46 protein-coding genes (1 of these 46 running past the window's edge) are annotated in these 47,935 nt (G+C 48.6%); 36 read left to right on the forward strand and 10 right to left on the reverse strand.

Annotated elements, in window-relative coordinates:
* The 3 genes in view from CWE23_RS06655 to CWE23_RS06665 are tightly spaced (each overlapping or abutting the next) and all read left to right on the forward strand, a layout consistent with a single transcriptional unit that may run on beyond the window.
* Nucleotides 1–948, forward strand: the 3' portion of a protein-coding gene (locus CWE23_RS06655) for a dicarboxylate/amino acid:cation symporter (protein ID WP_126819804.1). The gene continues 198 nt to the left of window position 1, outside the view; only the last 948 of its 1,146 coding nucleotides appear in the window; its start codon lies beyond the left edge, outside the window; it ends in the stop codon at nucleotides 946–948.
* Entirely contained in the window at nucleotides 929–2,614 is a 1,686-nt protein-coding gene (locus tag CWE23_RS06660) for an FUSC family protein (protein WP_126819805.1), read from the forward strand. The genes CWE23_RS06655 and CWE23_RS06660 overlap by 20 nt, the downstream gene beginning before the upstream one ends.
* Nucleotides 2,607–2,918 (forward strand): putative signal transducing protein, encoded by a 312-nt coding sequence (locus tag CWE23_RS06665; RefSeq protein ID WP_105307637.1) that lies wholly within the window; start codon nucleotides 2,607–2,609, stop codon nucleotides 2,916–2,918. Before CWE23_RS06660 ends, CWE23_RS06665 begins: the two co-directional genes overlap by 8 nt.
* Here CWE23_RS06665 and CWE23_RS06670 read toward each other — a convergent pair.
* On the reverse strand, nucleotides 2,842–3,159 hold the full coding sequence (locus tag CWE23_RS06670; RefSeq protein WP_105307636.1) for a GIY-YIG nuclease family protein: 318 nt from the start codon (nucleotides 3,157–3,159) through the stop codon (nucleotides 2,842–2,844). The two genes, CWE23_RS06665 and CWE23_RS06670, sit on opposite strands and share 77 nt — an antisense overlap.
* Nucleotides 3,160–3,233: 74 nt before the next feature.
* Between CWE23_RS06670 and gloA the strand changes: the two genes are divergently transcribed.
* Nucleotides 3,234–3,785, forward strand: coding sequence for a lactoylglutathione lyase (gene gloA, locus CWE23_RS06675; RefSeq protein WP_126819806.1), 552 nt, complete (start codon nucleotides 3,234–3,236; stop codon nucleotides 3,783–3,785).
* Here gloA and CWE23_RS06680 read toward each other — a convergent pair.
* Entirely contained in the window at nucleotides 3,765–4,262 is a 498-nt protein-coding gene (locus CWE23_RS06680) for a protein tyrosine phosphatase family protein (RefSeq protein ID WP_105307634.1), read from the reverse strand. The genes gloA and CWE23_RS06680 overlap by 21 nt on opposite strands.
* A 63-nt stretch (nucleotides 4,263–4,325) precedes the next feature.
* Between CWE23_RS06680 and CWE23_RS06685 the strand changes: the two genes are divergently transcribed.
* The 18 genes from CWE23_RS06685 to CWE23_RS06770 all read left to right on the forward strand — a co-directional run bounded on the left by CWE23_RS06685 (nucleotide 4,326) and on the right by CWE23_RS06770 (nucleotide 21,494).
* The gene (locus CWE23_RS06685; RefSeq protein WP_126819807.1) at nucleotides 4,326–4,781 is read left to right on the forward strand and encodes a flavodoxin domain-containing protein; all 456 of its coding nucleotides are present in this window, start codon (nucleotides 4,326–4,328) and stop codon (nucleotides 4,779–4,781) included.
* A gap of 445 nt (nucleotides 4,782–5,226) precedes the next feature.
* On the forward strand, nucleotides 5,227–7,122 hold the full coding sequence (gene mnmG, locus CWE23_RS06690) for a tRNA uridine-5-carboxymethylaminomethyl(34) synthesis enzyme MnmG (RefSeq protein ID WP_126819808.1): 1,896 nt from the start codon (nucleotides 5,227–5,229) through the stop codon (nucleotides 7,120–7,122).
* Between the two features lie 9 nt (nucleotides 7,123–7,131).
* Complete coding sequence (gene rsmG, locus CWE23_RS06695; protein ID WP_126819809.1) at nucleotides 7,132–7,776, forward strand: 16S rRNA (guanine(527)-N(7))-methyltransferase RsmG; 645 nt, start codon at nucleotides 7,132–7,134, stop codon at nucleotides 7,774–7,776.
* 50 nt (nucleotides 7,777–7,826) lie between these two features.
* Nucleotides 7,827–8,615: a ParA family protein gene (locus CWE23_RS06700; RefSeq protein ID WP_105307630.1), complete on the forward strand. Its 789-nt coding sequence runs from the start codon at nucleotides 7,827–7,829 to the stop codon at nucleotides 8,613–8,615.
* A 23-nt stretch (nucleotides 8,616–8,638) separates the two neighbouring features.
* Nucleotides 8,639–9,529 (forward strand): ParB/RepB/Spo0J family partition protein, encoded by an 891-nt coding sequence (locus tag CWE23_RS06705; protein WP_105307629.1) that lies wholly within the window; start codon nucleotides 8,639–8,641, stop codon nucleotides 9,527–9,529.
* 214 nt (nucleotides 9,530–9,743) lie between these two features.
* Nucleotides 9,744–10,091, forward strand: a complete 348-nt coding sequence (locus tag CWE23_RS06710) for an ATP synthase subunit I (RefSeq protein ID WP_241970556.1) — start codon at nucleotides 9,744–9,746, stop codon at nucleotides 10,089–10,091.
* A 12-nt stretch (nucleotides 10,092–10,103) separates the two neighbouring features.
* On the forward strand, nucleotides 10,104–10,901 hold the full coding sequence (atpB, locus tag CWE23_RS06715) for a F0F1 ATP synthase subunit A (RefSeq protein ID WP_105307627.1): 798 nt from the start codon (nucleotides 10,104–10,106) through the stop codon (nucleotides 10,899–10,901).
* Nucleotides 10,902–10,967: 66 nt separating this feature from the next.
* The gene (atpE, locus tag CWE23_RS06720) at nucleotides 10,968–11,222 is read left to right on the forward strand and encodes a F0F1 ATP synthase subunit C (RefSeq protein ID WP_053954488.1); all 255 of its coding nucleotides are present in this window, start codon (nucleotides 10,968–10,970) and stop codon (nucleotides 11,220–11,222) included.
* 37 nt (nucleotides 11,223–11,259) lie between these two features.
* Nucleotides 11,260–11,730, forward strand: coding sequence for a F0F1 ATP synthase subunit B (gene atpF / locus CWE23_RS06725; RefSeq protein ID WP_105307626.1), 471 nt, complete (start codon nucleotides 11,260–11,262; stop codon nucleotides 11,728–11,730).
* A gap of 17 nt (nucleotides 11,731–11,747) precedes the next feature.
* A complete protein-coding gene (gene atpH / locus CWE23_RS06730; RefSeq protein WP_105307625.1) occupies nucleotides 11,748–12,281 on the forward strand; it encodes a F0F1 ATP synthase subunit delta in 534 nt (177 codons plus the stop codon).
* A 14-nt stretch (nucleotides 12,282–12,295) separates the two neighbouring features.
* On the forward strand, nucleotides 12,296–13,837 hold the full coding sequence (atpA, locus tag CWE23_RS06735; RefSeq protein ID WP_105307624.1) for a F0F1 ATP synthase subunit alpha: 1,542 nt from the start codon (nucleotides 12,296–12,298) through the stop codon (nucleotides 13,835–13,837).
* 54 nt (nucleotides 13,838–13,891) lie between these two features.
* Nucleotides 13,892–14,758 (forward strand): F0F1 ATP synthase subunit gamma, encoded by an 867-nt coding sequence (gene atpG / locus CWE23_RS06740; RefSeq protein WP_105307623.1) that lies wholly within the window; start codon nucleotides 13,892–13,894, stop codon nucleotides 14,756–14,758.
* Between the two features lie 42 nt (nucleotides 14,759–14,800).
* Nucleotides 14,801–16,186, forward strand: a complete 1,386-nt coding sequence (atpD, locus tag CWE23_RS06745; RefSeq protein WP_105307622.1) for a F0F1 ATP synthase subunit beta — start codon at nucleotides 14,801–14,803, stop codon at nucleotides 16,184–16,186.
* 17 nt (nucleotides 16,187–16,203) lie between these two features.
* A complete protein-coding gene (locus tag CWE23_RS06750) occupies nucleotides 16,204–16,620 on the forward strand; it encodes a F0F1 ATP synthase subunit epsilon (RefSeq protein ID WP_105307621.1) in 417 nt (138 codons plus the stop codon).
* A 103-nt stretch (nucleotides 16,621–16,723) separates the two neighbouring features.
* Complete coding sequence (gene glmU / locus CWE23_RS06755; protein WP_126819811.1) at nucleotides 16,724–18,091, forward strand: bifunctional UDP-N-acetylglucosamine diphosphorylase/glucosamine-1-phosphate N-acetyltransferase GlmU; 1,368 nt, start codon at nucleotides 16,724–16,726, stop codon at nucleotides 18,089–18,091.
* Nucleotides 18,092–18,094: 3 nt separating this feature from the next.
* A complete protein-coding gene (gene glmS / locus CWE23_RS06760) occupies nucleotides 18,095–19,927 on the forward strand; it encodes a glutamine--fructose-6-phosphate transaminase (isomerizing) (protein ID WP_105307619.1) in 1,833 nt (610 codons plus the stop codon).
* A gap of 58 nt (nucleotides 19,928–19,985) precedes the next feature.
* Entirely contained in the window at nucleotides 19,986–20,876 is an 891-nt protein-coding gene (locus tag CWE23_RS06765) for a cation diffusion facilitator family transporter (protein WP_126819812.1), read from the forward strand.
* Nucleotides 20,877–20,906: 30 nt separating this feature from the next.
* Nucleotides 20,907–21,494: a glutathione S-transferase family protein gene (locus CWE23_RS06770; RefSeq protein ID WP_105307617.1), complete on the forward strand. Its 588-nt coding sequence runs from the start codon at nucleotides 20,907–20,909 to the stop codon at nucleotides 21,492–21,494.
* On the opposite strand, the gene CWE23_RS06775 is transcribed toward CWE23_RS06770, so the two are convergent.
* Both CWE23_RS06775 and CWE23_RS06780 read right to left on the reverse strand, forming a co-directional pair.
* A complete protein-coding gene (locus CWE23_RS06775; protein ID WP_126819813.1) occupies nucleotides 21,484–23,136 on the reverse strand; it encodes an acetolactate synthase large subunit in 1,653 nt (550 codons plus the stop codon). The genes CWE23_RS06770 and CWE23_RS06775 overlap by 11 nt on opposite strands.
* A gap of 116 nt (nucleotides 23,137–23,252) precedes the next feature.
* Nucleotides 23,253–23,630: a DUF4168 domain-containing protein gene (locus CWE23_RS06780; RefSeq protein WP_105307615.1), complete on the reverse strand. Its 378-nt coding sequence runs from the start codon at nucleotides 23,628–23,630 to the stop codon at nucleotides 23,253–23,255.
* A 170-nt stretch (nucleotides 23,631–23,800) separates the two neighbouring features.
* Here CWE23_RS06780 and CWE23_RS06785 point away from each other — a divergent pair, with 170 nt between their 5' ends.
* The 3 genes from CWE23_RS06785 to CWE23_RS06795 are packed head-to-tail and all read left to right on the forward strand — an operon-like array spanning nucleotide 23,801 to nucleotide 27,339.
* On the forward strand, nucleotides 23,801–25,255 hold the full coding sequence (locus tag CWE23_RS06785) for a sensor histidine kinase (RefSeq protein ID WP_126819814.1): 1,455 nt from the start codon (nucleotides 23,801–23,803) through the stop codon (nucleotides 25,253–25,255).
* A gap of 5 nt (nucleotides 25,256–25,260) precedes the next feature.
* A complete protein-coding gene (locus CWE23_RS06790) occupies nucleotides 25,261–26,607 on the forward strand; it encodes a sigma-54-dependent transcriptional regulator (RefSeq protein WP_105307613.1) in 1,347 nt (448 codons plus the stop codon).
* 45 nt (nucleotides 26,608–26,652) lie between these two features.
* Nucleotides 26,653–27,339, forward strand: coding sequence for a type 1 glutamine amidotransferase domain-containing protein (locus CWE23_RS06795; RefSeq protein ID WP_105307612.1), 687 nt, complete (start codon nucleotides 26,653–26,655; stop codon nucleotides 27,337–27,339).
* A gap of 24 nt (nucleotides 27,340–27,363) precedes the next feature.
* Here CWE23_RS06795 and CWE23_RS06800 read toward each other — a convergent pair whose 3' ends face one another.
* A complete protein-coding gene (locus CWE23_RS06800) occupies nucleotides 27,364–29,400 on the reverse strand; it encodes a TonB-dependent receptor family protein (RefSeq protein ID WP_241970557.1) in 2,037 nt (678 codons plus the stop codon).
* 3 nt (nucleotides 29,401–29,403) lie between these two features.
* Nucleotides 29,404–30,540, reverse strand: a complete 1,137-nt coding sequence (locus tag CWE23_RS06805; protein ID WP_126819815.1) for a PQQ-dependent sugar dehydrogenase — start codon at nucleotides 30,538–30,540, stop codon at nucleotides 29,404–29,406.
* Between the two features lie 141 nt (nucleotides 30,541–30,681).
* On the opposite strand from CWE23_RS06805, the gene CWE23_RS13840 reads away from it, so the two are divergent.
* The gene (locus CWE23_RS13840) at nucleotides 30,682–31,107 is read left to right on the forward strand and encodes a hypothetical protein (RefSeq protein ID WP_198678808.1); all 426 of its coding nucleotides are present in this window, start codon (nucleotides 30,682–30,684) and stop codon (nucleotides 31,105–31,107) included.
* A complete protein-coding gene (locus CWE23_RS06815) occupies nucleotides 31,107–32,618 on the forward strand; it encodes an FMN-binding glutamate synthase family protein (RefSeq protein WP_105307609.1) in 1,512 nt (503 codons plus the stop codon). Before CWE23_RS13840 ends, CWE23_RS06815 begins: the two co-directional genes overlap by 1 nt.
* A gap of 6 nt (nucleotides 32,619–32,624) precedes the next feature.
* Here the strand turns inward: CWE23_RS06815 and CWE23_RS06820 are convergent, their stop codons facing one another.
* On the reverse strand, nucleotides 32,625–33,539 hold the full coding sequence (locus tag CWE23_RS06820) for a hydrogen peroxide-inducible genes activator (RefSeq protein WP_105307608.1): 915 nt from the start codon (nucleotides 33,537–33,539) through the stop codon (nucleotides 32,625–32,627).
* A gap of 140 nt (nucleotides 33,540–33,679) precedes the next feature.
* On the opposite strand from CWE23_RS06820, the gene CWE23_RS06825 reads away from it, so the two are divergent.
* The 6 genes from CWE23_RS06825 (at nucleotide 33,680) to CWE23_RS06850 (ending at nucleotide 39,332) form a co-directional block, all read left to right on the forward strand.
* Nucleotides 33,680–34,225: a peroxiredoxin gene (locus tag CWE23_RS06825; protein WP_105307607.1), complete on the forward strand. Its 546-nt coding sequence runs from the start codon at nucleotides 33,680–33,682 to the stop codon at nucleotides 34,223–34,225.
* Between the two features lie 71 nt (nucleotides 34,226–34,296).
* Nucleotides 34,297–34,824, forward strand: a complete 528-nt coding sequence (locus CWE23_RS06830; RefSeq protein ID WP_105307606.1) for a carboxymuconolactone decarboxylase family protein — start codon at nucleotides 34,297–34,299, stop codon at nucleotides 34,822–34,824.
* 147 nt (nucleotides 34,825–34,971) lie between these two features.
* Nucleotides 34,972–36,204, forward strand: a complete 1,233-nt coding sequence (locus CWE23_RS06835) for a Zn-dependent hydrolase (RefSeq protein ID WP_105307605.1) — start codon at nucleotides 34,972–34,974, stop codon at nucleotides 36,202–36,204.
* Nucleotides 36,205–36,270: 66 nt separating this feature from the next.
* Nucleotides 36,271–37,701: a cytochrome c oxidase accessory protein CcoG gene (ccoG, locus tag CWE23_RS06840; RefSeq protein WP_105307604.1), complete on the forward strand. Its 1,431-nt coding sequence runs from the start codon at nucleotides 36,271–36,273 to the stop codon at nucleotides 37,699–37,701.
* A gap of 4 nt (nucleotides 37,702–37,705) precedes the next feature.
* A complete protein-coding gene (locus CWE23_RS06845; RefSeq protein WP_105307603.1) occupies nucleotides 37,706–38,689 on the forward strand; it encodes a serine/threonine protein kinase in 984 nt (327 codons plus the stop codon).
* Between the two features lie 25 nt (nucleotides 38,690–38,714).
* Nucleotides 38,715–39,332, forward strand: a complete 618-nt coding sequence (locus CWE23_RS06850) for a thiol:disulfide interchange protein DsbA/DsbL (protein WP_105307602.1) — start codon at nucleotides 38,715–38,717, stop codon at nucleotides 39,330–39,332.
* A 178-nt stretch (nucleotides 39,333–39,510) separates the two neighbouring features.
* Here the strand turns inward: CWE23_RS06850 and CWE23_RS06855 are convergent, their stop codons facing one another.
* Together CWE23_RS06855 and CWE23_RS06860 are read right to left on the reverse strand one after the other, a co-directional pair.
* The gene (locus CWE23_RS06855) at nucleotides 39,511–40,713 is read right to left on the reverse strand and encodes a mechanosensitive ion channel family protein (RefSeq protein ID WP_105307601.1); all 1,203 of its coding nucleotides are present in this window, start codon (nucleotides 40,711–40,713) and stop codon (nucleotides 39,511–39,513) included.
* A 5-nt stretch (nucleotides 40,714–40,718) separates the two neighbouring features.
* Complete coding sequence (locus CWE23_RS06860) at nucleotides 40,719–41,639, reverse strand: acyltransferase (RefSeq protein WP_105307600.1); 921 nt, start codon at nucleotides 41,637–41,639, stop codon at nucleotides 40,719–40,721.
* Nucleotides 41,640–41,786: 147 nt separating this feature from the next.
* On the opposite strand from CWE23_RS06860, the gene CWE23_RS06865 reads away from it, so the two are divergent.
* From CWE23_RS06865 to CWE23_RS06875, 3 genes are read left to right on the forward strand one after another with little or no spacing between them, the layout of a single operon-like run.
* Nucleotides 41,787–42,383 (forward strand): ImuA family protein, encoded by a 597-nt coding sequence (locus CWE23_RS06865; protein WP_126819816.1) that lies wholly within the window; start codon nucleotides 41,787–41,789, stop codon nucleotides 42,381–42,383.
* On the forward strand, nucleotides 42,380–43,795 hold the full coding sequence (locus tag CWE23_RS06870) for a Y-family DNA polymerase (RefSeq protein WP_126819817.1): 1,416 nt from the start codon (nucleotides 42,380–42,382) through the stop codon (nucleotides 43,793–43,795). Before CWE23_RS06865 ends, CWE23_RS06870 begins: the two co-directional genes overlap by 4 nt.
* Entirely contained in the window at nucleotides 43,795–46,872 is a 3,078-nt protein-coding gene (locus CWE23_RS06875) for an error-prone DNA polymerase (RefSeq protein WP_126819818.1), read from the forward strand. The genes CWE23_RS06870 and CWE23_RS06875 overlap by 1 nt, the downstream gene beginning before the upstream one ends.
* Nucleotides 46,873–46,878: 6 nt before the next feature.
* On the opposite strand, the gene CWE23_RS06880 is transcribed toward CWE23_RS06875, so the two are convergent.
* Complete coding sequence (locus tag CWE23_RS06880; RefSeq protein WP_105307596.1) at nucleotides 46,879–47,427, reverse strand: gamma carbonic anhydrase family protein; 549 nt, start codon at nucleotides 47,425–47,427, stop codon at nucleotides 46,879–46,881.
* Between the last annotated feature and the right edge of the window lie 508 nt (nucleotides 47,428–47,935).

Genomic DNA, 47,935 nt, shown 5'->3' on the forward strand with positions numbered 1-47,935 from the left:
TTGGGTAAAACGTTGGGGGTTGCCTACTTATCGACGCTCTCTGCCGGTATTCTGGCCTTCTTTGTGGCCAGTGCGATAGTGCCTATGTTGAGCGCGGACGCACAGTCGGTTACTAACGAAGCCAATGCCAGTTTAGCGCCATTTATCACGCTTGATATCCCACCGCTGATGAGCGTGATGTCAGCACTGGTACTGGCGTTTATTTTCGGATTAGGCATCGCTGCAACTCAGGCCCAGCAACTTAAAACCTTGTCTGATCAGGGCCGCGATATCATTGAGCAATTGCTGGCTAAAGTCATTATCCCGTTATTGCCGTTTTATATTGCCGGCGTATTTACTGAAATGGCCGTCGCCGGCACCGTGTTCGAAACACTGAAAACCTTCGGCATCATCCTAATTATGGCTGTGATTCTGCATTGGGTTTACATCACCACTATGTTCGTTATCGCCGGCATCAAAAGCCGTCAGTCGCCACTGAAGCTCATAAAGAACATGTTACCGGCTTATTTTACCGCGCTAGGCACCATGTCGAGTGCAGCAACCATTCCGGTGACCCTGCAGAGTGTCCGTAAAAACCAGGTCGACAATAACGTCGCGAACTTTTCTGTGCCTTTGTGCGCGACCGTTCATCTGGCTGGCTCAACCATTACGATCGTCAGTTGTACCGTGGCTGTCATGGTACTGCATAACGCCTTAGCGATTCCGTCATTCCTCACGGTATTACCCTTTATCATGATGCTGGGCGTTGTCATGTTGGCAGCACCGGGTGTTCCTGGCGGAGCGGTAATGTCAGCCGTTGGTCTGCTGGGCTCCATGCTTGGATTCGGCGAGACCGCAATTGCGCTAATGATTGCTCTCTACATGGCACAGGACAGCTTTGGCACCGCCTGTAATATTACCGGTGACGGTGCCATCGCGGTACTCATTGATGACAGCAGTAAAGGCTAAATTTGCACAATTAGGCTTCGACTACACAAGATTCCGGTTTGGCTTCCGAACCGGGATCGCCGCTTGTTTATCACTTGTCTTTGCCTGGGCGTTAGGGCTGGAACATCCTCAATGGTCCGCTATGACCGTCTGGGCAGTATCCCAACCCACCCGTGGCTTACTTCTGGAAAAAGCCGCCTATCGGATCCTTGGCACGCTGCTGGGCACCGTTGTCGGTATGTTGCTGGTGGTCACCACCGGTAATGACATCATTTTCATGGCGCTGGGCTTAACAGCTTGGGTTGGTTTGTGCGTGTATATCGGCAACCTGTTACACGGTCTGGTTTCCTATGGTGCCATTTTAGCCGGCTACTCAGCATCCATGGTGGTATTACTGACGCGCACTCCCGATGCCCTTTTACCGCTCGGGATTGACCGTTTACTCACGGTCTTTGTCGGCGTCATGACCGCCTTACTGATCGGTTGGTTATTTACCTATTCACGTGCCGAACAGTCGTTGGTTAACCAGTTTCGACGCCAAACCGCAGAAAACCTCCGCATTCTTGCACAAGCGTACAAAACCGGTTCATTACAACAACTGAATAGTTATGATCGGATATCACAATTAGCCCACCTGGAGGCACAGCTGATCGAACACGGTACCGGTTCACCCTCAGCACATCAGTCAGCAAAAACCATACGGCGCATCCTCAATGCACAACTGGGTTTATTTGCTCAACTTGAAAACAAAGGAGTGATTCAGTCAAAAGAAATGAGTGAACACTTACTTACCTGTTCCAAGTCGCTGATTGACAATCGTTCGGAGCAAATTCGTAACGCCCTGGGCAATTTTCTGCAACACGTCGAACACGCCGCCCTGCTGCCTTATTTTAAGGAGTTCGTAGAAGCCTCTTATGCCCGCTTGGAATTCCGTGATACTGGCAAGACGGCGCGCTCAGTGCGAAAACTCTCTATATTGTTACATCGTGACTGGCGGGGAGCTCGCCAAGCTGCCTTGCGCACACTGATGGTTATGACCCTGATCAGTGTCGCCTGGGCGTATACTGGTTGGTTTCAGATGGCCTATTTGCTGTTAGGTGCATCCGTCATGCTAACGTTGTTTTCTACCAGTGAAAACCCGGCCAAAACCATGTACTACGTTTTTATCGGGCAAAGCTTCGGCGCGTTAACCGCGTTATTCGTGCAAGCCTTTATTTGGCCTCACGCAGATTCTATTCTTGCAATGGTATTGTGGTTGATGCCAATCATCCTATTTGCCGGCTTCCCGATGGCACACAACCGAACCGCTAACGGCGCCATGGATTTCAATCTGGTTTTTCTGTTGCTCATGCAACCGGCATTACACTATCAGTTTGAGCCACTCCAGGCGATCAGCATCGCCTTGGCCGTTATCGCTGCACCGATCCTCGCTTTGATCAGTTATCGATTGCTGTTTCCAACCAATTTGCGCAGTCGCCAGCAACAACTCATTCAGGCTCTGGAAGGCGACTTACACCAACTGCAGACGCGCACTCTCAGCAACAGTCAACGACAGCGCTATAAAGCCCGGTTGTATCACCGGCTCTTTAAACTCTATCAAATGGCTGACAAACTGGGCACCAAAGATAAACTGGCCTGTACGCGCTATTTGCTAAGGGTTCAACATCAGGTGGCAGAACATGAGTGATGAATGGCTTACCGTCTATTATGCGGCTAACCCACTGGAAGCACAGCTGCTAAAAGGGTTGCTGGAGACGCAACAGATCACGGTTAGGATGACTGATAACGGTATGGTTGGCGGGATAGGCGAATTGCCTGCCGACGCCATCGAAACACCGCTCAAGGTTCAGGCTGAACAGTATGAACAGGCACGTAAAATATTGACCAACTATGAGCAAGATCGACAACTCGAGATTACCTGTCCTCACTGTCAGGAGACAAACTTCTCAAATTTTGAGGTATGTTGGCAGTGCGGCAAAGATCTCGCTTAACCGTCGCTGGCAAGCGTTTAACCGCGTACTCCCTGGCAGCCGCCGCTGATCGATTACCATGTTGTTCGAGATAAGCCAGTTTCACCGGGCGGCGCACCTGCGTGTAACGCGCACCGCCTTTAATGTCGCCGTTGTGCTGTCGCAATCTGCGCGAGATGTCAGTGGTGATGCCGCAATACAAGCTATCATCTGCACAACGCAGTAAATAAACGAACCAACGTCCTTCTTCAGTTACAGTCACTGCTTGAAAGTCTCTGTCTTTAACCCAATAGCTGTATCATACCCTAATCATACGAAAGCCGTTAAGGAGCGACAATGAGCCGACATTTTGATCAAGCAGAAGGATTGTCTGAACAGCACGATCCAGAAACCCATCAGTACGTGTTTAACCAAACCATGATGCGAATTAAAGATCCTAAACGATCTCTGCAATTTTACAGCGATGTCATGGGCATGACGCTGGTTAAGCGACTGGATTTTCCTGAGATGAAGTTTTCGTTGTACTTTATGGCTGCGCTATCGCCGGAACAAAGAGAACAATGGTCAAAAGACCATGATGAGCGCATCAAGCAAACGTTTTCCCGGCCAGCGATGCTCGAATTAACTCACAACTGGGGTGACGAAGATAACGAAGCACTGTCATTTCACAGTGGTAACAGCGAACCTAAAGGCTTTGGCCATATCGGTTTTGCGGTACCTGACATTGATACCGCCTGCGAGCGTTTCGAGAAACTTGGGGTAGCCTTTCAAAAACGGCCGGCTGACGGCAACATGAAAGGTATCGCTTTTATTAAAGATCCCGATGGCTACTGGATCGAGATCTTTACTCCTGAGCGCTTACCTGAGTTACTCAGCGAGCATCTCTGATACTTTTTGCTCTAACGACGTCATACCGTGCTGGCGGCCAATGTCGAGCGCTTGCTGCGCTGACAGGCCGTCAAGCCAGGCCGCCCGCAACGCGAACAACGCCCCAACTCGGTTAGCCGACGCACAATGCACCATAATTCGTTTGTCGGCATGCATTAACAGCAGCCTATCCAACGCTCTGGCGTTGGCAAAAGTAACCCCTTTTGAACCGTCTACCGGCACATGATAAAAAGCAATGCCGGCCTTGGTGGTCCATTCCGTTTCGTTACTGCCTGCCATTTCCTCAACCGACAACAAACTGATCACAACGTCGCCACCCTGCTCGGCAAATTCTGTTATGTCGCGTTGATCCGGAGTACCCATGACCCATAACCGCTCACTGACTTGTTTCGGCGCTTCAATACCCTGTGACCAGGCACTCAATGAAAATAACATCACCAGCAATCCCGTGCAGGCGACAAACAATGATTTATGCATAATAAAACTCCTGTAAGATGACGTTTTATACTACTAACTTAAGCATAAAACAGATTATAAGCCATGACTTCATTACAGATATTAGTCGGTACCACTTCCGGCAACACAGAATACCTGGCAGACCATGCTGCCGAACTGATCAAACAACAGCTTCAGATAGAGGTTGAATTACACTACGAACCGGACTTATCAGAGCTTGATCAAAGCCAACCGTGGCTGGTCTTTATTGCCAGCCACGGCGCCGGTGATTATGCCGATTCGATGCTGGACTTCTACGATCAGATCCAGCAAATCACTGAACTTAAGTCGTTTCCCTATGCGATCGTGGCGATTGGCGAATCCTGTTACGACACATACTGCGCCGCTGGCCGGGACCTCGATAAACGGCTTGCACAATTAGGCGCTCATCGTCTGTGCCAAGGATTAGAGATCGATATGCTGGAAGATGACCCCGAACAGGCCGTCGAACAATGGTTGCCCAATTGGATCGAAGCACTGCGATCCTATACACAAAAATGATCAGTGGGATTAGGGCGCCGACGCCATGATCCTCGATCCTATCCACGGGGTTATGCACAGTAGCGCAGGCCTGTGATTAGATCAGGTATAAGATCACTTAAGGGCTGTCGTCGGCATGGGTATATGTTTGGGGATAACTTGGGTTGTGTATAAACAGGTGACTTATCCACGATCTATGATCCCAGCTTAAGGGATCTTACACACACTTTTTGATCGTTCGCAAAGCGAGATAAATAAAGCTCTGCAGCGATCTATTCACAGATATCCCCAAGCTAAAAGAAGTAATAATAAAAGATCTATAAAGATCAAATACTGATCTTATTTAGATCCTTTCTCAGCAAAGTGTAAAAATACAGATGCGCAAAAAATAACCTTTTCGATCTGAGTCAATTCACGTTAAAATACTCGGCTCGATCAAATCCTTTAACGCCATAGGTTCTGCTTAATGTCACACACCTCAAGTCAACAATTTGATGTTATCGTTGTCGGTGGAGGTCATGCCGGTACAGAAGCTGCCCTCGCCGCAGCTCGTATGGGCAGTCGTACGCTGTTACTCACGCATAATATTGATACCTTAGGGCAAATGTCCTGTAACCCAGCGATTGGGGGTATTGGTAAAGGCCATCTCGTCAAAGAGATCGATGCCTTAGGCGGGATCATGGCAAAAGCAGCGGATCGTGCAGGTATCCAATTTCGCACCCTCAACTCGTCGAAAGGCCCGGCAGTCCGGGCTACCCGAGCGCAGGCCGATCGCCAGCTTTACAAACAAGCCATTCGTTACGCGTTAGAAACACAGCCAAATCTCACGTTATTTCAGCAAGGCTGTGACGATCTGATCGTTGAAAACGATCGTGTCTGTGGCGTTGTTACCCAAATGGGCCTTAAATTTTTAGCCAATAATGTGGTACTAACCGTTGGTACCTTCCTTGGCGGCCAAATCCATATTGGTTTAGATAATTACCAAGGCGGTCGTGCAGGTGATCCGCCGGCTAACGCGTTAGCAAAACGATTGCGAGCATTGCCGTTACGCGTAGAGCGCTTAAAAACAGGTACACCACCCCGTATTGCCAGTAGCTCCGTTGATTTTTCGGTGATGCAGGAACAGCCTGGAGACAATCCGACGCCCGTATTTTCGTACATGGGTTCCCAAGCGGATCATCCCCGGCAAATATCTTGCTATATAACCCATACCAACGAATCAACCCACGATATTATTCGATCCGGACTTGATCGTTCGCCCATGTATTCAGGCGTTATCGAAGGCGTTGGTCCACGTTACTGTCCATCGATAGAAGATAAGATCGTCCGTTTTGCCGATAAAGCGTCGCATCAAATTTTTGTTGAACCTGAGGGGCTGGATACGTTCGAGCTCTACCCAAATGGTATTTCAACCAGCTTGCCGTACGACGTTCAGGAACGTTTGGTGCGCTCGATACGCGGTTTTGAACATGCCGTAATTACGCGTCCGGGCTACGCCATCGAGTACGACTATTTTGATCCTCGGGATCTGAAGCAGTCGCTCGAAACCAAAGTTATCGAAGGACTGTTTTTTGCCGGTCAAATCAACGGCACCACAGGTTATGAAGAAGCCGGTGCGCAAGGGCTTATCGCTGGTCTTAATGCCTCATTGCGAGCGCAGGGTAAAGACAGTTGGTCACCGCGTCGTGACCAAGCATACACAGGCGTATTGATCGACGATCTGTCAACCTTAGGTACGCAAGAACCTTATCGTATGTTTACCTCGCGGGCAGAATACCGATTACTATTGCGCGAAGATAATGCCGATATTCGATTAACTGAAAAAGGCCGTGAGCTTGGCTTGGTCGACGATGAGCGCTGGGCCGCTTTCAATACCAAAATGGAAGCGATCGAGCAGGAAAAACAGCGCCTCAAAGAAACCTGGGTGCATAAAGACCATGAACAAGTGGACAGCATTAATGCGTTAGTAAAAAGTCCTATTACCAAAGAAGTTAACGGTGAAGAACTGCTACGGCGTCCTGAAATTCATTACCGTGATTTGGTTAACACCCCCTTCTTTGCGCCAGGGCTCAGTGATCCTGCTGCAGCTGAACAGGTTGAGATACAAACCAAATACGCCGGTTATATTTCTCGCCAACAGGATGAGATCGCTAAACAACAGCGTCATGAGAACACGTTATTGCCAAGCAATTTCGACTACGCGTCGATAAAAGGCTTGTCCAATGAGGTTATTGCAAAATTAAATCAACACCAACCGGAAACCGTCGGCAAAGCGTCGCGCATTTCAGGCATAACCCCGGCAGCTATTTCAATGTTGCTCGTGCACCTGAAAAAACAAGGACTGTTGCGCAAAAGCGCGTAAGGAATCATCGTGAAAGCATCGTTAAAGGCGTTGTTGCAACAAACGCAAAGCAACGAATTGTTGTCGCTTGATGACAAGCGATTGGATTTGTTGGTGCAGTTAGTCGAACAACTGGATAAATGGAACAAAGCGTACAACTTGACCAGTGTTCGTGATCCTAAGCAAATGTTAAGTCGGCATATTGTTGACAGCCTGGTCGTCAGTCCCTTCTTACAAGGTGAACGGTTCATTGATGTCGGCACCGGACCGGGACTACCTGGGCTACCACTTGCTATCGCTAACCCGGACAAAGCGTTTGTTCTGCTCGACAGTTTAGGCAAACGAATTCGTTTTATTCGCCAAGTTTGTCACCAACTTAACATTACTAACGTAACGGCAGTGCAAAGTCGTGTAGAAGATTTTACCGAACACAGCCATTCGTTTGATGGTGTATTAAGTAGAGCCTTTGCCTCGCTTAATGATATGCTGAATTGGTGCGGCCATTTACCGAAAGTAGAAGGTAAATTTTACGCATTAAAGGGGCAATACCCTCAGCAAGAGCTGGACGAATTATCTCAGCAGTATAAGATTGATCAGATACAGCGGTTACAAGTACCTGGTATCGACGGCGAGCGACACATTGTCATCATCTCGCCGGCACACAGTTCGTCTTAGCACATTTCTTCTGGGCAAGAAATCCGATAACGATAAGAGGTTGAATACCCGTGGCGACTACCATTGCGATAGCGAATCAAAAAGGCGGCGTAGGCAAAACCACGACGGCTGTTAATTTAGCGGCTTCGATGGCGGCGACGCGGCGTAAAGTATTGTTGATTGACCTGGATCCGCAAGGCAATGCCACTATGGGCAGCGGCGTCGACAAGTACGACGTCGAAAACACCGTGTACGAACTGTTGGTGGATGAAAAACCTGTTAAAGACGTTGTTGAGACGGAAACCAATGGCAAATACCATTTGATCGCCGCCAACTCTGACGTAACAGCGGCGGAAATAAAGCTGATGGAATTTTTCGCCCGCGAAGTCCGATTACGTAATGCCCTCAAAGCGGTGCAGGACGATTATGATTTTATTTTCATTGACTGCCCTCCTTCACTTAACCTGTTAACGGTTAACGCAATGGCGGCAGCCGATTCGGTACTGGTACCGATGCAATGCGAGTATTATGCTCTGGAAGGTCTGACAGCGTTGATGGAGACCATCAGACAATTGGCTGACGTGGTTAACCCTGGCTTAGCCATCGAAGGCATATTGCGAACCATGTACGACCCTCGTAATCGTCTGGCCAATGACGTTTCTGAGCAATTGAAACAGCATTTTGGTGATAAAGTGTATCGCACGGTGATTCCACGTAATGTTCGATTAGCGGAGGCGCCGTCGTTTGGCGCTCCAGCCATGTACTACGACAAGTCTTCAACCGGTGCAAAAGCTTATTTATCATTGGCTGGTGAATTAATTCGCCGGTCTGAGCAGCGAGCAAACGCGGAAGTTAGTTAATGTTTAAGGGAAAAATATAACCTATGTCAGCTAAAAAACGAGGACTCGGACGCGGGCTCGACGCCTTGCTGACCAGTAATACAGCAAATCAGCAAAAGCACAGTCAACAAAGTACTGAGGCCGCTGAAATTGCTGTCGATAAAGGTGAACTGCAAAAATTGCCCATCGAGCAATTAAAACCTGGCCGTTACCAGCCGCGCAAAGACATGTCGCCGGAAGCTTTGGAAGATCTCGCTGCTTCGGTAAAAGCCCAGGGCATTATTCAACCTATCGTTGTACGCCCGGTTGCTGATGACCAATACGAAATCATTGCCGGTGAGCGACGCTGGCGGGCCGCTCAGTTAGCAAAACTTGATGTGGTTCCATGTCTGATTAAAGAAGTGGCTGATGAGGCTGCTGTCGCTATCGCACTGATTGAAAATATTCAGCGTGAAGATTTAAATGCGATGGAAGAAGCGACCGCATTGCAACGCCTGCTCGACGAGTTTCAGATGACTCACCAGGATGTCGCCCAAGCTGTCGGTAAGTCACGCACAACGGTCACCAACTTATTGCGGCTGAATAATCTTGAACCCGGTGTGAAGACGTTGCTAGAACGAGGTGATATCGACCTGGGTCATGCTAAGTTGTTGCTCGCACTACAAGGCGAGCAACAAACGGATGTGGCGCAACAAATCGTCGCGAAAGATTTAACGGTACGCGAATCCGAAAAGCTGGTTCGTAAAACCCTAGAACCCCCTAAAGAACAGGAAAAACCTCAGCCGGATCCTGATATTGAACGTCTTCAGACACAACTTGCTGAGACCCTTGGTGCCAAAGTAGCGATTAATCATGGTCGCAAAGGTAAAGGCAAAGTGGTCATTAATTACACCAGTCTGGATGAGCTGGACGGTATCCTTTCACACATAAAATAACGACGCCGACTAAGTTACTGTAGCCGTTGTAGAACTTTTGTTAAATGGCATTAAAAACAACGGCTGTAGGCAAATTTGTTTGCAATTAACGGGCAGATCTTTATACTAGCGCGAGTTTCATAGTGGCTGTTTATTGCGCCATAAAATTTATGACCAATGACCTAAGGTAATACGTGTGGTTCAGTCAATGACCCGAGTGGGTAGACAACTGGCTTTGAAAACCATTATCTGTCAATTGGTCGTTGTCGCTCTGCTGACCGTTGTCATCGCATTGAGCGTTAGTGGAACCGCTGCAGTAGCCGTTGTGTTCGGTGGATTAGCAGCTGTTGTTCCTAATGCCCTGTTTGGTGCTATCGCGTTTTTACACGCCGGAGCCAGGGCTAACCAGAAAGTTGTGAAAAGTTTTTTTGTAGGAGAAGGTATTAAGCTCGTGCTGACCGCAGTACTCATCAGTGCACTTTTTCTACTGACAGATTTTAATTCAGTGTGGCTTATGAGCGGCTTTGTTGTTGCTGTTATTTCACAATGGATTGCGCCAATTTCATTTTTAAAATCAACGTAACTGGGAAACAACATGGTAAGTGGAGAGCAAACTCCGACTCAGTATATTCAACACCACCTTCAAAACTGGACGGTCGGTGAAGGATTCTGGGCGGTAAATGTCGATACTATCTTCTGGTCCGTGTTACTGGGTGTGCTGTTTCTGTGGAGTTTCCGCAGAGTAGCAAAAAAATCCTCTGCGGGGGTACCTGGTAAATGGCAATGCTTTGTCGAAATGATTGTCGAGTTTGTCGACAACAGCGTCAAAGAGTCCTTTCACGGTAAAGATAAACTTATAGCACCTTTAGCCTTAACCATCTTTGTCTGGATCTTCCTGATGAACCTGATGGATTTGGTGCCGGTAGACTGGTTGCCAACGGCAGCTATGTATACGGGCTACTGGTTAGGGTTTGTTGATGATCCGCACGATGTGTACTTCAAAGTCGTTCCTACGACGGACTTGAACACCACATTTGCATTGAGTTTGAGTGTTTTCGCTCTGATCATCATCTACTCAATCAAATACAAAGGCCTTAAAGGTTTCACCAAAGAACTGACCCTGAACCCGTTTAACCACTGGTCTCTGATTCCGGTCAACTTTGTGCTGGAGAGTATTACTCTGTTAGCGAAACCAGCGTCACTGGCGTTGCGTTTGTTCGGTAACCTTTATGCCGGCGAATTGATCTTTATTCTAATTGCAATGATCGGCTTCTGGCAGTTGCCGGCGCACTTTGCATGGGCTGTGTTCCACATCCTGGTCATTGTATTGCAAGCATTTATTTTCATGATGTTGACCATCGTTTATCTGAGCATGGCATCGTCTGAACACTAATTTTTTTATCAAAAAGTTTTTGTTTTACTTTTTAACTTTAAATCTACTGAAAAACTGGAGAAATCAATGGAAACTGTAGTTGCTTTTACTGCTATCGCTGTATCAATCATGATCGGTCTTGCTGCACTGGGTACAGCACTTGGCTTCGGTATGCTGGGTGGTAAATTCCTTGAAGCTGCCGCTCGTCAACCTGAATTGGCACCACAGCTGCAAGTTAAAATGTTCATCGTTGCTGGTCTTATCGATGCTATCGCTATGATCGGTGTTGCGGTTGCATTGTTGTTCACGTTCGCAAACCCGTTCTTAACTCAGTTAGGCTAAGCGCGATTCGACGGTCACCAGATAAAGGAGGTCCGTTGTGGATATCAACGCAACTATAATTGGACAATCGATCGCGTTTGCAGTGTTTGTGTGGTTCTGCATGAAGTTCGTGTGGCCACCGATCATTAATGCCATCGAAGAACGTCAGAAGAAAATTGCTGACGGTCTGAATGCGGGCGAACGCGCTCAAAAAGATTTAGAAAAAGCCCAGGAAGACATTGCTGAACAGCTGAAAGAAGCGAAGCAGCAAGCGGCTGAAATCATCGAACAGGCGAAAAAACGTGGCGCTAAGATCGTTGAGGAAGAAACTCAACGTGGTCATGAAGAACGTGAAAAAATCGTTGCGGCTGGTCATGAGGAAGTCACTGCTGAACGTAACCGTGCACGCGAAGAATTGCGTAAACAGGTTGCTGTTTTAGCCGTTACTGGCGCTCAGAAAATCATCGAGCGTGAAATTGATAAAGACGCTCACAGTGACATCGTTGAAAAACTGGTCGCTGAACTTTAATTAAGGGGTTAGAGCTTATGTCAGAACTGACTACGGTCGCTCGCCCTTACGCAAAAGCAGCTTTTGATTTTGCTTTAGAACAGGGAGCGCTCGATAAATGGGCCGAAATGCTCGAATTTGCTGCCGCGGTAGCGAAAGACGAGACCATGGCGTCATTTTTGAGTAGCTCCGCTACTGTTGGTAAGACAGCTGAGGTGTTTATTGGCGTTTGCGGCGACGAGCTCGACGATAGCGCGAAAAACTTCATCAGAGTTATGGCAGAAAACGAACGTTTAACTGCCCTGTCAGCAGTCAGTGAGCTCTATCAGACGTTCCGTGCTGAATACGAAAAAGAAGTCGAAGTTGATGTGACTTCTGCTGTTAAGTTGCTCAAAGCGCAACAAACAGAACTCAGTAAAGCACTGGAAAAACGTCTGCAACGCAAAATTAAGCTGAACTGCAGTGTCGATAAGTCCATTCTTGGTGGACTCGTTATTGAAGCAGGTGACACGGTAATCGATGGCACCTTGCGCGGCAAGCTGGATCGGCTTGCCTACGCACTGCAATCCTAATTGGGGACTTGAGCATGCAATTGAATTCAAATGAAATCGCAGAACTGATCAAACAGCGAATTGAGAAGTTCGAAGTCACCAGCGAAGCTCGCAACGAAGGTACCATCATGTCCGTACAGGACGGTATCATTCGCATTCACGGCCTTGCAGATTGTTTGCAGGGTGAGATGATCGAGCTACCTGGTAATCGTTACGCTATCGCACTTAACCTTGAACGTGACTCGGTCGGTGCGGTTGTTATGGGCCCATACGCTGACCTTCAGGAAGGCGTAAAAGTAAAATCAACTGGTCGTATTTTGGAAGTACCAGTGGGTGAAAAACTGTTGGGTCGTGTAGTAAACACGTTGGGTCAGCCAATCGACGGTAAAGGCCCAATCGACGCCGATCGCTTCGAGCCAGTAGAAAAAATCGCTCCAGGTGTTATCGATCGTCAATCCGTTGATGAGCCTGTGCAAACAGGTTACAAATCCATCGACTCGATGATTCCAGTTGGCCGTGGTCAGCGTGAGTTGATCATCGGTGACCGTCAGACCGGTAAAACCGCGTTGGCCGTTGACGCCATCATCAACCAGAAAGATTCTGGTATTAAATGTGTTTACGTCGCCATCGGTCAGAAAAACTCAACAATCTCTGCGGTTGTTCGCAAGCTTGAAGAGCACGGTGCGTTAGAAAACACCATCGTTGTTGCTGCATCAGCTTCTGAATCAGCAGCACTGCAATACCTGGCAGCCTACTCTGGTTGTACCATGGGTGAGTTCTTCCGTGACCGCGGTGAAGACGCGTTGATCGTATATGATGATTTGTCTAAGCAAGCGGTTGCTTACCGTCAAATCTCATTGCTGTTGCGTCGTCCGCCAGGCCGTGAAGCATTCCCGGGTGACGTTTTCTATCTTCACTCACGTCTGCTAGAGCGTGCTGCTCGAGTTAATGCTGACTACGTTGAAAAATACACCGACGGTAAAGTGAAAGGCAAAACCGGTTCATTGACCGCTCTGCCAATCATCGAAACTCAGGCCGGTGACGTATCTGCATTCGTACCAACAAACGTTATCTCGATTACTGACGGTCAGATCTTCCTTGAAACTGACTTGTTTAACTCAGGTATTCGTCCTGCGGTTAACGCCGGTATCTCGGTATCTCGTGTTGGTGGTGCTGCACAGACTAAAATCATCAAGAAGCTTGGCGGCGGTATTCGTCTTGCCCTTGCTCAGTATCGCGAATTGGCTGCGTTCGCGCAGTTCGCATCAGACCTTGATGAGTCAACACGTGCTCAGTTGGAACACGGTCAGCGTGTTACCGAACTGATGAAGCAGAAACAGTACAAGCCAATGAGCGTGGCTCAGATGGCAGTGTCAATTTACGCCGTAGAAAAAGGCTTCCTGAAAGATGTAGCGATCGACAAAATCATGGATTTTGAAGAGTCGTTACAATCGTTCATGGCAAGCGAATATGCTGAGCTAATGGCGGAAATTAACAATACTGGCAACTATAACGACGACATCGATGCCCAATTGAAAGCAGCGCTTGAAAAATTCAAGCAAACGCAATCTTGGTAATCGCAGTTGGCCGCGCAAGCGGCCATTTGTCGTTGAGTTAACAGGAGAATCGTCATGGCCAGCGGTAAAGAGATAAAAACTCAGATCTCGAGTATCGGTAATACTCAGAAGATCACCAGTGCTATGGAAATGGTTGCTGCGTCTAAAATGAAAAAGGCGCAGGAACGGATGGAAGGTAACCGTCCGTATGCTGAAACCATTCGCAAGGTGATTGGTCATGTGGCGCGCGGTAACTTGGAATATCGTCATCCGTTTATGGAAGAGCGACAAGTTAAACGCGTTGGGTACATTGTTATTTCTACCGACCGCGGTTTGTGTGGTGGCTTGAACGCAAACGAGTTCAAAGCTGTCGTTAAGCACGCTAACGAGTGGAAAGAACAAGGTGTCGAATCGGATTTTGCTGCCATTGGTAGTAAAGCAACCGGCTTCTTCAAACGTTTTGGAGGCAAGTTGCAGGCGCAAGTATCGGGCATGGGTGATAAACCAGAACTGAAAGAAATTACCGGTTCGGTTCAAGTCATGTTGGATGCTTTCGAAGAAGGCAAAATCGATCGTCTTTACGTTGTGTTTAACAAATTTGTGAACACAATGACCCAATCGCCGACCATTCATCAATTGTTGCCATTGCCGCAATCAGAATCGGACGAAGAAGTACAGGCAGGTAGCTGGGATTACCTGTATGAGCCGAACCCCGAGAGCATTCTCGATACATTGATTCGCCGCTTCGTAGAGATGCAGGTGTACCAAGGTGTCGTTGATAACTTTGCCAGTGAGCAAGCCGCTCGGATGATTGCTATGAAGGCTGCAACGGATAACGCCGAAGAGCTGATTGATAAACTTCAGCTGCAATACAATAAGGCGCGTCAGGCGGCAATCACGCAAGAAATTTCGGAAATCGTGTCCGGCGCCGAAGCGGTATAACGCGGCAACGGTTAACAGAATTGAAGAGTTAGAGGATTAGTCATGAGTCAAGGTAAGGTCGTACAGATCATCGGCGCGGTTGTGGACTTTGAGTTTCCACAAGACTCTGTGCCAAAAGTATACGACGCACTGAAAGTGACCGAAGGTGACCTGAAAGATTTGGTGCTGGAAGTTCAGCAGCAACTTGGTGGTGGTATCGTACGTACCATCGCGATGGGTACAACTGACGGTTTGCGTCGTGGCATCGTCGCTGAGAACACCGGCGAGCCAATCATGGTTCCAGTGGGTAAAAAGACCCTGGGCCGTATCATGAACGTATTAGGTCAGCCTATCGATGAAGCAGGCCCTATCGGTGAAGAAGAGCGTATGTCGATTCACCGTGCAGCGCCTAGCTACGAAGATCAGTCAAACACTAACGAGCTACTGGAAACTGGTATCAAGGTTATCGACTTGATTTGCCCGTTTGCTAAAGGTGGTAAAGTTGGTTTGTTCGGTGGTGCCGGTGTTGGTAAAACCGTAAACATGATGGAGCTTATCCGTAACATCGCAATCGAGCACAGCGGTTACTCAGTATTCGCTGGTGTTGGTGAGCGTACTCGTGAGGGTAACGACTTCTATCACGAAATGAACGACTCTAACGTACTGGATAAAGTATCGTTGGTTTACGGTCAGATGAACGAGCCACCGGGCAACCGTCTGCGTGTTGCATTGACCGGTTTGACCATCGCGGAAAAATTCCGTGACGAAGGTCGTGACGTGCTGTTCTTCGTGGATAACATTTACCGTTATACACTGGCCGGTACTGAGGTATCAGCCCTGTTAGGCCGTATGCCTTCAGCGGTAGGTTATCAGCCGACATTGGCTGAAGAAATGGGTGTACTGCAAGAACGTATCACCTCAACCAAAACGGGTTCAATCACATCCGTACAGGCCGTTTACGTTCCTGCCGATGACTTGACTGACCCATCACCAGCAACAACCTTTGCGCACTTGGATGCAACGGTTGTATTGAACCGTGATATCGCATCACTGGGTATCTACCCTGCGGTTGACCCATTGGATTCAACGTCACGTCAGTTGGACCCTCTGGTTATTGGTGAAGAGCACTACAACACGGCTATGGGTGTTCAGGAAGTGCTTCAGCGTTATAAAGAGCTGAAAGACATCATCGCGATCCTGGGTATGGACGAGCTGTCTGAAGAAGACAAGCGGACTGTTGCCCGTGCTCGTAAGATCCAGCGCTTCTTGTCACAGCCGTTCTTCGTTGCGGAAGTATTCACTGGCTCGCCAGGTAAATACGTTTCGTTGAAAGATACTATCGCTGGCTTTAAAGGCATTTTGGAAGGTGAGTATGATGACCTGCCAGAACAAGCCTTCTATATGGTTGGTAGCATCGAAGAAGCGGTAGAAAAAGCCAAAAACCTGTAACCAACCTGGAGGTTTAAATGGCCACAAGTACATTGAACCTGGAAGTGGTTAGCGCCGAAGAGAAACTGTTCTCCGGCGCTGTGCAAACCGTTCAGGTTTCCGGTAGCGAAGGTGAACTCGGTATTTATCCGGGACACGCGCCACTGCTAACGAAAATCAAACCGGGAATGGTTCGTTACGTTAGCGAAGCAGGCGACGAGGAACTCATGTACGTTGCCGGTGGTGTATTGGAAGTCCAGCCGGGTCAAGTTATCGTACTTGCCGATATTGCAGTACGTGGTGATGACCTGGATGAGCAAGAAGCAGAATCTGCGCGTAAACGTGCAGAGGAAGCCATTGCTGATCAAAGTGCCGATGTAACCTATGCTGAAGCGATTGCTGAATTGTCGCGTGCATTGGCTCAGCTGGAAGTTATCCGCAAGCTAAAACGCTAGTCTTGTTAAAAATAAGAAAAGGCCTTGTTGTCTCTACAACAGGGCCTTTTTTGTCTGTAAACTAGTGTAATTGATGAACACAAGAAAATAAGGACATACCCCCATGAAATTACGCGTTGTCATACTGGCGGCAGGTAAAGGAACACGGATGCGTTCTAATCTACCCAAAGTACTGCATAAAGTCGCCAATAAAGCCATGGTTCAGCATGTGATCGATTGCGCTCGCTCACTTCGTCCTAACGCCATTGATCTGATTTATGGTCATGGCGGTGACGCGCTGAAAGCTGCCATCAGCGGTGATGACCTGAATTGGGTTGAGCAGGCGCAGCAACTCGGTACGGGACATGCCGTACAGCAAGTATTACCACACCTGCAAGACGACGAAAACGTGTTAATTCTTTATGGGGATGTGCCTTTATTGACCCAGTCGACGGTACAGCGTTTACTCGACGCGAGTGCAGAGAGCGAGTTGGGATTATTAACCATGTACCTGAATAATCCGATGGGCTACGGTCGTATTATTCGCGATGACGATGAAAAAATTCAGGGCATTGTCGAGCAAAAAGACGCAACCTTAGATCAACTGCGCATTAACGAAGTGAATACCGGTATTATGGTTGCTTCCGGTGCCCATTTAAAACAATGGCTAAAGGACCTCAGTAACGATAATGCACAACAGGAATATTACCTGACCGACGTTGTTGCGATGGCGGCAGAACAAGGCATTACCATTGCCTCAGCGCAACCGGATGACACGACCGAGGTTGAAGGTGCCAATAACCGCCAGCAGTTGGCCGCACTAGAACGTGCGTTCCAATGGCGCATGGCAGAACAGGTGATGACCGCAGGTGCGACCTTGATTGACCCGGCCCGCTTCGATTGCCGGGGCGAACTGAGTGTTGGTTCGGATGTGGTAATTGACGTGAATGCGGTCTTTGAAGGTACGGTTAAGCTTGGCAATGGCGTTATTATTGAACCCAATTGTGTGATCAAAGACGCAGAAATCGGTGACGGAACCCTTATTCGGGCCAACAGTCATATTGAAGGCGCCCGCGTTGCATCGAACTGTAAAGTCGGGCCGTTTGCTCGGCTTCGTCCCGGCGCGGAGTTAGCTGATGAAGCGCAAGTGGGCAACTTTGTCGAAATGAAAAAGAGTCGCCTGGGTAAAGGCTCCAAGGCAAGTCACCTGACCTACCTTGGTGACACTCAGGTTGGTGAATTTGCCAATATTGGTGCAGGCACGATTACCTGTAACTATGACGGCGTTAATAAGTCCCTGACCGAAATCGGTGATGGCGCGTTTATTGGCTCAAACAGCTCATTAGTGGCGCCAGTAAAAATTGGTGATAATGCAACCGTTGGGGCGGGCTCCGTGATTACCCGAGAAGTGGGTGCTGACGAACTAGCGGTAGCCCGAGGCAAACAACGTAATATCAGTGGCTGGCAACGCCCTCAGAAAAAAGGAAGTTAAACTATGTGCGGTATTGTGGGAGCGACCTCAGAACGTCGCGTAAGTGGTATTTTGCTTGAAGGACTCAAGCGCTTGGAGTATCGCGGCTATGACTCAGCCGGTGTTGCGGTTATTGATAACGACCAGCATTTACAAAGCACGCGTCGTACCGGAAAAGTACAAGAGTTGGTTGACGCGATAGAAGCTAATCCATTGGATGGAACCATTGGTATTGCGCACACGCGCTGGGCAACGCACGGCGGTGTAACCGAAGCCAATGCACACCCTCACCTGTCTGAGGGTGAAATTGCCGTAGTTCATAACGGCATTATCGAAAACCATGAATCACTACGCGAGCAGTTGCAGACGTTGGGTTATCAGTTTAATAGCCAGACCGATACCGAAGTTATCGCTCACTTGATTCACCACGAACGTAAGCAACAGCCAGACCTGTTGGCTGCCGTAAAGGCCGCTGTGCGCCAGCTTGAAGGTGCTTACGGAACTGTGGTGATGGACACCAAAGATCCCGAGCGGCTGGTGGTCGCCCGTTCTGGCAGCCCGTTGGTTATCGGACTCGGCATTGGCGAAAACTTCGTTGCGTCTGATCAGCTGGCGCTATTACCGGTTACACGTAAATTCATTTACCTGGAAGAAGGTGATGTTGCTGACATCACTCGCACCAGCGTTACCATTTTTGATGAAAACGACCAGCGCATCGAACGCAAAGTGGTTGAATCCGACAGCACCTATGATGCCGGCGGCAAAGGCCAGTATCGTCACTTTATGCTGAAAGAAATTCACGAGCAGCCAATCGCCGTGCGCAATGCGCTGGAAGGCCGGTTGTCGAGCGAAACGGTTCTCGATGATGCCTTTGGTAAAGGCGCGGCGGAGTTGTTTAAAACGGTTGAACACGTACAAATCATTGCCTGTGGTACCAGCTATCATGCAGGTATGGTGGCACGCTATTGGCTCGAGTCTTTGGCTAACGTTTCATGCAGTGTCGAAATCGCATCAGAATTTCGTTACCGCAAATCCTATGTTCACCCAAACAGCTTATTGGTCACCATCTCGCAAAGCGGTGAAACCGCAGACACGTTGGCGGCATTACGACTCTCAAAAGAGCTGGGTTACAAAGGCAGCTTAACCATCTGTAACGTCGCCACCTCATCCATGGTGCGTGAATCTGACCTTGCCTTCATGACCCGCGCTGGTGCCGAAATCGGCGTTGCATCAACCAAAGCTTTTACTACCCAATTAACGGGCTTGTTGATGCTGACAGTGGCGCTGGGTAAATACCGTGGCATGTCGGAGCAACAACAGGCAGCCATTGTGAAAGCGCTGCAGGCACTGCCGGCCAAACTGGAAGAAGCCGTTGCGCTGGCTGACGATATTGAAGCATTGGCGCCCGACTTTGCGAACAAAGAACATAGCCTGTTCTTGGGGCGTGGCAATCAGTACCCGATTGCGATGGAAGGTGCGCTTAAGCTAAAAGAAATTTCTTACATTCACGCCGAAGCCTACGCTGCGGGTGAATTAAAGCACGGGCCACTGGCGCTGATTGATGAAGAAATGCCGGTGATCGTGGTTGCACCGAACAACGAACTGCTCGAAAAGCTGAAATCCAATGTCGAAGAAGTGCGTGCCCGCGGTGGTTTGATGTACGTCTTTGCCGATAAGAACGCGCGCTTTAAGAGCGATGAGACATTGAATGTTCTTAACGTCTGTCACTGTGACGAGATTGTGGCTCCCATTGTGTACACCATCCCATTGCAGTTGCTTTCGTATTACGTTGCAATCATAAAGGGTACCGATGTTGACCAGCCTCGTAACCTGGCGAAATCGGTTACTGTGGAGTAAAAAAAGGGCCGTATGGCCCTTTTTTTGTCAACAAAGTTGACTATCTTGGAGTTTCTCTATGGCTCACCAACACCATCACCACCACCACCATCATGACAGTGCATCTGAGCGAATTGGCTGGGCATTTTTTCTAAATCTGTTTTTTACGATTATTGAGTTTATTGGTGGCGTGCTCACCAACAGCACTGCAATTCTGGCTGATGCGGTCCACGATTTGGGCGACAGTCTTTCCATCGGAATGGCATGGCTGCTAAATAAAATCAGCGGCAAACAGGCATCCCACACCTTTACTTATGGCTATCAACGAATGTCATTAGTGGGTGCGTTTATTAATGCTGTGGTTCTTATCACGGGCTCCGCCTGGGTTTTGTATACCGCTATACCGAGACTATGGGACCCGGTGATGCCTCAGGCGGAAGGAATGGCATTGTTAGCCGTTTTTGGTGTCGCCGTTAATGGGTTTGCCGCCTTTAAGCTGAGCAAGGGACAGACGCTGAATGAGCGGGTGCTCAACTGGCACTTGTTAGAGGATGTGCTCGGTTGGGTCGCTGTACTGATCGTGGCGATTATTTTGATGTTTGTCGACTGGCCTATTTTAGACCCGTTGTTGTCGATTGTATTTACGCTGTTCATTTTGATTAATGTTTTACGGTCACTGGTGGCTACCATCAAATTATTTGTGCAGGCGTCACCAAGTCCCCAGGTATACGCGGATATCAAGCAGAAACTGGTTAGCCTGAACGATGTTGCCGACGCGCATCATTTACATTTCTGGTCATTAGATGGTGAACGTCATGTATTAACGGCGCATATTGTGGTATCAAGAGAGTTAAGCAGTGAGCAACGCGCGCGCTTAAAGGCTCTGATTTCAGAAACGCTTGCGCCTTATAAGCTTGCGCACACGACAATTGAACTGGAGTATCCAGACGAGAATTGTCGGGATAATTAACTCGGTTATGTTTTAAAGCGGAGATTGGCTATGGAATTATTCGGCAGTTATACCTCACCTTATGTTCGGCACATTCGAATTGCGTTAGCTGAGACCAAAACGGAGTTTTCGTTTACCGAAACCGATCATGACATGAGTGCGAAACTGAATCCGGCGAAGAAAGTCCCTTTTTTGCACCATAAAGAACTCCGTTTTCACGATTCCAGCAGTATTTTGAAGTACGTTCGGGAAAAAGCCGGAGAGCGCTACTTTGCCGATGTCAAAGACTACGATCAGTATTGCCTGGTGAATACCGCATTGGACGCGTCGATAAACTTGTTCTTGCTGGAGCAGCAAGGTGTGACGCCGGACAACAATGCGTATATGCAGCGCCAGCAGAGCCGCGTAGACGATATTCTTGCCTTAATGGAAAGCAAAGAACACGCGGTGGCGTACGAAGGTCCTCATCCTTTCAGTGATGGCGAGCTGCGTTTAGGCTGCTATTTAAGCTGGGCAGCCTTTAGAAACCGTTTGGTTTTGAGCGAGTATCCGCAATTGCAGGAATTCGTCGATAAACTTAACGACTACCCACTGTTTGCCGATACTCACCCTGAAATTAAACCTACGGTTATCGAGTAAGCTGCGCCGCATTATGCGGTATCTCTTGATTGAGCAGTTTATTATTCATGGAGTAGTCGACGGGCACATCGATTAAATGAACCCCGCCCTGCTCCATGCATTTTTTCATAAGCGGCTGTAGTTCGTCCGTGCTGTTGAGGCGGTAGCCGCTGGCACCGTAGGCTTCGGCGTACTTAATAAAATCGGGATTATTAAAGTCCAGACCGAAATCGCTTAACCCCATATCTTGCTGTTTCCACTTAATCATGCCGTAGGCGCTGTCATTAAGCAGCAGAACCACCAGATCCTGATTCAAGCGGACGGCGGTTTCGAGTTCCTGCGAGTTCATCATAAAGCCACCATCGCCGCAGATGGCGACGACTTTTCTGTCCGGGAACACCAATTTCGCGGCCATTGCCGATGGTAAACCGGCTCCCATCGAGGCTAATGCATTGTCGAGTAATACTGTATTGGGCTCGCGGGCAGGATAGTTTCGCGCAAACCAGATTTTATAGATGCCGTTGTCCAACGCGATAATGCCATCGTCAGGCATCACATCACGGACTTCCTCAACCAGCCGCTGCGGCAACATCGGAAAGCGGTCATCATTGGCACCTTCATCGGTGTGATCACGCATGTGATCTCTGACCTTCAGCATAAAATCAAAGTCCCAATGAGGCTGGGGTTCGATACCTTCTTTGAGTTGCCAAATGCTGTTACCAATGTCACCAATCATGCTGGCGTGAGGGAAGTAAACCGAATCAACCTGAGCACTCTGAAAATTGATGTGAACAACTTTTCGTTGGCTCGAGTCGGCGCGCATCATAAAGGGTGGCTTTTCAACCACGTCGTGGCCGACATTTAAGATAAGATCGGCTTGCTCAATGGCGCGGTGTGGGTAATCACCGTCGGAAACCGCCGCGTTACCCAGCCAACGGGGATGATCCTCGTTGATGACGCCTTTGCCCATTTGTGTGGTAACGAACGGAATTCCGGTTTTGTCGACAAAGGCGCGTAGCATCTTAGCGGTAATTTTGCGATTGGCTGCTGCACCGATCAGCAATAACGGGTGTTTTGCTTCCTGCAACAGGTTTAGCACATGCGTTACCGCTTTATATTCAGGAATTGGACGGCGCGAGAAGCTGGGTTCAATGGGGTTCGCGTCAACGTCTTCACTGGCGACATCGTCTGACAATTCAAGGTGGGCCGCACCTGGACGTTCTTCTTCGGCGCGGCGGAACGCTTCTCGGACATGTGCCGGTATGCTTTTCGCGCTGATGATGGGCTGGGTATATTTGGTGATCGGGGTCATCATGTCGACCACATCGATGATTTGAAACTGGCCTTGCTGGCGTTCTTTTATCGGTTTCTGCCCCGTTATCACGACCATGGGCATGGCTCCCAGCTGTGCATAGGCGACCGGGGTGACTAAATTGGTTGCGCCCGGACCTAAGGTCGACAGACAAACTCCAGGTTTACCGGTAAGCCGACCATAGGTTGCTGCCATGAAGCCAGCGCCTTGTTCATGCCGCGTAATAATCAGTTTAATCGATGATTTTGACAGTGACTCCAGTAAATCGAGGTTCTCCTCACCCGGAATGCCAAAAATATATTCTACGCCTTCGTTTTCAAGCGCTTTAACCATCAGATCCGATGCTTTCACGTCGCTCTCTCCTTGCGTATTGAATCATTTGTATTGGGGGTTACGTAAAGCGTAGGACATATGATCAAAAAAGGCGGCTTAAGTCGCCGCCTTTTTACGTTTCTGCCGGTGATGAATTACGAGTCTTCACCAGTCATTTCCTGCAAACGGTTACGCAACTCTTCGTCGTTTTGCGCTTGCTGAATGATTTGGTTGTACTCTTGAGGTGTTAAGCCAGCGTCTTCAACGGCCGCAATCATTTCTTCCTGTGCAGACTGCTGAATAGTACGAGCTTCCTCCTGGTTCTCAGCGTTTTGGAATTTTTCGCGATACTTTTCAGTAACGGCTTGTACGTCTTCCATCGCTGTTACAAACTTGACCAGCATGCCTTCAGTAATTTTCTGTTGAGCTTGCTGCTGAGCCATTTGTTGAGCTGCTTGCCCTTGTTGTTGAGCGATAGCGGCTGTTGAACCAAAGGCCATAACGGTTGCTAATGCGATTAATGTCTTTTTCATAATAGACTCCTAAGTGTTGTCTGGAACTAAATTTGCTCACTGTACCTAAAGCGAAGACCGTGCCAGTTTTGCAAATCATTGATTATTAATGAAAAATATTAAATTGAATGATTTGTAGAGCAGCGTCGGGTGAAAACCTGTATCGTTTTGATACAGTTGGAGGAGCATGAATGACAAAAAGATACAGTTTAAACCTGTCGAGTTTGCAGAAACGACTACTGCTTTATGTTGTCGTTCCGATGATCGTGATATCCGGTGTCGCAATCAGTTTTGGTTTGCAGCTAATGGCGCAACAAGAAGAACAGCGATTAAAAGCGGATTTGGAACTGTTGGGTCGTGCCATTAGCTTACCGATAAGTGATGCTTTATTAACCAATGACTTACCTGCGGTGCAGGCTAACTTAGACTCGGTGTTCTCAATTGGTCGAGTCTACGGTGCCTCGGTTTATAATGTAGAAGGCAATCAGGTTGCGGAAGCCGGTATTACCGAAACGGATCTGTCTAACAGCTTTCTCGCCCAGCAAACGGTAGAAACCGGTGTCACACAAGACGATTACCGACGTGTCGAAGGGCAAGACGTGTTCTCCCAGTTTATGCCAATCATTGACCGTGGCGGACGTATCATCGGCTTACTGCAGATCAATCGAAAGGCCAGCGATTTTGATGAACGATTTGCGCAACTGAGTAAGGTGGCCTGGTTTAGCTGGGCGGCGTTTGCATTAGTTACCATTGCGGTGCTTATTTTTGGTCATTATCGCGGCGTTGGCCGCCACGTTGTGGAATTAAAAAATGCCATGCGACGCGTGGCTGAGGGTGATCGCGATATTCGTGTAACGCCTCAGGGCCCAAGTGAGATCGCTGAAATCAGTGACGGCTTGAACCGCATGCTGGACAGTATCGACCGTGCGGAACAGGAATTAAAGCAGCGTCGCCAACAGGAAGAAAAGTTGCAACAAGCGCTTCGTGAGCAAGAAAAAATGGCGGCAATCGGCAGTGTCGCCAGCGGTGTTGCGCATGAGCTTGGTGCGCCGTTGACGGTGATTGATGCGCGCGCCAAGCGATTATTAAAAAACAACACCAATAGCGAAGAGATACGTCAGTTGGATGCTGTCCGCGGACAAGTCCAACGGCTGACCGGGCTGGTTAATCAATTATTAGCGTTCTCTCGCACCCCGGTTGCTGAGCGTAAGCCTTGTGAGGTGCAACAACTGCTCGCCAGAGCCATTCAAAGTATTGGTTATGAGCGCGATGATGACCCGATAAAAATACGCGTTGATGGCCAGGTTTCGTCGTTGATTAATGTCGACGATAAGCGCTTTGAGCTGGCGCTGATCAATGTATTGAGAAACGCCCTACAGGCAGCGAAGTCAGAAATTGTGGTGTCGTTACGGGGTGGTGATACGGTAGAAATCTGTGTTTGCGATGATGGACCCGGGATCGACGACGCCATGAAAAACACCGCCACACAACCCTTTAACAGTACCAAGCCGCAAGGCAAAGGTACCGGTCTGGGGTTAACCATTGTCAGCCACGTGATGACCGATCATCACGGGTCGATGACTCTGGAAAATGCGGAGCATGGTGGCTGCTGTGTACGGTTGCGTCTGCCAGCAAGTAAGGAGTAAAGGGTATGAGTATGAATAAGGCCTGGGTAGCGGTTATTGAGGATGATCCGGCACTGAATGAGTTGCTGGTCGAAGAGCTTGAGGCAGAGGGCTACCGTGTAACGCATCATGGCAGTGTCGAAGACTATCTCAGCCAGGAGGGGCAGCCGGATGTGGTGGTAAGTGACATTCGTCTACCGGGAACCTCGGGCATGTCGCTGTTGCAAACGTTACAGCAACAGAATAATCCACCCGCGGTGTTGTTGATCACCGCGTTTGGCACGGTTGATCAGGCGGTTGATGCACTGAAACAGGGGGCCGCAGACTTTCTGACTAAACCGCTGGACGTAGAACACTTGTTGCTGAGCGTGCAACGAATCCTTGAGCACCGCAGTTTAAAACAAGAACTGAACCGCTTTAAAACCCAGCAGACCGGCCCCGCCGGAATGATTGGGCAAAGTCCGGCGATGCGAAAGCTTTACACCCAAATCGAGCAAATTGCAGCGGTGGATGGCAGCGTGCTGATTTTGGGTGAGAGCGGTACCGGGAAAGAGCTGGTGGCGCGAGCGATTCATCAGCTCAGCGAGCGGCGGGACAAGTCGTTTCAGGCGGTTAACTGTGCCGGTATCCCGGCCGACTTGATGGAAAGCGAGTTCTTTGGTCATGAGGCCGGCGCCTTTACGGGTGCGAAAGGAAAACGCAGCGGACTATTGAAGCAAGCGGATGGTGGTACGCTGCTACTGGACGAAATTGGTGAAATGCCGATGGCGCTGCAAGCTAAATTACTCAGAGTTTTGCAGGAGGGTACGCTGCGTGCTGTGGGGAGTGATAAGGAAGAGCGCGTTGATGTGCGAATTCTGGCGGCAACGCATCAAAATCTCGAACAAAACGTCGAACAAGGCAGCTTTCGGCAGGATCTTTTTTACCGCTTGGAGACCTTCTCGCTTTACGTACCGGCATTGCGCGAGCGCGGGGAAGATATCGAGCGGTTGGTGCGTCACTTCATTAATGAGCTTCAGAATGAGCAACGTATCAAGGATATTGATAGCGATGCGTTGGAGGCACTTTACCGATACCCGTTCCCGGGTAATGTTCGCGAGTTGCAGAATGCGATAGAACGAGCGATGGCGTTCAGTGCGGATGACACCATCCACTGTGATGACTTACCCAAACGGATTCTTGAATACAGTGGCCCAGATCAGGGCAGTCTGAAAAATGAGTGGCCCACCTTGCATCAGTTGCAGGAGGACTACATCAAACGGGTGATGCAACACGTCGAGGGCAATAAGTCGAAAGCAGCAGATATACTGGGTATTACTCGGCGAACGCTATACCGCTGGCTTGATGACCAGGGTGATCAAAGCGAGCGCTAAGAACGTATCCAGAGCACAGATAACACGTGAGTTAAGGAGAGTGTAGTGAAGATTTTAATGGTACTAACCTCACACGATGAGCTTGGTGATACCGGCAACAAAACGGGCTTTTGGGTTGAAGAGTTTGCAGCCCCTTATTATGTCTTTACCGATGCTGGCGCGGAAGTCACCATTGCGTCGCCAAAAGGTGGGCAGCCTCCGATTGATCCAAACAGCGCTGCTGAAGATGCGCAGACTGAGGCAACGCGTCGTTTCGATAACGATGAGAGCGCGCAGCAAAAACTTGCAACCAGTTGTAAGTTGGATGAAATCAATGTTGACGATTTTGATGCCATTTTTTATCCCGGTGGACATGGACCGCTTTGGGATCTGACCAATGATGAGCATTCGATTCACTTAATTGAACAGTTCTGGAGCAAAGGCAAGCCGGTTGCAGCCGTTTGTCATGCGCCAGCGGTGTTGCTCAACGCGAAAACGCCGGCCGGAGACCCGATCGTTCAGGGGCGAACGGTGACAGGTTTTAGTAACTCTGAAGAAGAGGCGGTTGGGTTAACCTCGGTGGTGCCGTTCCTGTTAGAGGATGCGCTCGGTGAGAAAGGCGGGCATTATCGCAAAGTCGATGATTGGCAAGCTTATGCGGTGCAGGACGGTATGTTAATCACCGGTCAAAACCCGGCTTCGTCAGAGCAAACCGCGGAACGCCTTCTGGACGTACTAAGAGCGATGGTTTAACCCATCGCTCTCAATCATTAGCTGTTAAAAGCGTCGGCTCCACTCTAGGCCGACGCTGAGCTGACGGCCGATACCAGGCTCAAAAGAGCGGCCACTGCCTTGATTGACGACCACCGAGCCGACGTAGGCCTTATCGGTAATATTATCCAACAATAACCAACCCTCGAGTTGATGCTCTCCCCACTGCCAGGACTTTCTGACGGCGGCATCAAATAAGGTATAACTTGGCGCCTTGACTTGATTATTGTCCGAGCTGTAGGCCGAATCCCGATAACGAGCTGACACTTGCACTTGCCATTGCTGTGGCAGTGCATAATTGATTCTGCCGTACCATTGATTTTTCGCGACACCAGGTAATTGATTACCCGTTAACTCGCCGGCTTCGAACGTTGCAGACAGATGAGTATATGATACCCATGCGTCAAGTCTGTCATTGATCAGTGACCCCTGCAGTGAAAGTTCGAGACCTTCGCGAGCGGTTTTGGCAGCGTTACGATAAGTTGTACGGCCATCATTGGACTGATCCACAAGAATTTCGTTGTCACTGCGGATATCAAAGACAGACAGGCCTAAGCGCCAGTTTTCGGCGATATACGCTTTTAGTCCGGCTTCCAACTGTTTGTTGGTGGAGGGCATTAGCTCTGTGTTAAGACCACTGCCCTGGTTGCGATAAGCCAACTCAGTCAGGGTTGGTGTTTCGAAGCCTTCACCATAACTCAGGTAGCTGCTGATGGTTTCGGACAGTTGCCATGTGACTGCTGCGGCAGCGGATAGCTCATCAAAGGTTTTGCCGCCGCTGTCATCGGGATTTGCCGGGCTAATGTAGTAGTCCATAACCCGATAATCGAGCTCGTTATAGCGAATACCTGCATTTACCTGCCAGTTGTCGGCAAGCTGCCAGTCAGAGCGTAAATAAAGGCTTTGACTGTCTATGTGGTTGAACTCATCGCGCCGCAGTTCGCCACGGCTGCCATTATCATTAACCAAACCAAAACGATGATCCTGCTGGCTTTCATGCATCCAACCGCCGCTGATATCAAGTTGTTCGCTAAGTTGCCATTGAGCGAAGGCATGCAGTCCCTCAAATTGTCGCGACAAATCGATAACCGCGCCAGAGCTGGTTAAGTCAGCACCAGAAAACGGTAGAAACTGGACAATATCGCGATCGCCCTGCCAGGCCGAAAGACGATAATTTTGGTGATCGGTTTCATAGCGCCAGCTTAAAGAGCCTTGCCGATGATGGATACGTTTCCGGGTATCAAAATCGATAGCGCGTTGTACCGTTTGCGTGGGGTCAGCGCGCCAGTCAGCCGGGGTTAACGCGCTAGGGTCCTGCAACAGCGGTGCATAATTATTGTCATAGCGCAGCACCAACTGCTGGTTATCGCTCAGTGTCATGTACCAGCGCAAGGCCTGCTGTTGGCGTTCTGCGCGGTTATGTGGCCGCGGACCATCGGTTGTGAAGTCGGTTGCCATCAGTTTTAACTGATGTTGCTCGCCGGCGTATTGAAGATCGGCACCGTAACGTTGCAGGTTGTCTGCCGATTGTTTTGTACTCAACGCTATCTGGCTACTCATCGGCGCTTGGCTTTGCCATTCGACAACACCGCCACCGGCGTTACCGTAGAGTACGGCTAATGGCCCTCTTAGCACTTCAATGCTGGCAATATCATCCAGCATAATGCTTGAGGTTTGTGCCTGACCGTCGGGCATCGATAACGGAATGCCATCAATATTCAGTTGCAGGCCACGTACGCCGAAAGCCGCGCGGGCTCCGAACCCCCGTATTACCAGCCGAGTATCCTGTGCATAGTTATAGCGACTGTCGGCTTGAATGCCGGGAATGCCCTCGAGCATATCGCCAGCATCGATGTTGAGCGACGGTAGCTGTTGAGTGGTGTCTACCCGAGTCACACTGGCTGGGCTGGTCAGCCAGGACTGTTGGCTTTGCGTCGCCGTAACGACAACATGTTCATCAATTTTCTCGGGGGCTGTTTGTTGTGCGTAACAAAATGGGGCTGCCATAAATGGCAACCCCAGTAACGTTCGATACTTCATCATAACTCAGTCTGCTGCGGGTGAAAGTTTGATTAAACGACCATTGTCTTCGTCGCTGAGGATGTACAACATGCCGTCAGGCCCTTGTTCGATATCCCGAATGCGAAAATCAATATCGCCGTCGAACAGACGTTCTTCATGAATCATGCGACCCTCTTCAAGATCCAACCGGGCAATCATTTGTCCGCGCAGAGCGGTAACTAACAGATCCCCCTGCCAATGCTTAAACTGATCGCCGGTGTAGAAGATTGAACCAGCAGTCGCAATCGATGGCAGCCAATAATAATAAGGTTGCTCCATACCCTCTTTGTGCGTACCAATACCAATTTCACCGCCGCCGTAATCTTCGCCGTAAGTGATGGTTGGCCAGCCATAGTTCTTACCGGCTTTCGGAATGTTAACTTCGTCACCGCCCTGTGGACCATGTTCAATCGTCCATAGTTCGCCGGTGTCCGGATGGATAGCGGCACCCTGGACGTTACGATGACCATAAGACCAGATTTCGTCCAGCGCGTCGTCATCGCCAACGAAGGGGTTATCTTCAGGAACACTGCCATCGGGCCAGATGCGGACAATTTTACCGTGATGATTATCCAGTGTTTGCGCATCTTCCATACGAGAGTAACGGTCACCTAACGTAATAAACAGGTGCCCCTCAGGTGAAAACACTAAACGAGAGCCAAAATGGGCGCCGCTTTCATACTTAGGTGCCTGTCGGAAAATGACTTCGCCGTCGACCCACTGGTCGCCATCAAGTTTACCGCGCATAACGGCGGTACTGTTACCCTCACCACCGCTTTGATTCGGCTCTGAGTAACTGATGTAAACCCAGCCGTTGTTGCTGAAATCCGGATCGATATTGACGTCCAGTAGCCCGCCCTGACTGCGCGCAACCACCTCTGGAGTGCCTTTAATTTTAGTACGCTCAGAGCCGTCGGCGGAAATATGATTAAGGATGCCGTCTCGTTCCGTCACCAACATACTGCCGTCAGGTAAAAATGTCATACCCCAGGGGTGCGATAAGTTTTCTGTTAAGGTGGTCATCTCGACCGTATGTCGTTCGGTTGTGTATTCATCAGCAGCGACGGTTGCGCTAAGTCCTAATGAAACGGCAACAACCAGAGCCAATTTACTGGTTTGCATAGTATTTCCTCTTGCTGTTCGTTTACTGTGTCAAAGCAGTATACGGTAAAAATACGTATTTTGATGAGTGCCGACTTGATCTGTTTGGGGTTATCACCGTTAATAAGAGTCAGTCACTTAATAAAGAGAGAGCGTAACATCATGAAAATAAAAGGTATTGTAAAAGCGCTGGTGGGTGTTGGTCTAATTGCACATTTATCGGCTTGTGGGACGCTACTGTACCCGGAACGTAAAGGTCAGACCGATGGCCGTATTGATCCCGGCGTGGCGGCGATGAACGGCGTAGGGTTGCTATTGTTTGTGATCCCGGGCTTAGTCGCTTTTGCGGTGGATTTCCATAACGGTACGATTTATTTGCCCAACTCGGGCGCCGTTGATGGCGAAGACGATAGCGTTTATGCTCTGCGTAACGAGGGACCTCTTACCTATCAGCAAGCGCAAAAAATGATCGAGCAACATACCGGCAAAACTATCGATATGCGCACAGCAGAGCAAAAAACATTGAGAGCAATGAACACCAAAGCCATTGCTGAACAATTGAAACAAGCGCAACAGACGGCGAATTAATGACATCGACATGGTTTAACAGTAATTCATTGCTCATTTTCGGGCAGTGGATGGCAGCGGCTTTTGTGCTGTTACTGATCGTTCTGCTGATCAGTATTGGTGTGATGTACGTGGTTGATAAAATACAGGTACGACATACCATTCGCCGCAATTATCCTGTGGTCGGACGGTTTCGGTATATTTTTGAACGCATGGGTGAGTTTATGCGGCAGTATTTCTTCGCGATGGATCGTGAAGAAATGCCCTTTAACCGGGCGCAACGAAGCTGGGTATATCGAGCCGCAAAAAATGCCGACCGTAACGTTGCTTTTGGTTCTACCCGTGACTTAACCCGCACCGGGACGATCATTTTCAGTAACGCCCCCTACCCGCCGCTCGCTGAACAGGCAGTAAAACCGGAACCGGTTGAAATCGGTCCCTATTGTTCGACGCCCTATTATCCACGGTCCTATTTCCACATTTCCGGAATGAGTTACGGCGCGTTGTCACCGGTTGCGGTCAAAGCCTTGTCTAATGGAGCTGCCAAGGCCGGGTGCTGGTTGAATACCGGTGAAGGTGGACTGTCTCCGTATCATCTTTCCGGACACTGCGACATTGTTTTCCAAATGGGCACGGCTAAATTTGGTGTCCGCACCAAAGACGGTAAGCTGGATGAGTCGCGCCTGGCTGAACTGGGTCGCCACGACAATGTGAAGATGTTTGAAATTAAACTCAGCCAGGGGGCAAAGCCCGGCAAAGGCGGTATCTTGCCCGGTATAAAAGTTAATGCGGAAATTGCCCAAATCCGCGGCATTGAAGTTGGAAAAGACGCCATCAGTCCCAACCGTCACCTTGAAATCAGTAACAACGAAGAATTACTCGATTTTATCGATAAAGTTCGGTGTATCACCGGTAAGCCGACAGGTTTTAAGTTTGTGATGGGCGATCCCAGCTGGATTGACGAACTGGTTGATTCGATCCTGGCGCGAGGCGAAGCGTCGGCGCCCGACTTTATTACGCTCGACAGTGCCGACGGCGGAACCGGTGCAGCTCCGCAACCGTTGATGGATTATGTTGGTTTGAAACTGTCAGAAAGCTTACCCATTTTAATTGATAAATTAACCGAAGCAGGCCTTAAAGAACGAGTAAAAGTGATTTGTTCCGGTAAGATGATTTCGCCGGCTGACGTGGCCTGGGCGATTGCGATGGGGGCTGATTTTGTGGTGTCGGCGCGCGGCTTTATGTTCTCGTTAGGGTGTATTCAGGCGATGCAGTGCAACAAAAACACCTGTCCAACCGGTGTCACAACCGATAATCCAAGGTTACAAAAAGGCCTCGATCCAACCGACAAAGCGGAACGGGTCGCGAATTACCATAAATACCTGGAATACGGCGTTAACATCATCGCTCACTCTTGTGGTGTGACTGACCCTCGGCAGTTAACCCGTCGTCATGCCAGGGTGATCAAGCCAGACGGTGAAAGCATCAGTCTGGCTGATCGTTATCCATTGCCGCCTGCCCGCCGACGTTAAGGTTGCTTAAGACAAGGTGTTAATTGGTAACAAGGTTGCAATCTCTTCCGCAATTTTGCGGAATGTCTGGCGGCGGCTGGTGGTCGCCCGATAGACCAGACCGATATCCCGGGACGCCTCTTGCCCACTGGGTTTCAACGGAATCAAATCGGTATTGTCTAAAATACCGTGGTCTATGGCCATCTGTGACATGAAGGTAGCGCCGCCGCGAGCGTCTGCCATCTGCACGAGGCTGTGCAAACTGGTTGCGGTAAATGGGTTCACCTTTACCGTGTCGGTTAACTGACACGCGGACACCGCATGACCGGTCAGGCAATGCTCTTTTTCGAGCAGGAAAATACTGCCGTCCGGTAGCATGTCGTAATCAACCGGTTCCCCCAGTTTGTCCGCGATTGATTTGTGAGCAACCAACTTAAATGGGTCGCGGCCGAGTGTCCATTTTTGGTTGCCCTGGATATCCATCGGTAATGCCAACAGCAGAATGTCTAAATCGCCATCGCGCAAGGCATTGAGCAAATTGTTGGTGGTATCTTCGGCCAGTTGAAGTGACAATTTCGGATAGTTCTGTTGCACACGCTTGCTGAGTGCACCTACCACAAACGGGGCAATGGTAGGAATGATCCCAAGCCGAACCGGACCTTCCAGGATATTGCCATGGCCTTTGGCGTAATGAACCAGCTCTTCGGTTGAGGTGATGATGTTGCGCGCCTGTTCAACGATTTCTTCACCGATGGCCGTGAATAAAAACGACTTGTGGTCACGTTCAATCAATTGGCAGCCCAATTGCTCTTCGAGGTTCTGAATGCCGCTGCTTAAGGTTGACTGGCTGACATTACAAGCGGCCGCTGCGCGGTTAAAGTTTTGTTGCTGGTGCAACGCCAGTAAATAACTGAGGTTTTTTAAGCTTGGTAACTTTCCCATGATGGCACTCCGAAATTTTAATCCGATTTACCGATTATCATAATAGGTTTTATTCGTTTTATCCAATAAGACGTTCTGCGTAACATACTCATCGAAACGTTACAGCACATTTTTTAAAACACTTGTTAGGAGAGAAATCTATGTTAACAGTCGGTGATAAATTACCAGAATTCAGCGTTGTTGCAGCTAAGCCTGGTTTCAATATGCCAGAAGAGAACGGCGAAAGCGCGTTTGAAACGATTAACAACGAGAGCTTTGCCGGAAAATGGAAAATCATTTTCTTCTATCCAAAAGATTTCACCTTCGTGTGCCCTACTGAAATTGTAGAGTTCGCCAAGTTGAACGAAGAGTTTGCGGATCGCGACGCGGTGGTCCTTGGCGGTAGCACAGACAACGAATTTGTGAAGCTGGCATGGCGCCGTGAGCACCCGGATCTTGATCGCTTGAACCAATACTCGTTTGCAGACAACGGATCATTGGTTGACGGCCTGGGTGTCCGCGACAAAGAAGAAAACGTAGCGCTGCGTGCTACCTTCGTTGTCGATCCTCACAACGTCATTCAGCACGTATCGGTAAACAACTTGAATGTTGGTCGTAACCCAGCAGAAATTCTGCGCATTCTTGACGGTTTACAGACAGATGAACTGTGTCCGTGCAACCGCGCTGTTGGTGGCGACACTCTGTAATAGGGATTAATCATAGTGACACCCGGGCTGGTTCTCTCCGGGTGTCTGTTGAAACGATTTAGGAGTAGTTCATGGCAATTGCAGATTACAAGCAGCTATTAGGTGACCACGGTAAAGACACCAAACTGAATCTATCAAGCTTGTTTAACAACGTTGATACATCCGGTTTAACGACGGATCAATTTTACGGAACGGCACTTTCGTTGGCTTACAGCATTGCCGATGAAGAACTTATTGCAGCCATCGAGGCAGAAGCCGAAGGTAAAATTGAAGATAACGTAAAAAGCGCGGCTAAGTTAGCGGCGACCCTGATGGCAATGAACAATGTTTATTATCGCTTTTTGCACTTATCCAGCGACAAGCAATTTACCAAACTTCCGGCGGGCCTGCGCATGAACGCAATGGCTAATCCGGGTGTTGAGAAAGCCGATTTTGAGTTGTATTCACTGGCCGTGTCAGCGTTAAACGGCTGTGGCCTATGTATTGATTCGCACGTAAAAACACTGTTGCAACACGAGGTGTCGGCTCAGGCGATTCAATCCAGTATTAAGTTGGCGGCGGTACTTAACGCAGCTGTGACTGCGCGCAAACTGTCGTAATCCCTCAGGAGCGCCACGCTCCATCCCCTGTCTAGAGCAGTAGCCATACTGTTCGCAACGCTTTAGCCCGCCTTGTGCGGGCTTTTTTTTCTTTCTATTTCAGCATCATGTCCTACAGTTATTAATAAGCTGAGCAAAGGAGGAAAGATGTTGAATATCAATATCGAGCGCTTAAAGCGTTCTATTCGTGAACTCTCCCAAATTGGCTATAACGAGGAAGACCATGGCGTTTACCGTTGGGGCTTTACCGCGGCGGATATGGAGGCCAGACACTGGCTTTTGGATACCGTCAAAGCTGAGGGCTATCAAGCGCACATGGATGGTGCCGGGAACGTCTTTTTTGGCATCGGCGATTATCATAAAAAGCCGGCGGTATTGACGGGCTCACATTTGGATACCGTACCGGCCGGGGGGATTTTTGATGGCGCGCTTGGGGTACTGTCCGGGTTGGAGGTACTGCGCACGTTAACCGACCATGACGTGCAGTTGGAGCATCCGGTATGGGTTGTTGCAACGGCCGAGGAAGAAGGTCGCTTTGGCGGTATGATGGGATCACAGGCAATAGCCGGTGCTTTAAATATGGACTGGCTGATGTCCGCTCACGACGCTGATAATGTCTATTTAAAAGATGCGCTGGCTGAACATGGCTTGGATGTGATGAATGTGCTTGATGCCGCCTGGCCGCCCGAGCGTTTAAAAGCTTTCTATGAATTGCACATCGAACAAGGACCGGTGTTGTTTAATGAGGACATTTGCATTGGTGCGGTGGAGGGAATATCCGGTGTCTTCAAGTGGATCGTTCACTTAAAAGGTAAGGCCGATCATGCTGGCACGGCACCCATGAACATGCGCAGTGACGCGTTTATGGGGTTGGCAGACTTCGCGCACGAGATTGACCGTATCATTGCCGAAGACGGTACCGATAAAACTCGCATTACCGTGGGTAAAGTTGACTTAAAGCCCGGCAGTCCGCACACGGTTCCAGGAGAAGCTGTGTTTACCATTGTGGGGCGAGATATGAGCAACGAGATCATGGAAGAGCTAGCCGATTCGTGTCGCAAAGCGCTCTCTGCAATCGCGCGAAAACACCGACTGATGTTTGAATACGAACAGGTCAGTTGGTTGAAACCGCAGGCTTGTTCCGACAAGTTGACGCAGATCATAGAAAAGAAAGCGAAGTCACGTAAGCTATCTTGTGTGAAAATGCCTAGTGGTGCAGGTCATGATACGCAGTTTCTGGCGCAGATCACGGACGCTGGGCTTATTTTTATTCCGTCAGTGAATGGCGTAAGTCATGCACCTGACGAATGGTCTCACTGGCACGATGTCGAAGCTGGCACCAATGTGTTGTTAGATTGCATCATCGAGTCAGCGAGTTAATTGATGCATGTCAACGGTATGTTAGATATACTGGGCGATACATGACCGATATCAAGTGGTAGCGCAATGGAACAGAAAATCAAAGTTCAGGCAGCGGATAAGGTCAAAATCCAGCGTCCGAAAAGCTCTCAAAATAACAACGACTACTCTCCCAGAAGCCGAATTTATGTACGTGATGTCAAAGGTGGCATGGAGTATTTTCGGCGTATTTTCGGCTTCATCCTATTAGCGGTTTTTGCGGCGCTACCCTGGATTACTTATCAGGGTGAACAGGCGATCTTGCTTGATATCATGGAGCAGCGCTTCCGAATTTTTGGTCTCACCTTATGGCCTCAGGACTTCACCATAGTTGCTTTGTTTGCCATTGTTGCGGCTGTAGCCTTGTTTTTTGTCACCACCATCTGGGGTCGGGTTTGGTGCGGTTTTATGTGTCCGCAGACCACCTGGACCGCGATTTTCATGTGGTTCGAGAAAAAATTTGAAGGCCCGCGTAACAAGCGAATTAAATTAGATCAACGCAAAATGGATTTTGATAAGTTGTGGCGCAAGACCGGCAAACAGTTAAGCTGGATTGCTGTGGCGTTGTTAACGTCAATGATATTTGTCGGTTATTTTACCGATGTTCGTGCCCTATTCGTTAACTTTTTTACCCTGGAAGCCGGGTTTTGGGCGACGTTCAGTGTGTTGTTCTTTACGTTTTGTACATACGGCAATGCCGCCTATATGCGGGAAATCATGTGCACCCATATGTGTCCGTATGCACGTTTTCAGTCAGCCATGTTTGACAAGGATACCTACACAGTCAGTTATGACGTCAATCGTGGTGAGCCAAGAGGACCTCGCTCGCGCAAAGTGGATCCAAAAGAAAAAGGCCTTGGTGACTGCATCGATTGCTATATGTGCGTTCAGGTCTGCCCGACCGGCATCGACATACGCAACGGCCTGCAATACGAATGCATTGATTGCGGTGCCTGTATAGATGCCTGTAACGACGTCATGGATAAAATGAATTACCCTCGAGGGCTGATTCGTTTCACCACTGAGCGTAACCTCGCCGCTAAACAGAAATCCGAAAAAACCAACCCCTGGCGTATGAAGAGCATTGGTTACTTCATTATGATGCTTGCGGTAACCGCGGTTCTGGTCATCGACGTTGCCACTCGTATTCCGTTAGAGGTTGATATTCTGCGTGACCGAAATGCGCTGTATCGTGAAAACATTCAAGGTGAAATAGAAAACGTCTATACACTGAAAATCGTCAATAAGTCGCAGCAAGACCATACCTATGAAATTTCTCTCAATGGGTTTGAGCAATATCGGCTGATCGGCGATACGCGTAAGACGGTTGAAGCCGGTGAGGTAGGAAGTCTGCCGATCACCGTGGCCGTTCCCCCGAGTCTGCTAAAAGAGCAAATTTCTGATTTCGATTTTGTGGTACAGTCCGTAAATGATCCCGACGTGGTGTTAACACACGAAACACGTTTTATTTACGAGTAGGTATATGCTGCAAAATGATTTCGCGTTTCAGGGGCTTGGTCCTGATACGCTGATACGAGCGCTGGAGACCCTGGAGGTTTATCCAAGTAGTGGCCTGCTGGCGCTCAACAGTTATGAAAACCGTGTTTACCAGTTCAGTACCGATAACCATCAACGTTACGTCGTTAAGTTCTACCGCCCCGGACGTTGGTCGTTAGAACAGGTTCTTGAGGAACACCAATTTACTCAGGAACTGGCGGATGAAGAGATCCCGGTTGTTGCCCCTTTGCGTATCCATGGCAAGACGCTGCATGAGTATGAAGGCTATCACTTTTGTTTGTTCCCCAGCATTGGCGGCAGAGCTTTTGAGCCAGATAACCTTGATCAGCTCGAACGGCTTGGCCGGCAAATTGGGCGTCTGCATGCGGTAGCGCGGGCTGGAACATTTCACTCCCGTGAAACCATTAATTATCAGCAGTTTGTTTGTGAGTCAGTTGCTGAGTTGCAACAAAGCGAGCTGATTCCGGACAGCATAAAAACGGCATTTTTTGCCATTTTAGAGCCGCTGGCAAAGCGCTTGGAAAGCACACCTCTGAACGATTTTAGTACACAGCGGCTGCATGGCGACTGTCATATTGGTAATATTTTGCAACGTGACGATCAACTGACGTTTGTCGATTTTGATGATTGTCGCACCGGACCCGCTATCCAAGACTTGTGGATGATGTTGAATGGTCCGCGTGAGGAACAAACGGTACAACTTGATGCTCTAATCGAAGGCTATGAGGAATTTTGCTCGTTTGATAAATCAGAACTGCTGTTAATTGAACCTTTACGTGGATTCAGAATCATTCAATATATGGCATGGTTATCGAAACGCTGGCAAGATAGTGCCTTTCAGCGGGCGTTTCCTTGGTTTGCAGAAGACCGCTATTGGGAAAATCAGGTATTGGCATTAAAAGAACAATTTGCCGCGTTGGATGAGGCGCCGCTGCGGCTCGGGTTTTAGATAATAACGTAATTAAGGTGTAACTATGAGCAAATGGTTTTTAGGGTTGTTGAGTGCGGCTTTATTGGTAATAGGCAGTGCTCAGGCGCAACAATTTGAAGAAGGTGTTCACTACGAAACAATCGCTGATGAAGCGACCAGTAAGCCTGAAATTGTTGAATTTTTCTCGTTCTACTGCGTACATTGTTTCCGTTTCGAGCCAATCGCTAAGGCATTAAAAGAAGCGCATCCGGAAGCCTTTGAGAAAGCTCATGTGTCGTTTATCAGCCCGCGTGGTGATGTTGGCGAAACGATGACCAAAGCTTTTGCAGCAGCGCAAAAGCTCGATATCGAAGAGAAAATCAGTGATGCGATTTTTGATTACAACTTTAACAAAAACAGTATGCTGACCAGTAAGCAGGATATTCGTAATGTGTTTGTGGTTAACGGCGTAGCCGGTGATGAATTTGATAAAGCGTTAGCAAGTTTCGCCGTACGTGCTGCTGCCAGTAAAATGGATCGCCGAGCGAGCAATCTGGGCGTTAATGCAACACCAACCTTTATTGTGAATGGTAAGTATAAGATGTTGCCGCAAGGATTTCGTGACAGCGAGGACTTCGCTGCGGACTTCACCAAGTTGGCAAGCTACCTTATCGAAAAATAATTTACCAAACTTAACCCTCAGATATCTGAGGGTTTTTTATGTTCCGAATATGACAATGTTCATATTGTAGTGTGAAAAATAAATTTGCTTCATTAAAGAAGCTTTGGTAACGTAGGTTTTGCACGGAATGAAAGCGGTACATGGAAGTACTACCCTGCATTAACGTCTTCACAAAAAATCATTTGCCTGCGTCAGGCAACGCTTTATTCAAATACTGATAGTGTTTTAACCCGAACTCCGGCAGCACGGAATACAGGTGCTCGACAATCGCGGATTGAATGGCTTCGTATTGCGTCCACTGAGTTTCTTCACAGAACGCATAAATCTCTAGTGGCAATCCTGCAGGGGTTGGTTGTAGTAAGCGCGCCATATGGGTCATGTCCTGGCGAACCTTAGGATGGTTAGCAAGATAATGTTCGGCGTACAACCGAAACGCCGTCAGGTTGCTGACCGGGCAGCTCAGCTCGTTTTGCTCCAGCCAAGACTTAAGGTCTTGCGAAAAATACGTATCGACTAATGCTGTTAGTTTTTCATCGTTAAGTTGGCTCGTGCTGTCCAAATCAATCATGATCGATCGCATCATGCGGCGGCCACCCGCGTTGATCATGCCTTGCCAATTTTTAAAGGACTGATGGATAAGCACATAGGTCGGCAAGTACACTGTGGTTTTGTCCCAATTTTCGACCTTTAACGTGATAAGGCCGACCTCCTTGATCACGCCATCGACATTTGAATCCGGTACTTGAATCCAGTCATCAATCGCGACCATGCGATTAGTGGCGAGCTGCACACCGGCGACAAAGCCCATTAAAGTGTCTCTAAAGACCACCATTAAAATTGCGGTCATGGCACCAAAACCACTGAGCAGATACATCGGTGACTTATTCATGATGATGGCAACAGTGATGAGTATGGCCATTAGCACAAGGATCAGCTTAATAACCTGAATCACCCCGGTTATTGGCACCTCTTTGGCTTTACTGGAATATTCGTAGGCTATGTGCACCACGTTAGCCAGGGCCGTTAGAATGCTGGTGATTATCCAGGTTAAATAAATGCTGACAGCGGTTTGCAGAGGGTCTTGCCAGGTTTCAAAACGCTCAACGAAGATGACCGGAATGAAGGCGTTAATGACCAGTACCGGAGCCAGGTTTGCGCAGCGTTTGAAGAAACCACTGTTGACCAACGCATTGTACCAGCGCTCGGGGGCTTTATTTAATAATCGATGGATGGCCAGATCAATAAAGAAGCGTGAAACCGCATATGCGACATAGCTGGCCAAGACAATAAGCACGATATTGATAGCGATCGCCAGGTGTTCAATAACGCCTTGTTCAAAGCCCGTTTTGTTTAGCCATGCAGTGACGAACTCTAAATCCATAGTCGTTACCTTTGTTGGTGGGCTTGCTCCATTTTCTCGTGCAACGCTTCAATAATAGCGTCTTTTTCATGCCAACGTTGATTCAGCCACTTTTGAAAATGGGTTTTAAACTGCTCATCGTTACCATAGTCACCGATGAGATCGGCGCTGATGGGTAAAGTGCGTACATGTACGTAAACATTTCTCAGTTGCCCGCTGAGTAAATGCCATACCACCGGGCGATCATCTTTGCCGGGATAAGCAATGGTAATATCCAAAATCGCCTCAAATTGATCACCCATGATTTGTAAAGAGAAAGCTGTACCACCTGCTTTAGGTGGCAGCAGATAACGATAAGGGCTGTCTTTTTGACGATGTTTTTCCGGTGTAAAGCGCGTGCCCTCGCAGAAGTTAACGACGGTTGTCGGAATGTGCTTAAACTTAGCGCAGGAGCGACGTGTGGTTTCTATGTCACGACCTTTCAGGTGAGGCTTTTTTGCTATCACATCTTTAGAGTAACGTCGCATGAAGGGCATATCCAATACCCAGCAACCCCACCCTACGATTGGGATCCAAAGCAACTGCCGTTTTAAAAAGAAACGTGGCATGGGCATATTGCGTCTGGCCAGGTGCATCAAGACAAACACATCGACCCAACTGCGATGGTTGGCCATGATCATGTACCAGCCTTTTTTATGTAATGCCAGATCGCCTTCAATATGCCAGCTCATCGGTTGGGTTAGCTGAAATAACATCGACATTGCATAAGCCCATAGCCGGAACAGGCCATTCGCAACGGTTGACAGCAAAGCCTGAACCGGCGCAATAGGCAACAGCAGTTTAAAAATACCGACAATAATAATGGCTACCCCAATCATCGCGGTTGTTACCAGAGCCCAGAGAAAGTTAATGATTACGCGAAAAGGAATGAGTAACTTTGTCAGCATGCGTTAACCCTGTGTGATAGCGACCTGTTTAATCTGATCTAAATCATAACGGAACAAATGAACGATGTCTGTTCTGAACACCTTTTATTGTAAAAACAATAAAGTTGGTATACTGTATATATGTACAGTGTTTGTTTGGAGGTTCTTATGCAACCAAAACTTAAAAAATTGGTTGATAAAGGATTGCTCTGGCAAGGTCGGCCTAGCTCAGGAAAACAGCAAGAGTACTTGCACAGTGGCTCGGATGTTTTGGATAAACAGTTGGGCGGAGGCTGGCAGTTAGATGGGTTACATGAATGCCAGCGACAAAATGAATTCACCGAGTATCGGTTGATCAAACCATTGTTACAGCAGGCTTTGGTTCGACAAGTGCCGGTGTTCTGGATTAATCCACCGGCGTTAGTTTCGGCAGCAGGACTGAGCTGGCAATTAGCAGAGCCTTCATTACAGATTATCGTGCAGGCGCAGCAACAGAATGCAGCCTGGGCTTTTGAGCAAGTATTAAAAAGTGGTACCGGAATCGCTTTATTCTGGGGTTCTCAGGAAGACATCGATGCCAATAAAGTTCGCCGTTGGTATAAAGCGGCTCAAAGTGGGCATCAACCTGGTTTTGTTTTTACCGGGATACAATCACAACCTGAAGCTCGCTCTTACACCAACCGGATTGCATTACAGCATGGGGGGGTTGAAGTGGACATCGTTAAGCGCCGCTATGGTTGGCCGGTGCAGAAGATTGCTTTATGAGCCTGTGGTTATACTGCCATTTTCCGCAACTGTTAATGGATACGGTGTGTCGTATCCATCCCGTTGTCGATGACTACCCTTTAGCGTTCTATGATAACGGCCAGACAAATAAAGAAACCATTGTTCAATGTAATGCGAAAGCCGTAGCTGCCGGTGTTGAAAAAGGTCAGAGCATAGCGCTGGCGCAAAGCTTGGTACCAGAACTTATTTGTCGGCAGTATTCTATGAAAAAAGAAGCCCAGGCTCTGCAACAGCTTGCGGATAAGCTTTATCAGTCGGTTGATAAGCAGGTGCTTTTTCCACCTCAGGGGATTGCGATAGCCGTTGAGAGTTTATTGCGACTTTACCAGGGAATGGATCCTCTGGTTTGTCATCTGCAAGAGCAATTTCAGGCTTTTGAATTAGATGCTTGCTTAAGCCTGGCTTATAGCCCTGAAGCAGCACAATGCCTCGCACAAGCAGGTGTCGAGCAATTATCCACAGATCGCTGGGATATTCACCAAGCATTAGCTGACTTGCCGGTAGAACAGTTTGGGTGGAACGCAAAACGCGTTGAGAAACTCAAAAAAACCGGCATCAAAACACTACAAAACCTTATTCAAATACCGACGGCGCAAATCGGCAAGCGTTTTGGCAATGAACTGGTTAAAGCATTAGCGGTGTTACGGGGGGAACAAAAATCTTCTGTCCATTTTTACCAGCCGGCCGAACGATTTTATGTTTCTTTTGATTTGGTGACGGAAATTGAGCGCTGGCAAGGTCTGTTGTTTCCATTAAAAAGAGCCCTGAAAGAACTTGAGCAGTTTTTGTATCAGCGCCAAAAAGCGATCCGGCAATTGGATATTACTCTGCATCACCGGGAACAACAGCAAACGCTTATTCCTCTACGCTTGGCATCGGACAGTTGGCGTGCCTCACAGTTCCTGCAGTTTATTCAGTTACAGGTTGACCGTTATCCACTGAAGCAGCCGGTAATGGCGCTAAGCCTGCGAGCTGATTATTTACATGAACTGGACAGTGATAGCGGACAGTTGTTGGCTGATGCCTCCCGCCATCAGGGTGATTTACCGGACTTGTTGAGCCGATTACAGGCTCGACTTGGTGAGCGGGCGGTATACAGCCCGGCGCTTTCAAGTGACTTTCGACCCTTGCTCAATGAACAAAAACAACAGCCCGGGGTTCCCACGACGGGCTCTGAACGTATTGCCAAACGCCCTATCTGGCTGCTTGAAACACCACAACCTATTGATATTCAGCACTGGCGGTTAATCGACGGACCCGAGCGTTTGCATACCGGTTGGTGGGATGAAGATACGACATCGCGCGATTATTGGGTTGCAAAAGACAACCAACAGCGAACCGGTTGGTTGTTTTATCAGCAGCAATGGTTTTTGCAGGGCTGGTTTAGTTAATGCGCTACGCAGAGCTTCATTGCTTAAGTAACTTCAGCTTTTTGCGGGCTGCGGCATTCCCTGCTGAGCTGGTCGATAAAGCGGCAGAACTTGGCTATGAAGCGATTGCTATCACCGATGAATGTTCCGTTGCTGGCATTGTCAGAGCCTATGAAGCCGCCCGTAATCAGTCCATTAAGCTGATTGTTGGGAGCGAGTTTCATGTCGCCGAGCTCGGTGTGTTGGTGGTGATTTGCCCTAGCCGCAAAGGCTATGCACAACTTTGTCGAAAAATAACAGAGTTTCGTGGTCGAGCAGTAAAAGGCGATTATCAGGCATTAGCGGAAGATTTCCTCAATGGGTTTGAAGACTGTTTTTTGTTGTGGTTACCGCAGGCCAAGCGAGGTGGTATTTCCTATGCAAAAGCGCTGAATTTTGGTCATCAGCTAAAGCGGTATTGGCGACAGCGTTTTTGGCTTTTATATGAAAGGCACTATCACCATGATGATAAAGACCAGTTTCGTTTTATACAGCGCTTAAGTCAGCAATTGCAGGTTAAGGTTGTTGCTGCCGGCGGCTGCTTGTTGCATGAGGCAAGTCGCCAGCCCTTGCTTGATATTGTTACTGCAATTGCTCATGGAGAATCGTTACTGGCCCACCCTGAACATGCCAGCATCAATGGTGAGCAACGGTTACGAAGTTTAACGGAGCTACAGCAATGCTACCCTCCAGATTGGTTGCAGGAAAGCGTCAACATTGCTGAACAATGTCATTTCTCAATGTCGGAATTACGCTATGAATACCCTGCTGAATTGGTTCCTGCTGGTTTAACAGCCAGTGATTATTTACGCCAACTCACGGAAGCGGGAGCGCGTAAACGCTACCCCGCTGGTGTTCCAGACCATGTCGTGGCTCAGTACGAAAAAGAGCTACAACTTATAGAAGAGCAACGCTATGAGTACTTCTTTTTAACGATTCATGATTTGGTTCGTTTTGCGCAACAACACAACATTTTTTATCAAGGCCGCGGATCTGCAGCAAATTCGGTGGTTTGTTATTGTCTTGAAATTACAGCGGTTAACCCTGCGCAGATAGAGGTGTTGTTCGAACGGTTTATTTCTAAAGAGCGAGATGAGCCCCCTGATATCGATGTTGACTTTGAGCATGAACGCCGTGAAGAAGTGATTCAATACATCTATCGTAAGTATGGCCGTTCCAGAGCGGCACTAGCGGCTACGGTGATTCGTTATCGTTTTCGGAGCGCTTTCCGGGATGTGGGTAAAGCCCTCGGTTTTAGTGAACAACAGTTACAGCATTTTCGGCAGCAGTTGGATCGTCGTGATAAAGGTGTGGATTGGAAGCAACAGCTAAAGCAGCAACATCCACAACTGGTTGCAAGCCGCCGCGGACAACAGTTGCTCAAGTATACCGAGCAATTAATGGGGTTTCCGCGACACTTATCTCAGCATGTCGGTGGCTTTGTCATAGCGGCAGGTTCGTTAACCGAGCTAGTACCTATTGAAAACGCCAGTATGCCTGACCGAACCGTTATTCAGTGGGATAAAGACGATCTTGAAACGTTAAAACTCCTGAAAGTAGACGTGCTGGCGCTGGGTATGTTGACGGCCATAAGAAAAACACTGCAACTGCTTGAACAACAGAACATTAGGCTGAGTTTGGCAGAGATACCTCAAGAGGACATTAAGGTCTATCAGACGCTACAAAAGGGTGATTCCGTTGGCGTTTTTCAAATAGAGTCCCGTGCACAAATGAATATGCTGCCCAGATTAAAGCCTGCAACGTTTTATGATCTGGTGATTCAAATCGCCATTGTGCGACCTGGACCCATTCAGGGGGACATGGTTCACCCTTACCTTCGTCGGCGGGCTGGTCAGGAGGCCATTGACTACCCAAGCGAAGAAGTGAGATCAGTACTGCAGCGCACCTTGGGGGTGCCTATTTTTCAGGAGCAGGCGATAAAACTGGCGATGGTCGCTGCCGGATTTAGTGGTGGTCAGGCGGATCAACTGCGTCGTGCTATGGCGTCATGGCACAGCACAGGAAAGCTAAAGCAATTTGAACATAAATTAATTAATGGAATGCTGGCACGAGGCTACAGTGAAACATTCGCGCAACGCTTGTTTCAGCAAATTTGTGGGTTTGGTCAATATGGTTTTCCAGAATCACACTCCGCGAGTTTTGCGAATTTAGCTTATGCATCTGCGTGGCTGAAAATTCACTATCCCAGCGCTTTTTATACTGGGTTGCTTAACAGCTTACCGATGGGATTTTACTCACCTTCGCAACTGGTTCAGGATGCGAAACGTCACGGTGTTAAATTTTTGCCTGCCGACATTAACCAGAGTCACTGGGATTACCAGTGGTTGGCAGCGCAAGGCCAGGTTATTCGTGTGGGACTGCGGCAAGTTGCCGGTCTTGCAAAGTCACGCACGCTAGCGGCAATTGAGCAACGTGGTGATGGCTTTAAAACAATAGAAGCTTTACGGCAGGCAGGCTTGTTTGAATCTGATATTGAGGCGCTCGCCAAAGCCGATGCCTTAAAAAGTATTTCCGGACATCGTTACCAGGCGAGTTGGGATGCATTAATGATGAGTGATGAACAGTTGCCGTTATTTTCGACGGTACAGGAAAATTACGATAAAACGCCTTTCAAACCCAACGAGCAGGAAGACATTGGTTTTGATTACGCCAGCATGGGGTTGTCGTTACGGCGTCATCCGCTGGCACTGATTCGCGAGCATATCGAGTTGAAAGGCTGTATCACCGCCGATGCATTGTTGCATGGCCGTAGCGGTAGCTTGATAGAAGTTGCCGGTTTGGTCACCTGCCGGCAACGGCCCGGTACCAAAAGTGGGGTCACCTTCTTTACGCTGGAGGATGAAACTGGAAATATTAATGTGGTGGTTTGGGCGACGATAGCGCGTAAATATCGCAAAGCTTTTTTAAGCAGTCGTCTGGTAAAAGTCAAAGGTGTACTGGAAAGTCATCAAGGCGTTGTGCATGTCATTGCCCAGCGCCTTGAAGATAAAACCGATTTACTGTCGATTAAACGCCACCACGAACGACGGTTTCATTAAACGTAATCAAGAAACCGGGTGAACATCCATTAAGTAGTCGTTTTTAAGTTCGACATAATTCACTGCCGATTGACTTAGAAACTCCCGCTCGGCTTCATTCAGTGGACGTTTTTTCGCTACAGGACTGCCCACGTACAGATAGCCGCTTTCAAGCCGTTTACCCGGTGGTACTAAACTGCCAGCGCCAATGATGACATCATCTTCAACGATAACATCATCCATAATAACAGCTGACATCCCCACCAGGATCCGATGACCTAACTGACAGCCATGCAACATACAGTGGTGACCAACGGTCACATCATCGCCAATGATAAGTGGGTGCCCATCAGGATTACCGGCTGAGCGGCGGGTAACGTGTAAGATGGTGCCATCTTGGATGTTGGTGCGTTTGCCAATGCGAATACGGTTCACATCACCGCGGGCAGCGACAAATGGCCAGATACTGCTGTCGTCGCCTATTTCAATGTCGCCCACTAGCACACAACTATTATCGATATAGACGCGTTCTCCCAGTAGCGGCTGCTTTTCGTGAAAACTGCGGATATCTGCCATTTCCGTTCCCCTTCTCGATGATTACTGATTTATCGCTTCCTGAGCTAACAAAGTTATAACAGATATTGGCTTTAGATACCTAACGAGGGGTAAAACTGCCTATAAACAAAGCGATTTGATGCAACTTTGCGCAAACGGCAATAAAACCAGTTAAAATTGCAAAAAAGGCCTTGACGGTGCGAGATAAATCTCTAAAATGCGCTCCACGTTCGAGGCTGGCAACGAAGCCGCCGAAAACAGAAGTTTTCTAAAAAATCTTTTTTCAAAAAAGTGTTGACGGAAAACTTCAGGTGTGTAGAATACGCACCTCTCGCAGCAACGCTGCTGAGAAACGCTCTTTAACAATATATCAAGCCAAGCAAACTGTGTGGGCACTTGCAAAAGTTAAGCAAAACGAACTATGTATTGCAACTTTTGAATGAGTGTTCAGCAAGGTTTCAAATTTGAAGCTAAGCAAAAACGCGTAATTCATTGAGTTGATTGAACTACTTTTAATTGAAGAGTTTGA

This window comes from Idiomarina aquatica (assembly GCF_003987185.1).
In the GTDB taxonomy this organism is placed as follows: domain Bacteria; phylum Pseudomonadota; class Gammaproteobacteria; order Enterobacterales; family Alteromonadaceae; genus Idiomarina; species Idiomarina aquatica.

Coding starts and splice junctions, on each gene's coding strand:
- CWE23_RS06660 (WP_126819805.1), top strand. CDS start 929: ATGACAGCAGTAAAGGCTAAATTTGCACAATTAGGCTTCGACTACACA.
- CWE23_RS06665 (WP_105307637.1), top strand. CDS start 2,607: ATGAGTGATGAATGGCTTACCGTCTATTATGCGGCTAACCCACTGGAA.
- gloA (WP_126819806.1), top strand. CDS start 3,234: ATGAGCCGACATTTTGATCAAGCAGAAGGATTGTCTGAACAGCACGAT.
- CWE23_RS06680 (WP_105307634.1), bottom strand. CDS start 4,262: ATGCATAAATCATTGTTTGTCGCCTGCACGGGATTGCTGGTGATGTTA.
- CWE23_RS06685 (WP_126819807.1), top strand. CDS start 4,326: ATGACTTCATTACAGATATTAGTCGGTACCACTTCCGGCAACACAGAA.
- mnmG (WP_126819808.1), top strand. CDS start 5,227: ATGTCACACACCTCAAGTCAACAATTTGATGTTATCGTTGTCGGTGGA.
- CWE23_RS06705 (WP_105307629.1), top strand. CDS start 8,639: ATGTCAGCTAAAAAACGAGGACTCGGACGCGGGCTCGACGCCTTGCTG.
- atpB (WP_105307627.1), top strand. CDS start 10,104: ATGGTAAGTGGAGAGCAAACTCCGACTCAGTATATTCAACACCACCTT.
- atpE (WP_053954488.1), top strand. CDS start 10,968: ATGGAAACTGTAGTTGCTTTTACTGCTATCGCTGTATCAATCATGATC.
- atpH (WP_105307625.1), top strand. CDS start 11,748: ATGTCAGAACTGACTACGGTCGCTCGCCCTTACGCAAAAGCAGCTTTT.
- atpA (WP_105307624.1), top strand. CDS start 12,296: ATGCAATTGAATTCAAATGAAATCGCAGAACTGATCAAACAGCGAATT.
- atpG (WP_105307623.1), top strand. CDS start 13,892: ATGGCCAGCGGTAAAGAGATAAAAACTCAGATCTCGAGTATCGGTAAT.
- atpD (WP_105307622.1), top strand. CDS start 14,801: ATGAGTCAAGGTAAGGTCGTACAGATCATCGGCGCGGTTGTGGACTTT.
- CWE23_RS06750 (WP_105307621.1), top strand. CDS start 16,204: ATGGCCACAAGTACATTGAACCTGGAAGTGGTTAGCGCCGAAGAGAAA.
- glmU (WP_126819811.1), top strand. CDS start 16,724: ATGAAATTACGCGTTGTCATACTGGCGGCAGGTAAAGGAACACGGATG.
- glmS (WP_105307619.1), top strand. CDS start 18,095: ATGTGCGGTATTGTGGGAGCGACCTCAGAACGTCGCGTAAGTGGTATT.
- CWE23_RS06765 (WP_126819812.1), top strand. CDS start 19,986: ATGGCTCACCAACACCATCACCACCACCACCATCATGACAGTGCATCT.
- CWE23_RS06770 (WP_105307617.1), top strand. CDS start 20,907: ATGGAATTATTCGGCAGTTATACCTCACCTTATGTTCGGCACATTCGA.
- CWE23_RS06780 (WP_105307615.1), bottom strand. CDS start 23,630: ATGAAAAAGACATTAATCGCATTAGCAACCGTTATGGCCTTTGGTTCA.
- CWE23_RS06785 (WP_126819814.1), top strand. CDS start 23,801: ATGACAAAAAGATACAGTTTAAACCTGTCGAGTTTGCAGAAACGACTA.
- CWE23_RS06790 (WP_105307613.1), top strand. CDS start 25,261: ATGAGTATGAATAAGGCCTGGGTAGCGGTTATTGAGGATGATCCGGCA.
- CWE23_RS06800 (WP_241970557.1), bottom strand. CDS start 29,400: ATGATGAAGTATCGAACGTTACTGGGGTTGCCATTTATGGCAGCCCCA.
- CWE23_RS06805 (WP_126819815.1), bottom strand. CDS start 30,540: ATGCAAACCAGTAAATTGGCTCTGGTTGTTGCCGTTTCATTAGGACTT.
- CWE23_RS13840 (WP_198678808.1), top strand. CDS start 30,682: ATGAAAATAAAAGGTATTGTAAAAGCGCTGGTGGGTGTTGGTCTAATT.
- CWE23_RS06815 (WP_105307609.1), top strand. CDS start 31,107: ATGACATCGACATGGTTTAACAGTAATTCATTGCTCATTTTCGGGCAG.
- CWE23_RS06820 (WP_105307608.1), bottom strand. CDS start 33,539: ATGGGAAAGTTACCAAGCTTAAAAAACCTCAGTTATTTACTGGCGTTG.
- CWE23_RS06825 (WP_105307607.1), top strand. CDS start 33,680: ATGTTAACAGTCGGTGATAAATTACCAGAATTCAGCGTTGTTGCAGCT.
- CWE23_RS06830 (WP_105307606.1), top strand. CDS start 34,297: ATGGCAATTGCAGATTACAAGCAGCTATTAGGTGACCACGGTAAAGAC.
- CWE23_RS06835 (WP_105307605.1), top strand. CDS start 34,972: ATGTTGAATATCAATATCGAGCGCTTAAAGCGTTCTATTCGTGAACTC.
- ccoG (WP_105307604.1), top strand. CDS start 36,271: ATGGAACAGAAAATCAAAGTTCAGGCAGCGGATAAGGTCAAAATCCAG.
- CWE23_RS06845 (WP_105307603.1), top strand. CDS start 37,706: ATGCTGCAAAATGATTTCGCGTTTCAGGGGCTTGGTCCTGATACGCTG.
- CWE23_RS06850 (WP_105307602.1), top strand. CDS start 38,715: ATGAGCAAATGGTTTTTAGGGTTGTTGAGTGCGGCTTTATTGGTAATA.
- CWE23_RS06855 (WP_105307601.1), bottom strand. CDS start 40,713: ATGGATTTAGAGTTCGTCACTGCATGGCTAAACAAAACGGGCTTTGAA.
- CWE23_RS06860 (WP_105307600.1), bottom strand. CDS start 41,639: ATGCTGACAAAGTTACTCATTCCTTTTCGCGTAATCATTAACTTTCTC.
- CWE23_RS06865 (WP_126819816.1), top strand. CDS start 41,787: ATGCAACCAAAACTTAAAAAATTGGTTGATAAAGGATTGCTCTGGCAA.
- CWE23_RS06870 (WP_126819817.1), top strand. CDS start 42,380: ATGAGCCTGTGGTTATACTGCCATTTTCCGCAACTGTTAATGGATACG.
- CWE23_RS06875 (WP_126819818.1), top strand. CDS start 43,795: ATGCGCTACGCAGAGCTTCATTGCTTAAGTAACTTCAGCTTTTTGCGG.
- CWE23_RS06880 (WP_105307596.1), bottom strand. CDS start 47,427: ATGGCAGATATCCGCAGTTTTCACGAAAAGCAGCCGCTACTGGGAGAA.